Annotated in this window: 42 protein-coding genes and 1 tRNA gene; 9 read left to right on the forward strand and 34 right to left on the reverse strand. The window is 45.8% G+C overall.

Annotated elements, in window-relative coordinates; all coding sequences use genetic code 11:
- Window positions 1–125: 125 nt before the first annotated feature.
- The 12 genes from D0S45_18145 to D0S45_18200 form a co-directional block, all read right to left on the reverse strand.
- A complete protein-coding gene (locus tag D0S45_18145; protein ID TIH12362.1) occupies window positions 126–698 on the reverse strand; it encodes a hypothetical protein in 573 nt (190 codons plus the stop codon).
- A 20-nt stretch (window positions 699–718) separates the two neighbouring features.
- Window positions 719–2,173, reverse strand: a complete 1,455-nt coding sequence (locus tag D0S45_18150; GenBank protein TIH12363.1) for a TrkH family potassium uptake protein — start codon at window positions 2,171–2,173, stop codon at window positions 719–721.
- Entirely contained in the window at window positions 2,173–3,540 is a 1,368-nt protein-coding gene (gene trkA / locus D0S45_18155) for a Trk system potassium transporter TrkA (GenBank protein TIH12364.1), read from the reverse strand. Before trkA ends, D0S45_18150 begins: the two co-directional genes overlap by 1 nt.
- A 261-nt stretch (window positions 3,541–3,801) precedes the next feature.
- Window positions 3,802–4,065 (reverse strand): 30S ribosomal protein S20, encoded by a 264-nt coding sequence (locus D0S45_18160; protein TIH12365.1) that lies wholly within the window; start codon window positions 4,063–4,065, stop codon window positions 3,802–3,804.
- Between the two features lie 177 nt (window positions 4,066–4,242).
- Window positions 4,243–6,336: a glycine--tRNA ligase subunit beta gene (locus tag D0S45_18165; GenBank protein TIH12366.1), complete on the reverse strand. Its 2,094-nt coding sequence runs from the start codon at window positions 6,334–6,336 to the stop codon at window positions 4,243–4,245.
- 16 nt (window positions 6,337–6,352) lie between these two features.
- Window positions 6,353–7,225 (reverse strand): glycine--tRNA ligase subunit alpha, encoded by an 873-nt coding sequence (gene glyQ, locus D0S45_18170; protein TIH12367.1) that lies wholly within the window; start codon window positions 7,223–7,225, stop codon window positions 6,353–6,355.
- Between the two features lie 156 nt (window positions 7,226–7,381).
- Window positions 7,382–8,122, reverse strand: a complete 741-nt coding sequence (gene recO / locus D0S45_18175; GenBank protein TIH12368.1) for a DNA repair protein RecO — start codon at window positions 8,120–8,122, stop codon at window positions 7,382–7,384.
- A 31-nt stretch (window positions 8,123–8,153) separates the two neighbouring features.
- Window positions 8,154–9,032: a helix-turn-helix domain-containing protein gene (locus D0S45_18180; GenBank protein ID TIH12369.1), complete on the reverse strand. Its 879-nt coding sequence runs from the start codon at window positions 9,030–9,032 to the stop codon at window positions 8,154–8,156.
- A 105-nt stretch (window positions 9,033–9,137) separates the two neighbouring features.
- Complete coding sequence (locus D0S45_18185; protein TIH12370.1) at window positions 9,138–10,076, reverse strand: SurA domain-containing protein; 939 nt, start codon at window positions 10,074–10,076, stop codon at window positions 9,138–9,140.
- Window positions 10,077–10,196: 120 nt separating this feature from the next.
- Window positions 10,197–11,159: a peptidyl-prolyl cis-trans isomerase gene (locus tag D0S45_18190; GenBank protein TIH12371.1), complete on the reverse strand. Its 963-nt coding sequence runs from the start codon at window positions 11,157–11,159 to the stop codon at window positions 10,197–10,199.
- A 33-nt stretch (window positions 11,160–11,192) separates the two neighbouring features.
- Window positions 11,193–14,642, reverse strand: a complete 3,450-nt coding sequence (gene mfd, locus D0S45_18195; GenBank protein TIH12372.1) for a transcription-repair coupling factor — start codon at window positions 14,640–14,642, stop codon at window positions 11,193–11,195.
- Between the two features lie 188 nt (window positions 14,643–14,830).
- The gene (locus tag D0S45_18200) at window positions 14,831–15,310 is read right to left on the reverse strand and encodes a chemotaxis protein CheW (protein TIH12373.1); all 480 of its coding nucleotides are present in this window, start codon (window positions 15,308–15,310) and stop codon (window positions 14,831–14,833) included.
- A gap of 247 nt (window positions 15,311–15,557) precedes the next feature.
- Between D0S45_18200 and D0S45_18205 the strand changes: the two genes are divergently transcribed.
- Window positions 15,558–15,773 carry a hypothetical protein gene (locus D0S45_18205; GenBank protein ID TIH12374.1) on the forward strand — a complete coding sequence of 72 codons (216 nt, stop codon included), beginning with the start codon at window positions 15,558–15,560 and terminating at the stop codon, window positions 15,771–15,773.
- Window positions 15,774–15,969: 196 nt separating this feature from the next.
- On the opposite strand, the gene D0S45_18210 is transcribed toward D0S45_18205, so the two are convergent.
- From D0S45_18210 to D0S45_18220, 3 genes are all read right to left on the reverse strand, one after another.
- Window positions 15,970–16,443, reverse strand: coding sequence for a hydrogenase maturation protease (locus D0S45_18210; GenBank protein TIH12375.1), 474 nt, complete (start codon window positions 16,441–16,443; stop codon window positions 15,970–15,972).
- A 78-nt stretch (window positions 16,444–16,521) separates the two neighbouring features.
- Window positions 16,522–18,060 (reverse strand): nickel-dependent hydrogenase large subunit, encoded by a 1,539-nt coding sequence (locus D0S45_18215; protein TIH12376.1) that lies wholly within the window; start codon window positions 18,058–18,060, stop codon window positions 16,522–16,524.
- Window positions 18,061–18,083: 23 nt separating this feature from the next.
- Window positions 18,084–19,031, reverse strand: a complete 948-nt coding sequence (locus D0S45_18220) for a twin-arginine translocation signal domain-containing protein (protein TIH12377.1) — start codon at window positions 19,029–19,031, stop codon at window positions 18,084–18,086.
- A gap of 286 nt (window positions 19,032–19,317) precedes the next feature.
- Between D0S45_18220 and D0S45_18225 the strand changes: the two genes are divergently transcribed.
- Window positions 19,318–20,634, forward strand: a complete 1,317-nt coding sequence (locus tag D0S45_18225) for a M23 family metallopeptidase (protein ID TIH12378.1) — start codon at window positions 19,318–19,320, stop codon at window positions 20,632–20,634.
- Between the two features lie 61 nt (window positions 20,635–20,695).
- Here D0S45_18225 and D0S45_18230 read toward each other — a convergent pair whose 3' ends face one another.
- The 5 genes from D0S45_18230 to D0S45_18250 all read right to left on the reverse strand — a co-directional run bounded on the left by D0S45_18230 (window position 20,696) and on the right by D0S45_18250 (window position 26,980).
- Entirely contained in the window at window positions 20,696–21,826 is a 1,131-nt protein-coding gene (locus tag D0S45_18230; protein TIH12379.1) for a YibE/F family protein, read from the reverse strand.
- A 77-nt stretch (window positions 21,827–21,903) separates the two neighbouring features.
- Entirely contained in the window at window positions 21,904–23,457 is a 1,554-nt protein-coding gene (locus D0S45_18235; protein TIH12380.1) for an alkaline phosphatase, read from the reverse strand.
- 534 nt (window positions 23,458–23,991) lie between these two features.
- Window positions 23,992–24,789 (reverse strand): ABC transporter ATP-binding protein, encoded by a 798-nt coding sequence (locus tag D0S45_18240; protein ID TIH12381.1) that lies wholly within the window; start codon window positions 24,787–24,789, stop codon window positions 23,992–23,994.
- 2 nt (window positions 24,790–24,791) lie between these two features.
- Window positions 24,792–25,874, reverse strand: a complete 1,083-nt coding sequence (locus D0S45_18245) for an iron ABC transporter permease (protein ID TIH12382.1) — start codon at window positions 25,872–25,874, stop codon at window positions 24,792–24,794.
- 5 nt (window positions 25,875–25,879) lie between these two features.
- Window positions 25,880–26,980: an iron ABC transporter substrate-binding protein gene (locus tag D0S45_18250; GenBank protein TIH12401.1), complete on the reverse strand. Its 1,101-nt coding sequence runs from the start codon at window positions 26,978–26,980 to the stop codon at window positions 25,880–25,882.
- A 441-nt stretch (window positions 26,981–27,421) separates the two neighbouring features.
- Here D0S45_18250 and D0S45_18255 point away from each other — a divergent pair, with 441 nt between their 5' ends.
- Entirely contained in the window at window positions 27,422–27,712 is a 291-nt protein-coding gene (locus tag D0S45_18255) for a hypothetical protein (GenBank protein TIH12383.1), read from the forward strand.
- Here D0S45_18255 and D0S45_18260 read toward each other — a convergent pair.
- From D0S45_18260 to D0S45_18290, 7 genes are all read right to left on the reverse strand, one after another.
- Complete coding sequence (locus D0S45_18260) at window positions 27,702–28,850, reverse strand: class A beta-lactamase-related serine hydrolase (GenBank protein ID TIH12402.1); 1,149 nt, start codon at window positions 28,848–28,850, stop codon at window positions 27,702–27,704. The genes D0S45_18255 and D0S45_18260 overlap by 11 nt on opposite strands.
- Window positions 28,851–28,948: 98 nt before the next feature.
- Window positions 28,949–31,402, reverse strand: coding sequence for an endopeptidase La (locus tag D0S45_18265; protein ID TIH12384.1), 2,454 nt, complete (start codon window positions 31,400–31,402; stop codon window positions 28,949–28,951).
- A gap of 297 nt (window positions 31,403–31,699) precedes the next feature.
- Window positions 31,700–34,378 carry a PAS domain S-box protein gene (locus D0S45_18270; GenBank protein TIH12385.1) on the reverse strand — a complete coding sequence of 893 codons (2,679 nt, stop codon included), beginning with the start codon at window positions 34,376–34,378 and terminating at the stop codon, window positions 31,700–31,702.
- 188 nt (window positions 34,379–34,566) lie between these two features.
- Window positions 34,567–35,820 carry an ATP-dependent Clp protease ATP-binding subunit ClpX gene (gene clpX, locus D0S45_18275; GenBank protein TIH12386.1) on the reverse strand — a complete coding sequence of 418 codons (1,254 nt, stop codon included), beginning with the start codon at window positions 35,818–35,820 and terminating at the stop codon, window positions 34,567–34,569.
- Between the two features lie 6 nt (window positions 35,821–35,826).
- Window positions 35,827–36,435, reverse strand: a complete 609-nt coding sequence (clpP, locus tag D0S45_18280; protein ID TIH12387.1) for an ATP-dependent Clp endopeptidase proteolytic subunit ClpP — start codon at window positions 36,433–36,435, stop codon at window positions 35,827–35,829.
- Window positions 36,436–36,687: 252 nt separating this feature from the next.
- Window positions 36,688–37,995 carry a trigger factor gene (gene tig / locus D0S45_18285; GenBank protein TIH12388.1) on the reverse strand — a complete coding sequence of 436 codons (1,308 nt, stop codon included), beginning with the start codon at window positions 37,993–37,995 and terminating at the stop codon, window positions 36,688–36,690.
- 305 nt (window positions 37,996–38,300) lie between these two features.
- Window positions 38,301–38,615: a tetratricopeptide repeat protein gene (locus D0S45_18290; GenBank protein ID TIH12389.1), complete on the reverse strand. Its 315-nt coding sequence runs from the start codon at window positions 38,613–38,615 to the stop codon at window positions 38,301–38,303.
- Between the two features lie 371 nt (window positions 38,616–38,986).
- Between D0S45_18290 and D0S45_18295 the strand changes: the two genes are divergently transcribed.
- Together D0S45_18295 and D0S45_18300 are read left to right on the forward strand one after the other, a co-directional pair.
- Window positions 38,987–39,574, forward strand: coding sequence for a LysE family translocator (locus D0S45_18295; protein ID TIH12390.1), 588 nt, complete (start codon window positions 38,987–38,989; stop codon window positions 39,572–39,574).
- A gap of 11 nt (window positions 39,575–39,585) precedes the next feature.
- Complete coding sequence (locus tag D0S45_18300; protein TIH12391.1) at window positions 39,586–40,371, forward strand: AraC family transcriptional regulator; 786 nt, start codon at window positions 39,586–39,588, stop codon at window positions 40,369–40,371.
- Here D0S45_18300 and D0S45_18305 read toward each other — a convergent pair whose 3' ends face one another.
- The 3 genes from D0S45_18305 to D0S45_18315 form a co-directional block, all read right to left on the reverse strand.
- On the reverse strand, window positions 40,372–40,773 hold the full coding sequence (locus D0S45_18305; protein TIH12392.1) for a hypothetical protein: 402 nt from the start codon (window positions 40,771–40,773) through the stop codon (window positions 40,372–40,374).
- Window positions 40,774–40,909: 136 nt separating this feature from the next.
- On the reverse strand, window positions 40,910–41,350 hold the full coding sequence (locus tag D0S45_18310) for a hypothetical protein (protein TIH12393.1): 441 nt from the start codon (window positions 41,348–41,350) through the stop codon (window positions 40,910–40,912).
- Between the two features lie 166 nt (window positions 41,351–41,516).
- A complete protein-coding gene (locus D0S45_18315; GenBank protein ID TIH12394.1) occupies window positions 41,517–43,157 on the reverse strand; it encodes a methyl-accepting chemotaxis protein in 1,641 nt (546 codons plus the stop codon).
- A 298-nt stretch (window positions 43,158–43,455) separates the two neighbouring features.
- On the opposite strand from D0S45_18315, the gene D0S45_18320 reads away from it, so the two are divergent.
- Window positions 43,456–43,532 (forward strand) — tRNA-Arg (locus D0S45_18320).
- A 514-nt stretch (window positions 43,533–44,046) separates the two neighbouring features.
- Here D0S45_18320 and D0S45_18325 read toward each other — a convergent pair.
- Together D0S45_18325 and D0S45_18330 are read right to left on the reverse strand one after the other, a co-directional pair.
- A complete protein-coding gene (locus D0S45_18325) occupies window positions 44,047–48,972 on the reverse strand; it encodes a response regulator (protein ID TIH12395.1) in 4,926 nt (1,641 codons plus the stop codon).
- Between the two features lie 11 nt (window positions 48,973–48,983).
- Window positions 48,984–49,493: a hypothetical protein gene (locus D0S45_18330; protein ID TIH12396.1), complete on the reverse strand. Its 510-nt coding sequence runs from the start codon at window positions 49,491–49,493 to the stop codon at window positions 48,984–48,986.
- A gap of 90 nt (window positions 49,494–49,583) precedes the next feature.
- Between D0S45_18330 and D0S45_18335 the strand changes: the two genes are divergently transcribed.
- Window positions 49,584–50,492 (forward strand): diguanylate cyclase, encoded by a 909-nt coding sequence (locus D0S45_18335; GenBank protein TIH12397.1) that lies wholly within the window; start codon window positions 49,584–49,586, stop codon window positions 50,490–50,492.
- 118 nt (window positions 50,493–50,610) lie between these two features.
- Here D0S45_18335 and D0S45_18340 read toward each other — a convergent pair whose 3' ends face one another.
- The gene (locus D0S45_18340; protein TIH12398.1) at window positions 50,611–51,336 is read right to left on the reverse strand and encodes a DUF3987 domain-containing protein; all 726 of its coding nucleotides are present in this window, start codon (window positions 51,334–51,336) and stop codon (window positions 50,611–50,613) included.
- A 99-nt stretch (window positions 51,337–51,435) separates the two neighbouring features.
- The gene (locus D0S45_18345) at window positions 51,436–51,588 is read right to left on the reverse strand and encodes an AlpA family phage regulatory protein (protein ID TIH12403.1); all 153 of its coding nucleotides are present in this window, start codon (window positions 51,586–51,588) and stop codon (window positions 51,436–51,438) included.
- A 247-nt stretch (window positions 51,589–51,835) separates the two neighbouring features.
- Here D0S45_18345 and D0S45_18350 point away from each other — a divergent pair, with 247 nt between their 5' ends.
- Together D0S45_18350 and D0S45_18355 are read left to right on the forward strand one after the other, a co-directional pair.
- Entirely contained in the window at window positions 51,836–52,615 is a 780-nt protein-coding gene (locus tag D0S45_18350; protein TIH12399.1) for a hypothetical protein, read from the forward strand.
- Complete coding sequence (locus tag D0S45_18355) at window positions 52,612–53,538, forward strand: nucleotidyl transferase AbiEii/AbiGii toxin family protein (protein TIH12400.1); 927 nt, start codon at window positions 52,612–52,614, stop codon at window positions 53,536–53,538. The genes D0S45_18350 and D0S45_18355 overlap by 4 nt, the downstream gene beginning before the upstream one ends.
- Window positions 53,539–53,717 lie beyond the last annotated feature (179 nt).

The following is a 53,717-nucleotide window of genomic DNA, read 5'->3' on the forward strand; positions in this document are numbered from 1 at the left end:
CCCCGGATTGCTTCCAGAGCTATCTTGGCCTTGAATTTGTCCGAATGCTTCCGTCTTTTTCCTGTTTTGCTCATACGTCCTTCCTTATCGTTTTTAGGACGCAGACTCCACCTTAACTCGTGGTCCTAATTTCGGGGGAAAGCGCAGTGTGTTGTGTGCTCGGGAAAAGCCTTTTCCAGCCGAACTTCGTTAAAAAGAAAATTGCCCATTCCTTCCGAAACATAAACAAGTTCAACGGAACTAGATCCAACAACACGAGCTTCGCATAAAATATTAAACAAAGTCCGGTCACTCTCTGAATACAAATTTTCCTGAATAAATTTTATTTCGTTTTTCAGCGCAACAATCTCGTCGGGCAAAAATTGATAGCCATAAAACTTGGGCCACGAAAACCCGGCGACGTTATTAATATCCAACGAGTGAAGGTGTTTGATAATCTCAGGATAATAGCAGGAACAAACCAAAATCAGATCATATTCATTTTTGCGCTCAACAAGAGCTTGCGGACTTAAAATTTCAATCCCTTCAAATAGCCCACTCTGATAAGTATCAGCAAAACAAACAATTTCCACATCAGAACGTATCTGGCGCAGCAGCTTTAGCGACTCCGCCCCGCCCGTGCTTATACCGTACAAACAGACTCTGCTGTTTTCGGGGATAGCTGTGTGGTCAATATATCTGATTTCAATTTCGCTCATATATCTATGCGATATACTCCCTACTTTCTCCAAAACTCAGGAACGCAAAGCACGATCACCGTATAAATCTCAAGACGCCCCAGCAACATGCAGAAGATGAGAGCCCATTTGCCGAGTTCCGGTATATGGGCATAGTTTTCAGTAGGTCCTACGCTGCCGATACCAGGACCGATGTTGCCGATACAGGCTAGAGATGCGGCAAAAGATGAAACGACATCAACTCCGGTAGCAGCCACCACAAGACCACACAGAACAAAAAGCAGCAGCCAGAGTACGAAGAATCCGAGGATATCGTTCATAGTCTCTGGTTTGACCACAGTTTTGCCCAGTTTGACCCGGTTTACTGATCGGGGATGAATGATGCGAAAAACTTCCTGATAAGCCTGCTTCAGGAGCAACATGATGCGCAGGTGCTTCATCCCGCCACTGGTGGACCCGGCGCAACCGCCAAGAAACATACAGAAAAGCAACAACCCCTGCGCAACAGCAGGCCAGATTTCATAGTCTGCAGTAGCGAACCCGGTAGTGCTGATGATGGATGCTACTTGAAAGGATGTGTAGCGAAAGGAATCGGAAAAAGAATCGTAATTTGTAGCCGAGTAGACTGAAATGGTGATAATGGCGATAATTACAAGAGTAATGACTCCGAAAAACCTGAACTCTGGATCTTTCCAAAGAAGAAGCGGACGCCCTTTAATCATCTGGTAATGCAAACTGAAGTTAACCGCCGCAACCAGCATAAAAAATGTAATTACGTAATCAATATATGCGCTTTGAAAATAAGCCACGGATGAATTCTTAGTAGAAAAACCACCTGTAGCAAGAGTCCCGAAGGTGTGACAAAGGGCGTCAAAAAAATCCATACCGCCGAACATGAGCAAGGCTGCTTCAACAGCGGAAAAAAGCACGTAAACTTTCCAAAGTACCAATGCTGTATCTTTGATCCTTGGCTTGAGCTTATCAGGTACCGGGCCGGGGACTTCTGCCTTGTAAAGCTGCATTCCCCCTACTCCGAGGAACGGCAGAATCGCCAGTGAAAGCACAATGATTCCCATTCCACCCAGCCAATGGGTCAAGCTACGCCAGAAAAGAATACCTTTGGCATTCTTCTCAATGTCCATCATCACCGAGGCTCCGGTGGTGGTGAAACCGGACAGGGATTCGAAAAAACAATCCACGTAACTGGTAAAGACATCGCCGAAATAAAACGGCAGGCTTCCGAAAAATCCGGCAAAAACCCAGCCCAAGGCCACAATTGCCATACCTTCACGATGGCTAAGTCCTTTGTTCCCTTCTTGGTCCTTAAAAAGGAAGAACATGGCCAGCCCGCTGATGCAGGTCAGTCCGAAAGATTTAAGCAGAGGCAGGATTCCGGCATCTTGATAGTAGAGCGAGAATGCCAGAGGGAAAAGCATGGTCAACCCTACACAAAGCATCAACGCCCCGATTATGTGCAGAACTATTTTCCAACGCATTAATAAAGCTCCAGCGTGGTGGTGAGAGCCTTTTCAATTTTTGGGATATTCTTATGAGTAGAAATAATCAGCAGTCTGTCATTAGGCTCAATCACTGTCATACCGGTTGGGATAATAACCTCATCACCGCGCTGAAAACAGAGGATCAATGTCCCCTTGGGCAGATTAAGTTCCATAATCGGTTTGCCTACAATATCCGAATTCTCCTGCGCAATGGCTTCGAGAGCCTCAGCCTCTTCGCCTTTGATGGAAACTGCGGAAATGACCTTGCCCTGCCGTACGAAATGCAAAATGGAATTAATAGCGGAAAGTCTGGGACAAACAAGATGATCGATGCCAATAGGCTGAATAAGCGGAATGTAAGCAAATTTATTGATGCGAGTGATGGTCTTGCGCGCCCCGAGATTCTTTGCCAGCAGACATGAAAGGATATTCATTTCCTCATCCCCGGTCACGGCGATAACCATATCCAGATCACCTACATTTTCTTCGTTAAGTAAATCCTGATCAGTGCCGTCGCCATTAAGGACGATTACCCGATCCAGAGTCTCAGACAAATCAGCGCAGCGATCAGCATCATTATCAATCAGACGGGTGTGATATTTTTTATTGTCCAATGCTCGGGCAAGCAAAGAACCAACGTTTCCACCGCCGACAATAAGTACTTTCTTAATGGGATCGGAAAGAATTCCGGCGCGTTTAAGCAGTTCATTTTGCTGATCACGGACGCAGGTAAAATAGACGATATCACCCTGCTCAATAGTATCCAGACCGCCGGGAATAATCAGCTGGTCGTCTCTAACAAGTGCGGCAATAACAACATCAATGTCTTCGCCCAGTTGCTCACGGACTTTCATAAGCTGCACGCCCACAAGCGGACTATCATCGGGCAGCTTGACCCCGATCAATCGAACCTTGCCGCCAACAAAATCGTTGATTTCAACCGAACCGGGAACGCTCATTACCCTCAGGATGGATTCAACAACCTCTTCATCGGGGTTGATGATGGTGTCGATACGCAGGTCCCCTTCAGTGAACATATCGGGATACTTGGTGTAGTCCTCTTTCCTGATGCGGGCCAGCTTGATTATGGCTGAATTCAGCTTATTGGCAAGAAAAGTTGAGATGAGATTGATTTCATCTTTATCCGTCACCGCCAGAAAAATATCAGCTTCACGGACGCCGGCTTGTTCCAGAATTTCAGGACTGGAACCGGAACCTTGAATCGTCTGGACATCCAGAGAATCGGAAACTTTGCTAAGAGCTTTCGGATTCATGTCGATTACGACAACATCCTTGTTTTCACCGGAAAGACGTCTGGCTACATTAAACCCGACCTCTCCGGCGCCTACTATTATAACCCTCAAGAGTTACTCCTTGCGTATAACATCTGGCTACATTAAACCCGACCTCTCCGGCGCCTACTATTATAACCCTCAAGAGTTACTCCTTGCGTATAACATCTGGCGATAGACAGAAAAGTACTGTTGAAATCAATAGTTGCTTATAGCTTGATAGCTTAAATTCAGCAACAACAACTTTATTTCAAAGTGCAAAGAACGTAAAAAGCCCGTCGCACAAAGCGACGGGCTTAATTCGTCTATAAAGAATAAAAATCTTTTAAGACACTAAGCCATTTTGTTAACGGCTGCGCTGAGGCGGGAAATCCTGCGTGCTGCTGCACGAGCGTGGATAACCTTTTTGGTAGCTGCCTTATCAAGGGTAGCTGTAGCTTTGCGCAATGCGGTTGCTGCGAGTTCAGTATCGTTAGCTTCAACAGCGGAACGAACTTCTTTTACAACGTTTTTGATACGGGTACGTACCATGTTGTTACGCAGGTTGCGTTTAAGGCTCTGACGGTGTCTTTTGAGTGCGGATTTATGATTCGCCAAGGTATTTCTCCTTAAAATTAAATTCTATTTTTTAAACCCGGCTAGCCGGGATTGCGTTCAATCGAAGAGTGTCTTTAACCAATAACAGATATTTATGTCAAGGTTAAGGGGCATTTTTTTCTAAGAAAAAGTCTAGAGAAAAATCATCGAAACTCTTTTAAAGCCGGAGCCGCAGAATTAAACCTGCAAAGCTCCAAAATCAGCCAGCCTGCTAAGCCTGTCTACAAGCGCCTTAAGCAGGTTGAGACGGTTCATTCTAAGGCCCTTGTCTTCGCAGATAACCATAACATGATCAAAGAAAGCGTCAACATAAGGGCGCAGTTCGCCGAGGATTGCGAACAGCTTGGTAAACTCGTCTTTTTCACAAAGCTCCTCAAAACGAGCGGCAGTTTCATCAAGCTTAGCGGCAAGTTCTTTCTCCTGCGCTTCTTCCAACTTATCAACTTCAAAACCGCCAGTGAGCGACACACCTTGCTCACTGCCCTGTTTCTTGATGATGTTGGCTGCGCGCTTGAAAGTAAGCACGGCCTGTTCGAAACCGTCAGTCTTAGCAAATTCAGCCAACGCTTCGACTCTTGCCTTAAGAGCAGTAACATCACGGTAGCCGGCACCAAGAGCTGCATCAACAACCCTTGTTTCATAGCCTTTACCTGTGAAGTAGGCACGGAGTCTGTTGGAAATGAATTCTCCAAGCTTTTTGAGGAGTTCAGACTTTTCGAGTTTCCACTTGATATCTTTGGAATAACCTTCAAGGGCCATATCCATAATTTCAAGAATGTCTACTCTCAAGTCATATTGTATAATCATACGCACAATACCCAGAGCGGCACGCCGCAGAGCGTAGGTATCGTTAGCGCCAGTGGGGATCTTATTCAGACCGAAGCAACCGACCAGAGTGTCAGCCTTATCGGACATGGAAACAATAACACCGCCGAGAGTGGAAGGCACGGGGCTTTCCGGTCCGGCTGGCAGGTATTGTTCATACAGGGCTTTGCAGACAATGTCATCTTCGCCGCACTTGGAGGCGTAGATGCCGCCCATCTTACCCTGAAGTTTGTCGAACTCATTAACCATTTCGGAAACGAGGTCAGCCTTTGCAAGACGTCCGGCACGGGCCATTTCAGTCTGCAAGGAAGCATCGGTCTTACCGGCAATCAATGCGGCAAGGCGTTCCATTCTGCGAGACTTGTCACCCATGGAACCCAAAGGACCGAGGAATACAACATTATCCAGCTTGGCAAGCCATGTGTCGAAATCGGTCTTGAGGTCGTTCTTCCAGAAAAAGCGGCCATCTTCGAGTCTTGCACGAAGAACTTTTTCCCAACCCTTACGAACCAGTTCCACATCTTTGGGAACAAGGTTCAGAGTGCACAGGAAATGCGGGAGCAGTTCGCCGTCTTCCTTCTGGATACCAAAACACTTCTGGTGGCTTTCCATACTGGTCAGCAGCACTTCCTTGGGAAGTTCGAGGAAAGACTCATCAAAGTTACCGATGATGGGAACAGGAAGCTCAACAAGGTTGCTGACCTCTTCCAGAAGAGAGTCTTTCCAGACCACGGAGCCATTCAGTTCGGAAGCGAGCTTATCGCCTCCCTTGCGTACCTGTTCTCCCCTTTCAGTGGGAGAAATGATAACAGAAGACTTTTCTTTAATTACATCAAAGTAATCATCAGCAGAAGCAACTTCCCAAGGTCCGGCACCCATTACGCGGTGACCGAAAGTCTGACGCCCGGAAGGCATGCCAGCCATTTCAAATTCAACTACATCGGTACCGAACAGGCAAAGCAACCAGCGCAGCGGACGTCCGAAGGCGAAATCAAGGTTGCCCCATTTCATTTTCTTGGGAAAGGAAAGTTTCTTGATCGCAGTTACGCAAAGCTCAGGCAGGATGGAAATGGTCTCACCGCCGCCCACGGTTTTCTTGGCTGCAAGGTAATCACCTTTCGCGGTCTCAAGGGTGTAGATATCTTCAAGGGCGATTCCCTGAGATTTTACAAAACCCTCAAGAGCCTTGGTGGGGTTACCATCTGCATCATAAGCAATGCGGGCCGGAGGGCCGGAAACTTCTTCTTCGACCTTTCTCTGCATGGCTGCCATATCTTTAACAAAGACAGTCAGCCTGCGCGGAGTGGCAAAAGTTTCAACGCTTGCGCAATCGATCATGCTCTCTTCAAGAAGAGTGCTGAAAATATCTTTAATATCGAGACCCAGCCGGGGAACAAAGCGGGCAGGCATCTCTTCAATTCCAATTTCGAGTATAAAATCGGCCATTTTAGCTTCCGTTTTTTTAATCGTTTTCAAGCATGGGGTAATTCAGATTCTCGCGTTCTTCCGCATAAAGCTTTGCGGCTGCGGAAGCGAGATTACGCACTCTGCCGATATAGGTTGCCCTTTCAGTGATGGAGATTGCTCCGCGGGCATCAAGCATGTTGAAGGTATGGGAGCACTTCAGGCAGTATTCATATGCCGGACGAGGCAGCCCTTCTTCACAGAGCTTCTTGCTTTCAGCTTCATATTTATCGAAGAGATCCAGCAACATATTGGCGTCGCTGAGTTCAAAGTTATACTTAGACTGCTCCACTTCATTCTGATGGAAAATCTGTCCGTAGGTAACTTTGTCATTCCATTTAAGGTCGTATACAGACTCAACGCCCTGCAAATACATGCAGATACGCTCAAGGCCGTATGTGAGTTCAACGGAGACAGGTTTAAGGTCAATACCGCCTACCTGCTGGAAATAAGTGAACTGAGTCACTTCCATGCCGTTGAGCCATACTTCCCAACCAAGGCCCCATGCGCCGAGTGTGGGAGATTCCCAATCATCCTCGACAAAACGGATGTCATGCTCTTTAGCGTCAATACCTAGAATCTCAAGACTCTTAAGATAAAGATCCTGAACATCATCAGGAGAAGGTTTCAGGATAACCTGAAACTGAAAATAGTGCTGAAGCCTGTTGGGGTTTTCACCATAACGGCCGTCAGTGGGGCGGCGTGAAGGCTCAACATATGCGGTATTCCACGGCTCAGGTCCGATTACGCGGAAAAAAGTTGAAGGGTTGAATGTGCCCGCGCCGACCTCAATATCAAGAGGCTGAACAATGCAGCATCCGTAATCAGACCAGAAGTCCTGAAGTTTAAGTATAACATCTTGAAAATTCATCAAATTCCTCTCATCTAACAAACAAACATTTGTATTGATTCATTCCCATGCCCTGTACCGCGTACAGATGAAGGAAATGTCCGGTTTACAAACAAATAAACACAGGACGAACATAAATCCATCCTGAACAGACTGCCCTATCCGGGCAGATAAAATTTATATCTTCCGATAACCGTTGCCTTCCCAAATCAGTCCCATGTGGTAAGCCATGAAACGGTCCATCACGGAAAAGCACTCCTGCCGGATTTCTGCCGGAAGTTGCAGCATAATCCAACTGGCCGGTCCTGTATCCTGAATCCAGGCCAGAGTTCTCGCGGTTCCTGCGCTAATGGTTTCGCCCTGTCTGCCGTCAGAACAGTCCAGACATTTGAGCTGTCCCTTTTCAATATTGAAGATCACGGGACGGGAACTGAACAAAGGTTTGCCGCATTGAGCGCAAATTGTAAAGTCAGGATTGTATCCTTGCTCAAAAGCAACCTTGGCCCGGAAGAAAAGCGGGAAAAAATCATCCGGCTCCGTTTCTTCGATAACATCCAACATTTCGGTCAGTAGCTCAAAAACAGCACGGTTTCCATCGCGCTCTAAAACCGCAGACTCAATAAATTTCAAACAATTGGCGGCAAGACCCATTTTACGCAGGTTAGAACGGATTCCGGGATACCCTTTAATAAGACTCCCTTCCTGTAAAACCTGATACGTTCCGGTCTTGTTGGTGCCGGTTTTAAACAACACCTGAGAAAAAGGTTCGAGACATCCACCAAAACGTCTGCGGCTCCTGCTTCCCCCGAAGGCAAACGCGTTCTGCACTCCCCGAGAGGAAGACATGAAGCGCACCCACAAATCATTTTCTTTAAACCTTCCGGTCTTAAGAATTATTACTTTTTCAGTAAGTTCCATCTATTCCCATGACCGTACAGAAAACCGCTTATTAACGGGCTGCGGGGAAATCCAGTTTTTTAACCTTTCCTTTAGGTGCATCGAATTCAAAAGGCTTACCGTTGGAAAGAATTTCAACCCCGCCGCCATTACCGAGCTTGATTTTCAAGCTGTCCTTATAAGGAAATGTAAGAGTATCTCCTTCCTGAATTACATACTCTTTACCGTCACCGTCAACCACGGCCTCAAGCCAACATGCTTCACCGGGTTTAGCGGTAATTGCCACGATATTCCCGACCGGCTCAACTACAGCAACCGTTTCTTCTACAATCGGCTGCTCCACGGTTTCGGCCGCCTCTTCAACTTTATTCTCTATCGGTTCTTCATTCGCAGCTGGTTGCACGGCTTCAGCAGGAGCAGGTTCAGCCTGTTTCTCTTCAACAACCGGGGCTTCAGCTTTCTCTTCCAGTACAGTGGGCTTTTCCTGAGCATCCTCTTCTACGACAACTTCTGTCTGAGGAGCTTTCTGGGCACTGAAATAGGAATTATCGTGCAGATAGTACACCAAACCGCCGACGATTCCGACCAGAATCAAGACTAGAAGAATAGTTCCGGCAGGACTCTTCTTTGGACCCGGACCATAGTCAGGCTGAACAGATCCATCTACAACATCCTCTGCATCAGCAGTCCCGGTTCTCATAATTTGTGAAAACTCTTCACCTACTTCTTCAGCATCCAGCCCAAGAGCCTTGGCATAAGTTTTTACAAACCCTTTGGCATATACTTCGTGGGGAAATTCTTTCTGGTTACCACTTTCAATGGCATTAATATTCACGCGGCTGACTTTGGTGATCTCCATGATCTGCTCAATGGTCAACCCCTGCCTTTCTCGCTCATTTTTCAATCGGGAACCAAGCTCTTTTAAATCCATACGACCCTCTCGATACAGTCTGGCAGTAATGTTTCAAAAATCAATTTGAAACTGTCGTTAAAAGCCGCCCGCAGGGCAGCCGAGATCCGCTACAGTTCTCCCCGTTTATTTAAGCTCAATAACAGCCTTCTCCCTGAGCTTTTTTATAAAATCGGCAAATAAACCATCCTGTTTCTGACGGTAAAGCCGCTGATAAATTTCCTGCTTGCTGTCTTCGAAAGATGCTTCTTCAGTGTTGACGTAGGAATCAAGCTTGAGCAAAGCTTTAAAACTCTGAACTTCAAAAGGATTACTCACACCACCCGGCTTCAAACCTTCAAGGGCATCATGCCAGGTCTGAGCAAGATCGTCCCACTCAAGAACACCGAGATCACCGCCACTCCCCGCTCCGGGGCCGGTAGTGTATTTATCGGCTGCTTCTTCAAAACTGATTTCCCCGGCCAGAATCTGTTCACGAATCTGGTCGACTGATACATTTTCAGGGAAGAGAATCAATTTCAAATGCACACTTTTGGCAACCTCACCCTGATCAGTACGGGTGCTGTTCCATGCTGCCTTGATTTCATCATCAGTAACAACAACCTTACTTTTAATCTTGTAAGAAAGAAGGCGATGTTTACGAATATCTTTTCCGATTTTTTCTTTAAATTTTGTGAGATTTGTTTTCTGAAGTTCAAGCTGACGTTCAAAATCTTCGTCACTCAGATTACTTTTCTCTTTAATCGCTTTAATCTCAGTTTCAACATCCTGAGTAGAGACATCAACTTTAAGTCTTTTACTTTCCTGATCAATAATGATTTCGTTAATGAAACGATCAAGAATCTGCTGGCGTATTTTTTTCAACTGTTCCGTTTCAACTGCGGAAAGAGACCTGCCTTTGAACTGCTTCATGATGGGAGCCATCTTTCTGTTCAGTTCATACATAGTTACAACTTCACCGTTTACAACAGCAACGACTCCATCGACAACTTTTTCCTCGGCAGTGGCAAATGATGCGGAACAAATGACCATGCTGGCCAGAAAACCGGCAATAATGCGCTTCAATTCAATTCTCCTGAATATGGAAACCGGACTTCAGGTCCGGTTTTATGGTCAGATTTATCAAAATAGCCACAACTCGGCTAATTCCTATGACTAACTAAACTCTTTCATTAAACTATGCAACTATTCAGCTTTTGTCGCTTCAACCAGCTCAGCTTCAGGTGCAGTCTCTTTAACTTCGGGCATCAAGTTTTTGCTGATTTTTATATTTGAAGTCGCCATTTTGTTTTCCAGCCATGCTTCAAATTTTTCTTCAAGCTTCTTTTCAAGCAAAACCTTTTCAACCATAGGGTATGCCTGCAATGGAGTAAGCAGAGTCGCCTCTTTCTTTTCCTTAAGTATCAGACAAAAAACTTCTTTCTTCTGGGTAATTACAGGAGTGGCCTTACCCGGCTCAAGGTCTTTTACAAAAGTTTTCCATGCCGCAGGAATCTGTCCGTTCCTGATCCATATTTCACGCACAGAAACCTTGCGCAGCTTTGCAGAAATTGCCGCCGGGCTAAGCCCTTCACGGTAAAGCTCTACCCCTTTAAGCACAAGATCCTTGCCCATACCTTTAACCATGACAAAACGGTACCCGGCAGGCATATAAAAATCAGATAGATGAGTCCGATAATATTGCTCTGCTTCCTTGTAATCGATTTTAATCTCAGGACGCAGAATATCACGGTAAAATTTATCCATGGCCAATTGATACTTAAGCTGTGAACGCCAAGCGTTGATATCTACATATTCTTCAATAAGAATCTGCTCAAATGAATCATCAGGATAATCAGAGCGAACCTCATCTTCGGCTTCCTTCATTTCTTTATCGGAGACCGGAATCTCACGTTGCTCCAATTCCTGTGAAACAAGTTCCTGAACGATAAGGTCTCCGAGAATCTGCCCGTATTCAGCCCGGACCTGTGCAACAGAGGGAACAAATCCGTTGCTGCCCTCATGGGTGAGATCATATTTATAATCAAGCTGGCTCAGATAAATGGGTTTATCATTAACCCGTGCAATTATTCCCGGCTCTTCGTTTTTGTTCTGGCAACCACCGAACATAAAACAAGCCAGCAGGACACCGATCAGTATTCTTTTCATATCAGCTTCCGAATAAACCGTTCAACGGTATAGTTAAAGTAGTGGTTCAAGTTTTTTACAAACAGAATCAAGACCTTGTGAAATGGATAAACTCTGATCAAGACGCACTTCAAGAGCTGCCGGCGGCTTGAGCTTTGCCTTTTCACCCTGCTCACCGATCCAGGCGATAAGTTTTGCCGGATCAACCGGGTTATTGTTTTCCAACCAAGTCAAAATTACTCGAGTGGGAAACAAATCAGCACGGACAACGCCTAGGCGTGCCAGAGTTCGCTTAAGGTAAAGTACAGCTATAAAATTCTCAACCTCTTCCGGAAAATGTCCGAAGCGGTCTTTGATCTCGGCGGCAAGTTCTTCGATTCCAGCCTCGCTGTCAGCAGAAGAAAGAGCACGGTAGTAGCGCAGTCGCTCTCTGGCATCAGGAACGAAATCTTCCGGCAAATGAGCCTTGAATACAAAATTCATCTCTGGATCTGTGACTGTTCCTGAATCATCGCCTTTAATCCTGCGTACTTCTTCGTCCAGCATTTCAAGGAATAGATCAAGTCCAACCTTGGCCATCTGACCGGACTGGACTTCACCGAGAATGTTACCCGCTCCGCGCAAACGCAGATCTTCCATGGCAACCTTGAACCCGGCACCAAGATAATCAAGCTGCAAAATAATCTGCATCCTGCGTTTAGCCTTTTCGGAAAGAGAATCCAGTGAAGAAACCGCAAAATATGCATAGGCCTGACGGGTACTGCGCCCCACCCTGCCGCGCAACTGGTAAAGCTGGCCCAGACCGAACATCTGAGCCTGATCCACGATCAAAGTGTTGGCATTAGGGAAATCAAGCCCGGATTCAATGATGGCCGTGGCAACCAGAATATCAAGTTCCTTGTGCCAGAATTTATGGATGGTCCCTTCAAGGTTCTTTTCCGTCATTTGGCCATGAGCCATACCGACTGTGGCATCGGGGGCAAGCTTCTTAACATACTCAACCACCCGCTCAAGACCCTGAACCCGGTTATGAACCCAGAAGATCTGTCCTCCACGTTCAAGTTCACGGGCCACGATGGAAGCTAGCATGGCTTCATCACGCTCAATAAGTGCGGTCTCAACAGGTTTGCGATCCACGGGCGGGGTTTCAATAGTGCTCAAACTGCGCACACCGGAAAGAGAAAGCTGCAAAGTTCGGGGAATGGGAGTTGCGGTCAGGGTCAGGGCATCAATATTTTTGCGCATTTCCTTGAGCCGTTCCTTGTGGCGCACGCCGAAACGCTGTTCTTCATCAAGAATAAGCAGGCCGAGATTAGGCGCTTCCACATCTTTGGAAAGCACCCGGTGGGTTCCGATGAGAATATCAAGCCCGCCGGATGACATTTCTTCCAGAACGCGCTTCTGACGGGTCTTGGTAACAAAACGACTAAGCATACCAACGGTAACCGGAAAACCTTCCATGCGCTGCACAAAGGTCTGATAATGCTGCTCCGCAAGTACAGTGGTGGGACAAAGCAAAATAACTTGCTTTCCGTCCAGCACAGCCCTGAAGGCTGCACGCAGGGCAACCTCGGTTTTACCGAAACCTACATCACCGCAAACAAGGCGATCCATAGGTTCAGGGCTTTCCATATCCCGGAAAACATCCTGAATAGCCTTCTCTTGATCAGGGGTCTCTTCAAACCCAAAAGTGGATTCAAATTCCCAATACATATCATCAAGCGGACCGTAAGCATAACCCTTGGCAATTTTGCGGTACGCATACATTTCTACCAGTTCCCCGGCGATCTTTTCAATGGCCTTACGAGCCTTTTCGCGCGTCTTGGCCCAACGTGCGCCGCCGAGTTTATCCAGTATCGGACACGAACCTTCAGGACCCTTGTACTTCTGGACCAGATTCAACCGGTCCACCGGAACATAAAGCTTGTCCTCTGAATCAAAGTACAGCAGCAGATAATCGTTTGCCACATCCCCAATATTCATATGATGCAGACCACCGAAACGGGAAAGTCCATAGTCACGATGAACCAGCAAATCTTCAATGAGCAGGTCCTCGTAGCTGGTCATGCCTTCAAAGGCCTTGTCTCGGCTGCGAGTGCCCTTCGCAGCCTGCGGCTGGATGACATCTTCACCGAGAATAACCGTCTGATTCCACTCTAGTTCCATACCCTGCCTGAGAGGAGAAACAAGAGCGTAAATACCTTTGTTCAAAGGAGAGTACTCTGTGGAAATGGGCAGTTGCTCAGGCTCAATAAGGGAAAGAAATTTCTTGCGGGATCGTTCGGTACGAAAGCTGAGCACAGTCTGGAACCGCTCACTCTTCCATTCTTTCAAAGCAGCAACCAAAGCAGCCCACGGACGTTTGATCTGTTCCGGTTTCCAAAAAATATCAGTAAATGCAGAAAGAGCCCGCTCAGAAAGGTCCACTCCGTCCTTTTCTCTGCCGATAACCAAATCTTCAAAGACCATCTGTCTTTCGTCGCGCCATGTGGAGCGTGCCTTCTCCTCATTCCAACAGATAACGTGCATGGGCCATTTACAGCCATTATGAGCGGATTTATCCTGCAAAAATGTTTTCCAGCCGTATTCCTGATCCTGCAATTTTGAACGCAGATTTGAAGCGGAAGAAAGCACGTAAACGGATTTCTGCGGAAAAAAGGCCTTTAAATCAACAGCGTCAGGATAAAAAAGTCCCGGCCAGATCATGCCGTCAGCATTTCCGGCCTTTTCAAGTAAAAGGGTATATCCTTCCGAAGAAATTTCACCGGTTTTTTTCAGCTGAGTCCATAAGGCTTCCGCTTCGTCCACGTAATTACCGGTCAGCATGGCCGGAGCAACCGGAAGCATAGTCACTTCGTCCAAATCAGCCTTTGACCTCTGGGAAGAAGGATCAAAAACACGGATCTCTTCGAGAATTTCACCGAAAAATTCAAGGCGTATGGGCAAGTCATATCCGGGCGCGTAAATATCAAGGATATCACCGCGCATGGACATTTCGCCATAGCCGGAAACAAGTTTTGTCCTAGCATATCCCCAAGTAACCGCCTGCTCCATGAGCAGCTCCGGGTCCATCTCCTCGCCCTTTGCGAGAACTAGATAATTGCTTTCCAGAACATCCGGGGATGGCCACTTGGGCAGCAAATTGTCGGCAGTCATGAGTACTGACTGTTTACCGCCGCGGGTAAGTGCGTGCAGAGCTGCCCAGCGTTCTGCCCAATCCGAGGCAGCAGAATTCTTGCTGAGATAAGGCGGTAGAAAAACCCAATCCCTTTCCCATGAAGGAACAATCTTTCCTTTATGTTCAAGTTCATTGCGGCTGAAAAGAGTCAGCAGGGCCTTGAGTTCTGAATATTCGCGTGCACCCGGAGCGACAAGCACAACCGACTCTCCTCGTGAATGGAGGTTGTGGGCTGTGAAAGCCTGTGTTCCGTGGCCGCTTTTAAAAATACGTAAGTTATCACCGTTTCCGGAAGCGAAAGCGGAGAGCTGAGCTGGTAAGGACAAACTAACTCCAGAAATTTATCAAAATTAAAGTCGTCCCCCGCTCAAGCAGAGGACGACTTTTTTTTGCAGAGAAATGCTGCCGCTGTCCAGTTTTAAAACAATTATTTGGTCAACTGGACTGAAGCACTTATAAGATTGAAGGCGAAAACACCCGAAGGGGTCCCGGAATCAACCCTTTTCAACAGCGGCTATACCTGTGCCAGCTGTTCCTGTTCCTCGTTGGACAGGAGTCTATTAAGGTCGAGCAAAATAAGCAGTCTATCTTCAAGCTTACCAACTCCGCTGATATATTCAGATTCAAGACCGGAGACAACGGCCGGCGGCGGTTCAACGGTTGATGCAGGAATTCGCAGGACCTCAGAAACGGAATCCACAACAAAACCTACGATCATATCGCTAATTTCTATTACAATGATTCTGGTATGCTGATCGTGTTCACGAAACTGCAGACCAAACTTGCTTCTAAGGTCGATAATGGGAATAACCTTACCGCGAAGGTTGATTACACCTTCAACGAACTGCGGTGCTCTGGGAACTTTGGTAATTTCCATGGTTCTGATAATCTCTTGAACCTTGAGAATATCAACACCGAATTCCTCTTCACCGATACTGAAGGTAACCAGCTGAATCAATTCCGCATCAAGCGCAATCTTCTTACCTTCTTCCATATTTATCCCCCTGTTATATTTTTTACAGTGGATGACCAAGTATTTGATCAAATTTTTAATTTAGTAAAAGAATCAAAAGTTCTAATTAAAATTTATATTATTATTCATCTGAAATATTTGCAAGCTAATCCTGAAATTATAAAACAATTACGCCTTTTTTTAAGTACAGAAATTGACTAGTGGCATATTAATGACTATCAGTGATATTTGATAGCAAAAAGCGAAGCTCAGGAGGGTATGAACTCGCATGGCTCAGTTTTCCCCGACAGAAAATATTACACTAGAAGACCAAATTAAATCACTAGCAAACGAAGAACTGCTCGACTTCTGGGAAGAAACTCAGTTTCTGGCCAAGATGCTTGAGCAGGATAATCAAGAAGAGATCCAATACAGCCCGGAGTATGAAAGGTTGATCCTGCAAGAATTGCAGCTCAGATCATCAATGAAAACTCTGGATCCTTAAAAATTTAAGGCCCGCATCATATCGAAAGGACCTCAGGCAACTGATTAACCCCACCTTTAAAAAAAGGTGGGGTTTTATCTTTCCATTCTTTTATAAATAAGAACATCAATCAACGCTCTAAAGATAAAAAACGGCAGCCCCATCACAGAACTGCCATTTAACAAAATCTTATATTGCAACCTGAACATAACAAACCTTACTCCGCAAACTCCTCAACAAACTTGTTGATTTCAATGCGGGCCTTCTCCAGAAACTGAGGAAATGTGGCTTTACAGGTGTCAGTCATTTCCAGACTCCAATCTGTGTAGTTCTCCGGCTCCATGCCGAGGATGCGCATTACCGGACGCTTGCCGATGGCTCCTGCCATGTTCAGTGAATCCAGCAGATCAATGTCGTGCAGGGAAAGGCGCTGCTTCTCGTTCTGAACGAGATCCTTTTCCTCGAGATAATAAATAGTACCCGGCTCTTTAGTGCCATGAACAATGTCCAGCACCAATGCGCCATCGTAATGTTCGAGAATATGAAAAATATCATGGGTGAATGTTCCGCCTTCCACCAGATGGACATTTTCCGGCCATTCTTCTTTTTTTAATTCCTCAACAGCATGCACCCCGACGCCCTCATCGCCGAGGAGAAGATTCCCAATCCCTAAAACTAACAGTTTTTTCATCTTATATCCTTTAAAGGGAAGCTCCCGGACACAGTAGTCCTGCATCCGGGAGCTTATATTCAGTGAAACGTCGTTACGTTAGCAACCTTCGCCTACGTGAACAACATGCTCTTCACCGGTCTCTGCGTGCAACACGTGCACGGCACAACCCAGTCACGGGTCAAAGGATCGAATGATCCTTGAGATGTCTACAGGACTGGACGGATCGGGAACCGGGGTACCGATGAGGGCTTCCTCAATGGTACCGCGACGGCCTTTGTCGTCACGGGGACAGCTGTTCCAGAGGGTCGCGGGGATCATCTGATAATTAGCGGTCACTGAGTCCTTAATGTCAACGAAGTGCAGCAGGGAGCCACGGGGAGCTTCGGTAAGACCGAGCCCCTGTGCGGTTTCCGGCATTTCGGGCTTAACGTAGGTTTCTTCGCCAGCCTTAACTTCCTTGAGCCAGTTATCTGCAATAGCGTTAGCAACGAGATAAGCTTCTTCTGCACGGGCAACGTGACGGCCCATGAGAGAGAATGCCATATCTTCGCCCAGATCGCGGAACATCTTGGCTTCGATGCCGAAGAGATCTTTGAGCTGCTTCTGGCCCATGGGGCTGAGTTCAGGGTTCTGGATCCACATACGGGCCAGAGGTCCAACCTCAACAGCGCTATCGTTATAGCGGGAAGCTTTACAGAATGTGTAAGCGTCCTTCTTATGCACATCAGGAATAGTTTTACCTTCGCTGGGATGCATGCCGCCGGACTCTTCAGTATACCAAGCGTACTTGGTGTATTCCTTGATGAGCTTGTCGTCGAACTTCTGATCTTTACCGTCGATATAAACACCGGGCTTGAGCAGGAATTCGTTTTCAGCATCATCCATGGGGAATACGCCGTAAGCCATAGCGTTTTTGTAACCGCCACCGATCTTGAACAGATCTTTGTATACGGAACCGATAAGGTAAACGGTAGGTACGTAAGTTTCAGCAATGAATTTCTGAACCTGCTTGAAACGGCTTGCGTATTCTGCGAGCTTTTCCTGGGTCGGAATTTCTGTTGCACCACCAACGACCTGACCGGAAACGTGAGGCATTTTACCACCGAACAGAGCTACCATTTCGTGGCAGATGCGGCGGATTTCAAGAGCCTTAACGTACTGGTCAACAGCTACTTTGTTAGTTTTTTCATCAAGACGCAGATCAGGATGATCGAAGCGGGGGATAAAGGGAGACTTTTCAGGTCCGCGTACGAAATCCAGAGCGGAAAGATGATAAAAATGCAGAATGTGAGACTGCAAGTAGTTAGCACCGAAGATGAGGTTCTTGGTAAGACGACCGTTAGTGGTCAGCTTTACGCCGAAAGCATCATCAAGAGCGCGGGTAGAAGCAGTGGAGTGTGCGGTGGGGCAAACACCACAAATGCGCTGGGTCAGCTGAGCTGCATCGCGGGGATCACGTCCAACAAGGATGTTCTCGAAACCACGATACATGCCGCCGGAGAGCCATGCATCCGCTACTTTACCGTCTTTAACTACGACCTCAGCCTTGAGGTGACCTTCGATTCGGGTTACCGGATCAATGGCAATCTTAAGTTTCCCGTCTTTACCGGCGGGTGCATGAGATTTTGAAGACATAAGGATTTATACTCCTTTTCCGGTTAACCGGCTTCGTAGAAGGGAGACATTTCATCCGGGAATCCCGGTTCTACACAGCCAATGCATACTGAGTTTTCAACACACCAGTTCACGCCGCCATTCCACTTGCGTTTGAAGCAATCGGAGTTGGCACTGGGACCTTTACAGCCCAGCTCATAACGGCATTTAACCGGATCGGTGAACATTTCAGCATACTCATCGTTGTCAAATGCCTCAAGATAGGGGCAGTTGTCGTGGATGTTCTCACCGAAGAAAGGTGTAGGACGACCGTTTTCGTCAAGAATCTTAACGACTTCAGCAAGCCCACCATCAAGACCTTTTTCTTCGATGGCATTGATAGCAACAACGAGAGTACCCACCATCCAGTCAGGATGGGGAGGACAGCCCGGAATGTTGACTACGGGAGTTTTCACACCGTTCTCTGCGAGGAAATTGGTTACAGACATAGAGCCGGTAAGGTTTCCTTCAGCAGCGGGGATACCGCCGTAAGCAGCACAGGTACCAACGTTTACAACCAGAGCAGCATTCTTAGCCATCTCAAGAGTGGCTTCAGTCATGGTGTATTCTTTGTGGTCTGCGCCTGCACCAACGATACAGTAATGGCCGTTCTCAGCTGTGGGAACGGAACCTTCAACAATAACGATGTATTTACCTTTATTTTCTTTAGCCTGATCCATCATGAAATCCCAGGCAACGTGGCCTTCGGAACCCATGATAGTCGGGTGATAATCAAGGTTAATTACATCGAGAAGTACCTCTGCGATAGAGGGATGCACTGAGTTAAGAAGTGAAACTGAACATCCGGTGCAGCCCTGTCCCTGCAGCCAGAATACATTCGGTACAAACTTCTTCAGCGCATGCACTACACTGGGGTTGAACATCTGGGAAATCCCAAAGCCAGCCACAGTTCCTGTGCACATTTTCACGAAATCTCGCCTGGTCAAACTCATCCCTACCTCCTTGGTGGTTGCCGGCGTAGTAAGGCACTGTCCTTACTAAGTAAAAAAAACCGCCACGGCGACGATATTTTTTTACTTCGAATACACACTCCAGCATTTTTCGTCAACAATATCTGATACAAAATTGACACATGTATAGATAAAACAAATACCACTTATAGATCGTTCTTTTTGTGACAATGTTGTCTGTTGAACCCTATACCCTTTTAGGGTTAAGGTGGCTTGATTACAAACAATGTACGAATCTCGATTCACACGAACAATTTAAGGATTTATAATGGCTAAAAAGAAAAGTCGCATCGGACAAATCATTCTACTGATAATTCTTGTCGGAGTTATCGGAACCGGGGCGTACCTGCTCTACAAAGATACCACATCTCCTCAAGCCGCACTGACACCGGATAAAGGATTTATCACTTTCGAGACACCAATTAATGTAAATATCAGTGACACACAGTCCGGCCTTAAGGCTGTTAAAATTGTATTATCACAAGGTGAAAAAAAACTGACACTCACCGAAAAAACTCTTCCTAAAGGCAGTTTTGATTACAATGAAGATATTCTGATCAAGAAAAAACAAATTAAGGAAGGTCCTTTTGAACTGGCTGTCTGGGCTGTAGATACATCCCTTGCCGGATTCGGCAGCGGCAACGCGGTAATAGCCCGTGGTAACTACACACTCGATACCATTGCTCCTAAAATTACCGTCCAAACAACTACTCATAATATGAATCAGGGCGGGTGTGGCCTATTGATTTACAACATCAACGAAACTCCGGCTAAAACCGGCGTGCAGGTAAATGAAGATTTCTTTCCGGGCCACAAACAGCCGGACGGAACATATGCCTGCCTTTTTGCTATGCCCTACTACACCGAAAAAAAAGATTTCAATCCGGTGTTGATTGCTGAAGATAAAGCAGGGAACGTACGCAAAGGATCATTCTGGTACCATGCTAACGGTAAAAAATACCGTCATGACCGGATTAACATTTCCGACCGTTTCCTGAACACCAAGATGCCCCAGTTCGAAGGCGACTTCCCCGGTCTGCCCAGTCAGGTTCAACTTTTCCTGAAGGTAAACCGCGAACTGCGCAAGAAGAACAGAGCTGAACTTCATCGTGTGGCTGAAGAAACATCACCCACTTTCCTTTTTGAAGGAAAGTTCAAGCGTCTGCCCAATGCCGCCACCCGTGCCGGATTCGGTGATAAACGCAGCTATTACTATGCCGGAAAGGTCATCGACAAACAGACTCATCTAGGTATCGACCTTGCCAGCACCCGCCAAGCTCCTATCCCTGCGGCAAACAACGGTCGCGTGGTGCTTGCTGAATCCGATTTCGGCATCTACGGCAATGCGGTCATAATTGACCATGGTCTCGGTTTGCAAAGCCTCTACTCTCATTTGAGCCAGATTGATGTGGAACCCGGTGATATGGTCGCCAAGGGACAGGTCATCGGTAAAACAGGAGCCACAGGCATGGCTGGTGGTGATCATCTGCATTACGGAGTCATCTGCGCCGGTATCCCTGTTAACCCTGTTGAATGGTGGGACGGACGCTGGATTAAAAACAACATCAGCAGTAAATTGAAATAAATAAAATTTATTTTATACTGAAAAACTAAAAAATCCCGGACAATTAATTGTCCGGGATTTTTTAGTTAGAAGACTTTTTAACTTCGTTAAATCTGCATAAAATAAACCCAGCCAATATTGCCGTTATGGGAGCCACCAAAACCAGCCCCACGCTACCTACCAGCGTGCGGAAAATCTCCGCTGCCACCAGCTTGAAATTAAGCATGCGTGTAAACGATGTCTCTTTGGTAACAAAGAGCATGAGCATAGTTAGATAACCTCCGGAATAAGCCAGCAGCAAGGTCGTGGTCATAGTTCCCGTGACCATGCGCCCCACGTTGAAACCTGATGCAATCAATTCATTGCGGGTGATATCCGGTTTCTTATCCAAAACCTCATTCATAGACGCCGCAACATCCATGGCAATATCCATGGCCGCACCGGACGCTCCGAGAATTACCGAAGCATAAAAAATATCGAGCAGATCGAGTGTGTAATGCCCAGAGAAGATCAACATAGTGGCAAAAGGCGCGGTCATGCCTGCCAGTTTAAGCTTTTCCCCGAAAAAGAGGGTCAAGGTCAGAGCCAGCAACAAACCACAGAGAGTGCCCATTGTAGCCACTACTGTGACCCGCGAGAATCCGGCCACACAAGTTATAATCACTACTGTAAGCAAAGTGAGGGTGATAACGGTTAACAGAATAGGATTCCCGCCGCTGAGCAGGCCCGGAATAAAAAATTTCCAAATAATATAAAAACTGGTGATAAAGCTAAACAAAGCTTTAAGACCGATTGAACGGGCATAAATCAGCAGGATGACGACAAATAAACCAAACAGTGCCAGCTCCCAGCCCTGACGAAACTGGTTCACAGCGCGTGCTTCAACAGCTTTGCCGTCATTAATACGGACCGCCATGAGGATTGTGTCTCCGGGATGGAAAATTTCGTCCATTTCCGGCTGTCCGGTCAATTGGTTAGGCCCGGTTACAGTCTGTCCTTTGGCTTCCCCCTCCTGCAAAATGGCAGTGACATGCTGCCCGCCGATACGGGCTGTACCCATCTCAACAAGGGCTTCATTATTCACTGCGGTAACAGTAGCACGCAACTCGTGCATGCCGGTATTCAGGTCAGGACCGGAATTCTCAGACTGCAACAATCCGATAAGACCGACGATCATCAGGATAAAAAAAATCGGAGATATAAACCTTTTCATGGAGACCTCATAATATGGAAAAAGGCCCCCGCAAAAGCGGGGACCCTATCAAAAACAGATTCTCTCAACTAATATGATTACTTGTTGTAAGGAATCTTGGCATATTTTTCCTGAGGACCGTAGGTTTTACCCAGCAGAGCCTTGGAATCGTTGTGCTTGATGTCAGAAAGTTCAACTTCCATGACTTCAGCCATACGGTTGGGGATATCGGTGTTATCGATGAAGCCATTAAACTTCTCAGCACCTACACCGATGGAGGTTGCAGGAATGAATGTTCCGGTGTGAACAAAAGAAGTCCAGGAGATACGTGATCTCTGGGAGATCAAGTCGGTTACGGCAACCATGGTCGGGGTGTAAGCATAACCGTAGTTGGTCTGCTTGTCCGCGGGCAGGTGCTGGTTTTTGTCCTGAACATCCATTGCGTCAGCAAGGATTTTATCTTCAGCAGGAGTACGATCGGTCAGGCCCCACTGTTTTTCAACGTAAGTGATGAAAGCAGCGTGACGTTTTTTAAGGTCGGACTCTTTTTTAGCCAGTTTATTGTAGAATTTATCGAGATTGTCTTCAGCGGAAACATGAACTTTTTCGAGTTCTTTAAGGTTAAGGAAATAACCTTTGGAGTCCATGGAGATACCCAGAGCAACACCACCGGTTTCGTGGTCGGCAGCTGTTACGATGAGGGTTTCTTCAGGGTGCTTCTTATAGAATTCGTATGCAACGGCAACAGCTTCATCCATGGCGATGGTGTCCAGAATGGTGGACTTGGGATCGTGAGCGTGAGCTGCGTGGTCAATACGTCCGCCTTCAACCATCAGGAAGAAAGGCTTTTCCTGAGCGTCCAGAGACTGAACAGCTTTTTCAGTCAGTTCACAAAGGGAAGGAAGCTTGTTTTCCTTGAGCTTGCTGTTACGGCGTTCAACTTCATAAGGAAGGTGGCTGTAGGTCAGAGCAGCAAAAACCTTTTCGCCTTTCTTGGGCTTGTAAGCACGGAAAGCATCGCGGGTGGAATCACCAACGAAGGTCTTGTAGCCCTGATCTGCAAACATTTTAACAACATCAATGTCGTCTTTACGCTTGGATTTCAGACCCTGAGCATTGTCCTTTGCAACGTACTGACGGTAGCCGCCGCCTGCAAAGAAATCAAAGCCGGAATCAGCCTGATCAACAGCGATTTCATTTGCTGCGTTACGATCAGGGTTGTGAGCGGAGAAAGAAGCAGGAGTAGCATGGGTCAGACGAGTGGAGGTAACAATACCTACAGCGTAACCTTTGTCTTTGGCTGCTTCAGCAATGGTCTTAACATCAGTTCCATCGGGCAGTTTGCCGATATAACCATTGGTGGTTTTGTAACCACAAGCCAGAGCGGTTCCGCCTGCTGCGGAGTCGGTGATCAGGGTATTATCAGAATAAGTGGCAACCAGTGCAGACTGGGGAAAAGTATTCATGACCAGCTTAGCGTCGGAGTCATTCTTTTCCATTTTGTTGTACAGCTCAGCAGCCATACGCTGTGTGGGTCCAAGACCGTCACCAATGAAGTAAAATACATACTTGGGCGCACCGGCAAATGCGGTAGCCGCAACCATTGCCAGACAGACTGCCAGAACCAAAGGGCGAACAATCCTTTTTAACATAATCACATTCCTTACCGTTTCGAGTTATGCCTCATGCCGAAAACCGGACATGAAAGCTGTAATGCTCGCTTCACGCAAATAAACAGCATCACTCCATACCGCATATCCACGGAAGTTCACAATGCAACATTGCATACAGGTAATTACGAAGTCAGGCAGGATCAGCCCGCATCTTATGTGATCCTCCGTCTCCAAATTGGAGACCTTCAAAACCCATAGCAACAACACAATATTTTTGCTATTTGCAAAAATTTTCCCAACTTTTAAAGTGTTTGTAAGTATTGTCAATGGGTGTTTTTCGAAAACATATTAAGAAAAAGTCGTAACACAATTGTAACAATTTGGAATTGAACTAAAAATCATGAAAAAATAATAAATAAAAATTGAATTTATTTTTACCTTAAAAAGCTCATTTCGTTTTGCTTTAAGTAAATTTTGATCATTTATGAAAACAAAAACAAATCATCACCAACAAAATCATACTTTTTATGACACAACTCTTCAGTTACGAAATAGATTGTTTTAGTGATATTGTTATAAATCTATAAACCCTTCTCCTGATGAACACACATGCCGGGGCAAAACCATTTTTGCTGACTCAAACTCATGGACTCTGCAAACGTCTTCGTAAATTTCATCAAGAACATTATTACATAATATATCTGCTGGCTTACCGTGAGCCACAAATCGTTGTGGTCCCAAAACAACTACATTGTCACAGAACCAGAGTACATGGTTGGGATCATGTGTGCATGCAATTATAGTCGTTCCATTGTCAGCAATTTGTCTAAGTATATTCAAAATTTTTAATTGGTTGCTGAAATCAAGTGCTGATGTCGGCTCATCAAGAAAGAGTAAAGGAGTTTCCTGCGCAACCGCCCGAGCAATAAGTACCATCTGACGCTGTCCACCACTGAGACGGCTATAAGGCTGATCTGCAAGTTCGGTAATCCCGATCAGCTTCATCGCATCCAATGCCTTGCGCTTATGCACATTTGAAACACCAAAAAAACCGGAGATATGAGGAGTTCGTCCCATAAGTACAACATCTTTCACAAGATAAGGGAACGGCGGCTTATGCTCCTGCGGCACATAGGAAACCATTTTAGCCATGGAGCGTATAGATTCTTTGCCCACATCCCGACCATCAATAAGAACCCTGCCGGAACTGCTCTTTAAAAATTTCAGACAACACTTAAAAAGAGTGGTCTTCCCGCATCCGTTAGGTCCAAACAGCCCGCAGACCTCACCCCTTGGAACATTGAAACTTATGTCTTCCAGCACCTTGTAACCGTTATCATATTCAAAAGATAAATTTTCCACTTTCAGCATCATTACCCTCCGAAGGCTGTCTTACCTTTACTTCTCAAAAGATAAATTAAATAAGGTGCTCCTAGTATTGATGCAACGATCCCTACCGGTATTTCTGATGTTGTCAGATTTCGGGCTAAAGTATCGCAAAGTACCAGATACATGCTCCCCATGATTGCTGCCGTAGGAAGCATAAATCTGTGGTCAGGGCCAAGCACCATTCTAGCTGCATGCGGCATCATCAAACCAACCCAGGCAATAATTCCGACCACAGAAACTGAAAGCGCGGTCATGAGGGTGGCCAGCATAATAAAAATCGACTTATATAACTCCGGGTTGATCCCCAGTGTGCGGGCTTCCTCATCACCCATGGAAAGAATATTCAGTTTCCAGCTCATTGTCAGAAGCAGGAAAGTTATTCCCAGAACAACCGGAAGTACCAGCTCAACATCTTTCCAGACAGCATAATAAAAACCGCCCATCAGCCAAAATACAATCTCCCGCAAGGCTGCATCTGCGGCGAGATATTTCAGAATAGAAAGCATGGCTGAAAATAAAGCACCGACAATAACCCCGGCCAAGATCAAGGTAACGATGGGTATTTCACCGCGAACCCTGGCCAAGCCATAAGCACCGAAGACAGCTACGAGAGAGAAAACAAATGCAGACAACTGCAAAGAGAATAAAAAAGTGGGTAAAACTATCGCTAAAGCTGCACCGAATGCAGCACCTGAAGAAGCACCAAGAATATATGGCTCTACCAGCGGATTTTTAAAACACCCCTGAAAAACTCCACCGGAAACCGCCAAAGCAGCGCCCACACCTGTGGCCAATAAAATACGGGGCATTCGAATATCCCAGACCACGGTATTATGGAGCTTATTGATGGCTGACACATCGCCGCCCGGAGTGAGGTGAGCTGTCAGCACAGCAAGTACATCTTTAAACTCCAGCCCAAACGGGCCGATGACCGTAGCCCCGACAATTGCCAACAGCAGACAGACAAATAAAAGACCGACAATTATGCCCTTCCTCCGCTCCTCAAAATCACAAACGGCGGGAGAAACACTCCCGCCATCTGCAACTACAGAATATGAATCTGCCATATACTCTACCAACCCTCTTCTACGGTCCAGTCGAGCCACTGGGTTGAGCGCAAGCCCTTGGCAGTTGAATCATCTACCCCATAAACATTCTTATAGAAATCAAGAACCCATTCATTAATCTTAATATCCTTAAAAAGATCGGGGTGGCAGGCTTTGGCCATAATCATTATTTCAATCGGATATTCAATACGCTTGGCACAATTGCAGGGAGTCCACGGCAAAGCCACAACCCTGCGGTTTTTCACAGCCTTCAAACTGGAAAGTCTTGTGTAATACGGAGCTGTATAAAGTTCTTTGGGCGGATGATAGCCCCAAGCAGTAGGAAGAATAATTACATCCGGGTCCATGGCAAATACCTGCTCAGTATTAACTACGGAAAAACTGCCGCCTCCGGTGTAAGCATTTCTGGCTTTAGCTATATTTTCAAGGAAATATGATTCAATTGTCTCCTTACCATGTGTTGTCCCTGCACCCCCTTCGCCTCGGGCTTTAGGACTGAGACCAAATAACAGAACTGAAGGTCTCTGTTCCTCGGTGATTGCAGCAGTTCTGCTACGTACCATATCCACAATACTTTCCAGATAACGAGACAACTTCATTGCCTCTTTTTGTTTTCCGAAAACCTCACCCACAACCCGGATCTCTTCACTGATATTTTTAATATCCGGAGAACAGAAAGCAGGAGGACCGTTAAGCACAACCAGCGGAATACCTAAAGCTTCAATCATCTGGATATGCCTTTGCAACGCTTCACTTTTGTTCTTGGAAGTCTTTGAATAACAAGAACCAACCCGCAGAAAAATAAGGTCAGGCTGAAGCTTTGCCATCTCTTCAAAATTTATGGATTTACCATAGGTAGACATATACGGGATCTCGCGCATCCACGGATTCAAATAACTAACCGGATTGGTCCCGTTCATGTAGGTATATTCTTCACCTGAAATAGTAGGATAAGAATATTTGAAAATTTTAACAGGACAATGCGAACCAAGAGCAATAATACGGTCTTGAACACCCAGCACGGTCATAACACCGGCACTGAAACCGTCATCTAAAGTTATAACCCGACGTGGATTATCTGGAATCTCAACCAGTTTCCCCCGCATATCTGTCACAGTTTTGGTTCCTGCCTCTCCCCTGCAAGGCATACAGAAAATCAACACGGTAAAAGCAAAAACGAAATATTTAACCAGCACTGCTTTTGAAAATTTATCTCCGAGTCCCATCAACAACTCCTATTTTAGTTACCGAAACATATTACATATCCGAATTCAGTAACACTGCTACATCGCATAAAAATATGTGTCAACTGACCCAAGTTAAATACCCTACCTTCTGGCCTATCCTAAAAAAATGGAGACTTCTGCCTACCAATGAAGATATTCCAATCTCCCCAGCCCAAAAACAATCGATTATTTTTCCCACTCTGTTTAAAATAGAACAACGTTATCCGCCTGAATTTATGAAACTCAGGACAGTTGGTCCGTAATTTGTAACCAAATAACACTGAGAGGGGATAAATTTCAGGATAAAAGGAAAGGTGGAGAATGTGGAAATCAATCGTCGTAACAACAGCCCTGATGTTATTCGGAATGGTTAACGCACATGCAGCTGATTTTGGTTATTTAGAGAAATCGAAGCAAGCAAAACCACAAAATATTACAGCAGTAGAAAATGAAATGTCTTTCAGCGACATAATTACCGGATTGAATATCAGTGATGAGATGAGTACAAGCCTTATTTTTGGGCTGGACAGTGCAGACGTCCCTGCACATGACGGACCTGACGGGCAACCTTCAACATTTGGATTGGGGCTAGGGTTCAGCTTCAGCTTTTAGACTTATTAAAAAGAGCCGACCTTTCAACAAGCTGCCAAAAAACAGACTCAGCAGTTGCTTTGCGCCCTCCTCCCTCAGCCTGACCATTGGTCAGGATAACAAAAAAATAACCATTGTACCTGTAAGCCACTGCCGTATATATTCCAGCGAAATTCCCATTATGACCAACTGCTTCATACTTATTCATCATCCCAAGGCCATAAGAAATATTTTGAGTTATCGGCTGAAAATCCATCTGCTCTGCAAAAAGAGACTTATCAATACCATATCCATTTAAATAAGCCTTACTCCATTTCATCATATCCGAAACAGTTGAAACTCCATTTCCCGAACACCATGCCCAAGAAGGGTTAATCAACAAACTAAAGTCCTTAATTTTATCAGTTTGAGGATTAAAGTCATGTCCATGTGCATACGGCTCAGAAATATTAGCACTTTTAACTGGAAACGATGTGGACTTAAGTTTCAGCGGAGCAAGGATACGTTTATAAACCTGATCTTCAAAACTATCCCCGGTCAATTTTTCAACAATCAATCCCAGCAAAACATAATTTGAGTTGTTGTATTCAAATTTTCTTCCTGAACGATGATAAACCTCATTACCGAAACTCAATAAATGTTCAGGAGTCCAATGCATCCACGGTCTTTCCCGGAATAATTTCAGGAACTGGGCATCTTCGGTGAAATTTTTAAGGCTACTCCTCATCTGCAATAAATGACGGACAGTAATATGCTTATCCCTCGAAACAATTCCCGGCAAAATATTATACACTTCTGTATCAAGCTGGACCTTGCCTTCACTGGCAAGCATCAGCACCACTGATGCAACAAAAGTCTTGGTAATACTGCCAATACGGAATTTCAAATTCCTGCTCATGGGTTTACGGCTACCGATCTGACGCACTCCGGCCTTATAATACCAGACCCCGCCGTCAGGGCTTTCAACCATCATCACCGCTCCGGGAATGTTCAGTTCCTTAACGGATTGCTGCAATATCCGATTTAAATCATTATGCCCCGCAGCCTCGGAACAGATATAGATCATAAAGACAAAAAGAATCACAAAAAAAGGCGCAAGTCCCCATCGGCTCAAACTTTCATACAAATTCTTCCTGTTTATTTTATAGCGACTATCCATATTTATCCATACCATGAAATGCAGCACACTTGAACGATATAAAAAAAAGGATGCCCTGAAACAGAGCATCCTTTTAATCTTTTTTTATGGGATCTAATTTAGTGCGACTGGGCCTGATATTCTTCCTTGATCAGGTTGAGTGCAATGGGAGAAGCACTATCCCGACCACGAAACAATTCTTCAGCGGAAAGGCTGTCCAAGGCACAACTGAGCACTTCGTCCATATTCTCAACCGGAATAATTTCAAGATCCTTGAGAATTGCCTCCGGCACATCCTTAAGATCCTTTTTGTTATCGATAGGAATAAGTACGGTCTTAGAAAGACCCCGATGAGCTGCCAGTAGCTTTTCACGAAGTCCACCGATAGGCAGAACCCGTCCACGCAGGGTAATTTCTCCGGTCATGGCCAGATCATGGCGTACCGGAACATTCAAGAAAGCGGAAGCAATAGCCGTACACAGGGTAATCCCGGCAGAAGGTCCATCCTTGGGAGTAGCTCCCTCAGGCACATGAACATGGATATCGATCTTCTCATGAAAGTTCGACTTCAGCCCGAACAGGTCGGAACGTGACCGAATATATGAAAGCGCAGCCTGAGCAGATTCCTGCATAACATCACCGAGCTTACCGGTAATAACCACTTTCCCCTTACCGGGCATGAGCACAACTTCCACCATGAGCATTTCGCCGCCCACCTGAGTGTAAGCAAGGCCTGTGGAAACACCTACCAGCGACTTCTCTTCACTGGCTCCGTGGCGGAACTTAAAGACTCCAAGAATCTTACTCAAATTCGCGGTAGTAACATGAACACTCTTACTCTTATCTTCGGATTCAACAATCTTCATTGCCGTCTTTCTACAGACTTTAGCAAGCTCACGCTCAAGATTACGGACACCGGCCTCGCGGGTATAAGTTCGGATAATTTCAGTCATAGCATTATCAGAAATAGCAAGGTTGTCTTCCGTGAGACCGTGCTCCCCTACCTGCTTGGGCAACAGAAAATCCTTGGCAATATGTAACTTCTCAGTTTCGAGATAACCGGGAAGCTTGATAATCTCCATTCTATCCTGCAAAGGCAGAGGGATTGAATGCAGGTCATTTGCAGTAGTGATAAAAAAGACCTTGGAGAGATCGTAATCAAGATCAAGGTAATGATCATTGAAAGTTCCGTTCTGTTCCGGATCAAGCACTTCAAGAAGAGCCGCAGAAGGATCACCTCTGAAATCGGTACTCATCTTATCCACTTCATCAAGACAGATAACCGGGTTGCTGTATTCGCAACGTCTCAGGGACTGTATAATTTTACCCGGAAGCGCGCCCACATAGGTGCGGCGGTGCCCCCTGATCTCAGCCTCATCACGAACTCCACCCAGCGAGAGACGCACAAATTCGCGACCCATGGCCCGGGCGATTGAACGGGCAATAGAGGTTTTACCTACACCGGGAGGGCCTGCAAAACAAAGAATGGGGCCTTTAATGGTCTCAACCAGAGACTGCACGGCCATGTATTCAAGGATGCGCTCCTTGGGTTTTTCAAGACCGTAATGGTCTTCATCGAGAATCTTGCGGGATTCAGCTATATTGAGCTTGGTTTTCTTATATATGTTCCATGGAAGTTCCATAATCCAGTCCACATAATTGCGGACAACGGTGTACTCAGCAGAGGAAGGAGCCATCTGGCGCAGCTTCTTGATTTCCTTGCGGACCCGTTCTCTGGACTCATCATCCATATTCTTTTCATTGAGCTGCTCTTCAAGTTCATGGGCTTCAGCCTGAGGATCATCCTCCCGGCCCATTTCCTTATTGATAGCCTTGAGCTGCTCGTTGAGATAGTACTCACGCTGGTTCTTTTCCATCTGCCCTTTGACGCGGTTCTTGACCCGCTTTTCAATGGACACGATTTCAATTTCACCAAGCAGGAGTTCGTAAACCGCTTCCAACCTTTCAATAGGATCAACCATTTCAAGAATTGTTTGCTTCTTGAGAAACTCTACCTTGAGATGAGGCATGATTGAATCAGCCAGTTTTCCGGCGACTCGGATAGTTGATATGGCCAGAATGGTCTCAGGAGCAATCTTCTTGTTCACCTTACCGAACTTTTCAAGAGCTTCGTGAACAGAACGAACCAGAGCCTCGGTGGTATGCTCTTCAGCGGGCAGATCGTCCACCCTATCAAGATTTACCAGCGGAAAATTCTCACCGAAAACAACCTCGTCAGATTCAGGATTCCAGCGGGCACGGTACATCCCTTCAAAGAGCACTTTGATAGTGCCGTCCGGGAGCCTGAGCATCTGCAAGATCTTGCTGACTGTCCCAACCCGGAATAGATCTTCCGGCTCGGGTTTTTCTTTTTCGGGAAACTCCTGAGTGACCAGAAAGATTTTCTTATCATAATCGGCAATAGCCTCTTCAATCGCCTTGATTGAAGATTCACGACCAACAAAAAGAGGCACTATGGAACGCGGGAACATTACAACTTCCCGCAGTGACATCATCGGAAGAATATTTTGTTCAGCGGACTCATTGCCACCTTCTAAAACTGTGGACGACATGTATCCTCCTGCTTTTAACCCGGAAACGTCTTTAAACCAAACGAGAACAAACACTACGTCCGCTCACAGGATGGACACCTAATCAGGTAAAAAAGTTATTTTAGCACGTCGGTTAAATGAATAACCGTAACGATTAAATTTCAAAAAAAGATAAAACTGATAACTCTACAGAAACATGTAATAATACCTGCATTCGTTTTGTCAAACTACAAACTGATATTAATTACATTATATATAAGAATAAGCCGCTGCCGGAAACCACAATACCTATCGGAGTATATTCGGAATTAATTACCCTTAACCTGAAGGAGGTAGCCGGACAGGCAACGAGACGACAAACTTTGTCCAATTCCCAAGAGAAGAAGAAACTACCAGATTTCCTTTATGTAAATCGGATATAATAAAATATGAAATGGCCAATCCAAGCCCGGTTCCCTCACCTACTTTCTTGGTGGTATAAAAAGGTTCAAAAATACGCTTGCGCTCAGATTTATCAAGCCCCTGCCCGTTATCTTCAATTTCAATATTAACATAACCGTCCTGCTCATACACTCGCAAAATAAATTTCGATCCTCCAGTCTCATATTGCTTAGCATTCATGGACTGGGCACTATTCTTCAACAGATTCAAAAAAACCTGCTGAATCTCGCTGCCTTCACAAAACACAGTAGCTATATCAGGGGCATATTCACGAACAATTTCAATCTTTTTAAAATCATACTTAGTAGAAAGATCATATTCATTGCCAGCAAGTTCAATTGTACTGTCCAAAAGAATTGAAAGATCATGCTGTCTAAAGTTATCCTGATTCTTGCGGCTGAAACTAAGCATGTTTTTAACTATTTTTCCTGCACGGTCCACCGCCTCGGTAATTCCATTGATAATTTTAGGAATTCCCCGGTCATCCATATAGGCATGCAATTCATCAAGATCTAAATTTCTACCATCAGCAGCCTTTTGATTTGCTGAAAGATCACTTAAGACACGCCTTGATATATTCTGGGCCCCCTGTGCAATGATCCCCAATGGGTTATTAATTTCATGAGCCATGCCTGCTGCAAGTCCACCCACGGAAAGCATTTTCTCATTTTGAACCAGCATATCTTCCAACCCGACACGTTCTGTAACATCTTCAATCTGGACAACAATACCGTCTTGTTCACCAGCCGAAAGAGGATAGATCATTATATCATCGTAAAGAAGATTTCCACCTTGCCTGCGCGCAACTCTAGGATCAGTCCATACCTTACGGTTACGCAAGGATTCCCTAACATGCTCCATATACGGAATCAGGCGTGGAAAAACATCAGCAACCTGCTTTCCTACAGCCTGTTCATCACTAATGCCGGCTACCTCTGAAGCCTTCTTGTTCCAGCGGGCCACCTGCCCTTCACGATTGAGGACAATCAGAATAAATGGCATGGAATCAATTATACTTTTCAATTGGTTACGAAGAAGTCTAATTTCCTCAAGTGAACTTTTCAATTCAGTAATATCAGTGTGCGTGCCGATCATACGCACAGCTTTCCCGGACTCATCCCTTTCTACAGCATTGCCACGTCCAAGAATCCACAGCCATTTGCCTTCCCGGTTTTGCATACGAAATTCGACTTCAAAATTCTCTATTTCATTATTGATGCACTTATTGTTTTTAGCAAAAGCTCGCTCCCGGTCATCAACATGAATAAGATCCAACCATGACTCAACATGCGATGGAAACTCATTTTCTCCATAACCGAGCATGGCTTTATATCCTGGGCTGTAATAAACATCATCAGTTTTAATATTCCAATCCCAGACTCCATCCTTATTGGCTGTCATAGCCAGAGCAAACCGTTCTTTACTCTTACGAACCATTTCCTGAGTCCGGCGCAACTTTATATAAGCCATGGATAAGGCAATGGAAAAAACAAGCAACACAGCAATAATAAACAGCCCGGTGAGAATCTCAATTCGATGCGCGCCCCATACAGACTCAGACTCATTCACAATGAGACTGTCGGCAGGCAAATCAGAATCTCGGACCTTGAAGCGATCCAGTACAATACGGTCGAAAATATATTTATTTGCGTCTACACCTTCTACAACAGGAATATCCTTCACCGGAGTACCGTTCAAAACATCAAGAGCTATACGCCCGGCAATAACACCCTGCTCATAATGTGATATCACCTTACCACCAATAATCCCGGCCCCAATGCCATGCTCATAAATATGAAAAACGGGACGACTGCTGCTTGATACGATTTCAAGCAACCCTTCATCAAATGCTTTTGCAACACCGGCTTTATCCCGATATGCAGACAGCAGTAAAACTGCACTGTTTTCAGGAAGCCTGCCCAGCACATCTTCCATTTCAGCCCAGGTCATTCTTTTCAAAGGAATCTCAACAAATTTTATTTCAGGAAATTCATCAGCAAGACTGTACACATGCCGTAAATCCGCCTGCCCTGTAGGTGTTGAATCAACAAGCAGATAAACAGTCCTTACTCCGGGAATCAATTCAGAAACAGCCTGAATATTTTCCCGCATGGAAACGGCCTCGATTATACCGGTGATATTCTCATTAGTGTTCATGGAACGGGCCAAAGGCTGATCATTCACCCCGCAAAAAACAATAGGAATTCCAGATAAAAGATCATCCTGATTTTTAAGGACAAAATTCAAAGCATTATCATTGGAAGTGACTACAACATCATACTTATCCAATGACGCGAGCTTCTGCTTTAGCAGCCTGCGGAAAGCGGAAAGATTCTTTTTATCCATGAACCGTTTGGAATCCATGAACTCCACGTCAAGATGGACCCCGGCAGGATCAAGTACAGATTTGAGGCCGTCAATTTGTTTAAAAAAAGTGGGAAAACCAGGATGGTAGGAACTAACAAGCAGAACCCGAGACTTTGCAGAAGAAACATCAGGGCAAAAGAAAATAAAGACAGACAACGCCATAACAATAACAATTAAGATCTTCTTCATGTATCGGCCAACCTAGGGAAAAGAAATTTTTAAGATATCACGATCAATACGTCATTACTTGAGCAATGCCAATCCTCCATAATAAAAAAACAACCTAGTTTACAATAAAAACACATAATAATTTTCACAAAAAAAACCTCCGATCCCAAAGGACCGGAGGTTTAAATGAATACTGAAGTGTGCTCTGATTAAGCGCTCTTAACTTCGTTGTGGAAGAATAAAATGGGTTCCATTCCATTCTCAACCACACTTTTGTTAATAACACACTCTTTAACCCCACTCATAGAGGGGAGTCTGTACATGATGTCAAGCATGATAGATTCCAGAACATTACGCAGGCCGCGAGCACCTGTTTTACGTTCAACTGCCTTAGTAGCAATGGCTTGCATGGCATTGGCAGTAAAGGTCAACCGCACGCTGTCCAGTTCAAACATTTTCTTATACTGTTTGACCAGTGCGTTCTTGGGTTCCTGAAGGATGCGTACAAGATCTTCTTCGGTCAACTCGGAAAGAGCTGTCTGTACGGGGATACGGCCTACAAATTCGGGGATAAGACCGAACTTGACTAGATCCGCAGGCTCTGCCTTGGAAAAAAGCTCACTGATGCCCTTATCGGACTTCTGCTCAACCTTGGCACCAAAGCCGATACCCGAACCGGACATACGCTGCTGTACAATGGTATCCAGACCGATGAATGCACCGCCGAGGATAAACAGAATATTGGAAGTGTCGAGCCTGATGAATTCCTGCTGCGGATGCTTACGCCCGCCTTTGGGAGGAATATTGGCTTCGGTTCCTTCAATGATCTTGAGCAGTGCTTGCTGGACACCTTCACCGGAAACATCACGGGTGATGGAAGGACTGTCTCCCTTGCGGGAAATTTTGTCGATTTCATCAATGTAAATAATTCCGCGCGATGCGGCGTCAATGTCATAGTCAGCATTCTGCAAAAGCTGCACGAGAATGTTTTCCACATCCTCACCCACATAACCGGCTTCGGTCAGTGTGGTGGCATCTGCTATGGCAAAAGGAACTTTAAGAACTCTTGCCAGAGTCTGAGCCAGCAGAGTCTTACCGGAACCTGTAGGCCCGATCAGCAGGATATTGCTCTTATCGATTTCAATATCGTCATTTCCGCAGGCCTGAGTGTACTGCACACGTTTATAATGATTGTGAACGGCTACAGCCAGAATCTTCTTAGGATGTTCCTGACCGATAACATATTCATCAAGCAGCTCTTTAATTTCCTGTGGGGACAGGAGCGTACCTGCATCAAACTCCTCACCAACCGCCTCCTGAGCCATGATGTCATTACAAAGCTGGACACACTCGTCGCAGATGTAAACATCAGGCCCGGCAATCAGCCGCTGCACCTCATCCTGAGATTTGGAGCAAAAGGAGCAATGAAGGTCCTGTCCTGAACCTTGGTTTTCATTACTCATCAGGAATTAACCTTCCTTGGATTCAAGATTTCCGCGATTCTCCAGAACCTTATCGATGAGACCATATTCAACGGCCTCTTCGGCAGACATGAAGTTATCGCGATCCGTATCCTTCTCAATCTCTTTTGCTGTTTTGCCGGTATTTTCGGCCATGATAGAGTTGAGGGATTTTCTAAGTCTTAAAATTTCTCTAGCCTGAATATCAATGTCAGTAGCCTGACCCTGTGCACCACCAAGAGGCTGGTGAATAAGGATGCGGCTGTGCGGCAGGGAATAGCGCTGCCCTTTCTCTCCTGCACTAAGCAGAAATGCGCCCATGCTGGCGGCCTGTCCCATGCACAGGGTTGCCACTGGGGCGGAGATATACTGCATTGTATCGTAAATAGCCATACCGGCAGTTACTACGCCGCCGGGGGAATTGATATACATATAAATTTCTTTTTCAGGATCTTCAGACTCCAGAAAAAGAAGCTGTGCGCAGATTACACTGGCAACATGGTCATTAACTTCGCCGCTGAGCAGGATGATTCTATCCTTGAGAAGACGGGAATAAATATCATAAGCGCGCTCTGTGCGCCCGGTAGTTTCAACAACAATAGGTATGGTTCCAGACATCTATATCTCCCGGAAATATTTATAAAAGAGAATTCAAATTAACGGAAAAAACCGCCCGAATCGACACGGATAATCATTTAACAATTCATCCTAATCATTTGAAGACTTGAGTACAAGCACAAATCCGGCGGGCTAAACTTAACATCCTGTTAACCGCATATAGAATTATTCACAACCCGTTTTCAAAAAAAATCAAAAGGCGACGCGGTCAGGTAACCGCGCCGCCTTACATATTAATTCAACCGGTCGAGATTACTCTTCGTCCTTTTTAACAGGATCGATTTCAGTAACGTCTGCGTTTTCGTAAATGAACTCAGCAGCCTTGTCAGCAAGCAGTCTGTCCTTGAGAGGAATGAGAAGGTTGTTCTCTTCGTAGTAGGACTTTACAGAACTGAGGTCTTGCTGGCTCTGCTGTGCGATCTGGTAAAGTGCGCCTTCAACTTCCTGAGGCTGAACTTCAAGCTCTTCACGTTTAGCAACGGTGAGCAGGAAGATTTCAGTACGTACGGACTCTTCAGCCACGGGACGCTGTTCTTCACGAAGCTCTTCCATGGATTTGCCAAGAGACTCAAAGCTACGGCCAGAACGCTCTGCGCGGCCGATAACATCAGCAACCATACGCTCAAGACGGTCTTCCATAAGGGAAGGAGGCAGCTGGAAGTCGAGTTCTTTTACAATACCGCTAACCAGCTTGGTCTGAGCTGCAGATTTATTGAGCTGCTTACGGTTTGCAGAGTAAGACTGCTTAACGATTTCACGCATTTTTTCTACGGACTCAAAACCACCTGCCTGTTTGACGATGTCGTCAGTCAGTTCAGGCATTTTGCGTTCTTTGATAGCATGAACAGTAACCTTCATGGTTGCAGTCTTGCCAGCAAGGTCGGAGTTGATGAAATCTTCGGGAAAAGTGATGTCGGTTTCACCGGACTCACCAGTCTTCAGGGTCTTGACAAATTCTTCGAACTCTTCAAGAGAGTGACCTTCACCGATGGGCAGGTCGAAGTTGTCAGCCTGAACGCCGGGGATGGGCTCGCCGTCCATTTCTGCGGAAAAAGTTACACAGGCAAGTTCGCCGTCTTTAGCAGCACGGTCGTCCTCAATGGGAGCGATCGTAGCCAAAGACTGGAGCAGTCTGTTTTCAACGTCCTTGAGTTCATCTTCAGAAACTTCAGCACGCTCTTCTTCAACGGAAAGGCCGAGGTAACCGGGAGTATCGAATTCAGGAACGATTTCGAACTTGATGGTGTATTTGAAATCTTCACCACGAACCAGTTCCTTAGCGTCAACGTCAATCTTAGAAACCGGAACAAAGGACTCGCCGTTGAGGATTTCGTTGATCTGGTAGTTGATCAGGTCAGTGGTAGCTTCGCTGATAATCTGTTTTTTGTACTTGGACTGGACAACAGATGTGGGAACTTTACCCTTTCTGAAACCCTTAATCGGGGTCTGCACTTTGTACAAAGCAATGGTTGCATCCAGAGCTGCACCTACTTCTTCAGCAGGAACATCAACTATAATCTCTCTTGCTACCTCTGAAACTTCTTCAATATTAAAATCCATCTTAGGCATCCTCCTAGAAAATATATCCGCCATGCGCAAACCGCAACGGCAGTTGTGTACTTTGGCTCGAGTCGGTCTAAGTGAAGTCTTTCACATTATTCCAACAAAAGAACTGGGATTATTTAGGCAGTTTCCTCACAAAGTCAACCCCCTTAAGGGAGTTCGTTCGCAAATAATTAACAGATTTCTTTATTATCCCGTAAAAAACACTGCTGAAACCAAAATAACACTTATTAACATTAATAAGGCGAAACCCCATAACGGGATTTCGCCAATAGCAAGGAGGAGATTCGTATTTAAAAGTTCTATGCTGCAAGTTTTAGCTTAAGATCATCCCTTTTCGATTCAAAACGTTCAATCAAGGCCGCCTGCCCTTTGTGGTCCGGATTGAGAAAGCCTATAGCAAGATCATATGCATGCACTGCTTCTTCCACTTTGCCGGACATCTGCAAGACAACGGCAAGGTTATTATGCAAGGTTGCCCGGTGGATTTTCTTAGACTTGCACTGAGACATCTCTATGGCGGTCTTAAGATTTGTTTCAGCTTTTTTAAAATCTCCCTTATTGCAAGCCTGCATACCTTCCCTATTCAGTTCCCATGCTTTTCCGAGTTTGCACATAATACTCTCCTGAAATATATTTGAATTTGTTTTGGAAAATTTACTAACCGCGTTGGTTGAGCTGAAGATATTGAAAACGATTCTCAATGTCAAATATTAATTTAAAAAAAATAAGCCCTACCAAAATAGACAGAGCTTATTAAGTTTTCAGAAGCCCTTTCCCGGACCATGAAAAAAATGAATGCAGGCGGGCTTATTGGCGTGAACGGCACAGAAATAAAAATCAATGACCGCGAAGAACTCAACCGTTGCAGCGAGGGGGGCTGTTTGCGTTAAATTTAAGACATCCCAGCCTGAGCAACTTTGTACTATTCTGTTGAGATCTGTTCATGCCAATCTCTCCTCATACATAAAACATAAGGAGAAACAACATGAACATATTGGCATTTCTGGCCTACAGCATAGTGGTGACTTTCACCCCCGGGCCATCAAATATCGTAATCTTTTCCACGGCCCAAAACCATGGTTACAGGAAAGCCCTTGAGTTCGTAGCCGGGGCCACTATCGCATTCGGCATCCTGCTCAGCCTTTCCGCCGCCCTGAACAGCTATCTTTATGAAGTGATGCCCGAAATCCAAACAGGTATGCAAATAATCGGCACTGGATACATGCTCTATCTGGCCTGGAAAATCCTGCATATGGATGACGGTGGAAATTCAGACCGCAGCGGCAGCTTCATGACCGGGTTCACCATGCAGTTCATTAACCCTAAAGTCGTTCTCTTCACCTTAACCGTAATCGGCAGTTTCGTAATCCCGGCATTTTCAGACCCTCTGGACATTGCCCTGTTCGTGGCTATACTGACTTTTATCGGATTTTGTGCCTACAGTTCATGGGTCGTACTGGGAACCCTTTTTCGCCGCTACCTGCGCCCCTATCAAAAACAGGCCAACGTGATTTTGTCCCTGACAATGATCTATTGCGCATGGTCCATTTCAGGACTCCAAAATTTTATCTAACGACTAAAGCTATGCGGGAATTCAACTACACACATCATGATGACCTGACCGTACTTTCGGCCAGATTTGATGAATTCAAGTACAGGAAACACTCCCATGAAGAATACGCCATCGGAGTAACCCTGAACGGAATTCAAAAATACTGGCTGGAAGGTGAAATGCTTTATTCAAAACCGGGCGGAATCATGCTTTTCAGCCCGGAACAACTACATGACGGCTGCTCCGGGGACGAGACAGGTCTGGAATATGTAATGACATACATTCCCCGGAAATTGTTTGAAAAAGTATCCGGCAGAAAAGACGTGTTAAAGTTCTCAACCCCGATAATTAATGATCAGAAACTGGCCGCGAACATAATCAATCTGACCCGTTCCATTGAATCGGGAAAAGGCGACATGCTAACCAATGAACTGATCATGAGCGTCATAGACCGGGCGGCAAATACCATTGAAAAAAGAAATGTGCCCCGAAACTACAAAGCCGTGCATCGCGCCGTTGAAATGATGTATGACAGTTTCGAAGCGCCGCTTAAGCTGGATGAAATCTGCAAGGAAGTGCAAATGTCTAAATTCCACTTCATCCGCCAGTTCAAAGCCATAAAGGGACTCTCGCCCTATCAGTTTTTTCTCAGCTGTAGAACAGAGCAAGCCAAGAAACTCCTTGATAGAAGGAAGGAATTATACGCAGTAATGCTCGAATGCGGTTTCTACGACCTTTCGCATTTCAACCGCCAGTTCAAAAGTGTTTACGGACTCACAGCCCATGCTTACGCGCAGCTGTTAAATAAATCCCGCTGATCAATCCCCAATATCAAAATCACCCCCGGAATCGAAATCTGCACCGGAATCAATATCAGTATCAACGGAGCTTGCATCTACCTGCTCATCCATACCATTCATTGCAGCCATATTGTGCATATGGGCCATGCCCATTCCCATCATCATGCCTTCATCTTCCTGCGTACGTATATAAGCTGCCCTACGCTTGCCCCGACGATACATTTTGCGCATCACCCACCAGATCAGCAGACCGCAAAAACTAAGCAATCCGCCCATGAAGAACATGGCCAGCGCGTCATCTGAGGCAGCATCCGGCTCTAAAAATCCGGAAACAATCAGCAACGCCCCCGGAAAAAACAAAATTGATCCCAGAATAAAAAGAATAAATACTCTGATCTTGACTCCCCAACTGACTGCCATACCGACTCTCCTTGCTGAGATTAAATAGATCTCATATCAAGAGTAACACATCTGAGTATGTCCCTCACTGTTTAAGGCAATAAAAAACCATCCCTTCGTGAAACGAGACGGTTCATTCGTACGATTTCAAATAATCTTATTTTTCCAAATCTTTCTTTTTCATGGGCAGCTCGTAATGGTCCACCTTACCGGAAAGCATATCCATCAATTTATAGATACGCCCTTTCCCATCTTCCCATTTGTAACCATCCCATTTCCCTACATTCAGCCAAGCGCGCCCGGCTTCATCTCCATCATGATAAGCTGTAATCTTTGCATCAGCTAAATACAGAGCAACGATCCACGACCACCGCCCCTCATATTTTAATGTCCATTCACAAACATCCTCAGAAGTATCTTGAGGATAAATGTCAGGGCTAACTCCCTGCTCTATTAACCATTCTTTAAGCGTTGTTTTGAATGTTTCTCTAGTATCATCATGCACTATGATGCAGACTTTATCGGCCTCAAGAATATCGGGAACAGGTTCATTTATGACATCAATAGAGGTACATCCCGCCGCAAGTCCTAAAAGCATAAAAAACAAGAAATATCTAAAATTCTGCAACTAACACCTCGCTTAATATTTATGCCGAGATATAATGCTTCAACTATCCGGTCAAGACTGCATCCCTTTAAAAGTGAAGCAGGCCACATTGTATAAACAATGCGGCCTGCTTCGGACAATGGAGTACGGGACCGTACTAGGAAGAAAGTTGTTTAATCAAAGTGTTAAGTTCGTCACTCATTCTAACCAGTTCAGAACTGGCTTCGTTGGCTGAATGCATGCCTTCCGCTGTCTGTGAGGCAATGGAGTTGATATCATCAACTGCCCTGTTGATTTCCTCACTGGTAGCAGATTGCTGCTCAGCCGCAGTGGCGATTGACTGGACCTGATCAGAAGTACCGTTCACTATTTCAGCGATTCTTTCAAGAGTCTGGCCGGAGCTGTGTGCAATTTCAGTTGACTGCCCCACGGCATCACTTGCCAGCTTAACACCGTCAATGGAACGCTGTGCTCCATCCTGAATGGCCTTTATAGCATTACCGACTTCATCGGTGGCGGTCATGGTCTTTTCAGCAAGCTTGCGGACTTCATCAGCAACAACCGCGAATCCGCGCCCTGCATCACCGGCACGGGCAGCCTCAATAGCTGCATTCAAGGCCAGCAGGTTGGTCTGGTCGGCAATATCCTGAATGACTGTGATAACACTGCCCACGGAATCCGTCTGTTTACCCAGATCACTCATAAAAGAACCAAGGTTCGTTGCATGCGTATTCACGGTTTTTATGGATTCGACCAATCTGCGACCTTCATTCTGGCCTTCGTGAGCATTATCCGCAGCGGAGGTAGCATTCTCAGCTGCATCAAGGGCATTACGCGCAACCTCAAGGGTAGTGCTGTTCATCTCTTCCATTGCTGACGCTGTTTCGGTAATACGCTCAGACTGCACAGCGGCTCCTCTGGAAGCTTCTTCAATCTGGGAAGCAATTACCCCGGCAGCAGAATTGACCTGCCCAGTGATATCCACAAGTTCAGCAGCAACATTTGCTACACGCTCGGCGTTTTCCTGAATCTCCCGCTGCTGCTGTTTCACCTCAGTAAGATCAAAATATATGGTCAACGCACCACACAGCTTATCATCAAGATCATAAAAAGGCTCGCCTGAAAATTGTAATTCGTACAGCCCACCATCACCTTCAAAAGAGGTCTCGCCCTCAATCCTGATTCCTTCGCTCGCAACACGGTCGGTACGGGTTTTCCGAGAATTATCCCCGTAAACATACCCACCGGTTGTCAGACCATAATAATCTTCAGGTTTTCCTTTCTTACCGGAAATATTAAAAAGCCTATTACCAACAAAATTGACCTTTGCTTCCGCATCACAAGTCATAAAAGGATATGCCTCTGCAATGGCATTAAGCACGCCTTCTGAAAAACCGATCCTTTTTTTCAAAACATCAATAGTAGTACAGAGCTGTTCACCAAGCTGACCGAATTCCCCCTCACAGGATTCAGGTTTATTGGAATTGAAGTCCCCTTCTGCAACACCCTGCAAATACCCGACAATCGCAGCTGATTTTTTTGAAGTTCCTTTACACACCATCTGAACAGTCAAAAAACCACCCAGCAGAACAACCCCAAAAACAACTACAGCTGCAATCTGTATAATTGATTTCGAATCAGCTCCGAACTGCGCCGCCGCAAAAACCGACATCGCACCCAGAACAGCGCACATACCAACCCCAATCAACAATTTGACCTTCATAGCACCCTCTACCTCAAAATGTTCAAAGGAAAATAAAACACACCCGATAAAACCATCAGCAACAAGTGAACACAATTGAACAATTGCGGTTCATTTTGCTCGGTTTAGAAAAAGTTATTTTCGAAATTACTCAATAAAACTATTTGAGTCAATAATTTGTAAGTTTTTTGCACACCAAAATGTTACTTTAAGAAAATAATTCATAATTTCAGAACCCCACATACCGCTGAATCTCAGTTAGCCGGATCTGTTCAAAAAAAATCTCCCGAATATGAATAATAGAATTCACATTCAGGAGGATGAAGATCTAATGAAATAAAAGAGTTTTTCCTTGACAGATAAGCACTGTGATGGATAGTAAAACGTTCTGCGCGGGCAATTAGCTCAGTTGGATAGAGTGTCAGCCTCCGGAGCTGAAGGTCACAGGTTCGAATCCTGTATTGCCCGCCAATTATTTCAATAGGTTATAGCAAAAAAAGAGCAGTGGCTAACAAATTTTACTCACCTTTTTGCTATCCTAATTTTTCAAGCCTGCTCGGATGAGCAGGCTTTTTTTATAGCCTTTTAAGAATGTTAGCCTTTCCGCAGGAACTGAAAACGACGCTGAATCATGCCAATTTGATCCTGCAGATGCTGAAGGTCACAGCTCGATACCTCATGAATGAAAACCGCATCCGTGGAACACGGACGGTAATACAGTTGAAACAACCCAAGACATCGATATCTCTATTGAGAGATCAACTGTGCCGGTTATGCACCATGAGTGCGAGAACTAAAGCAGACATGAATTGGAGGTCGCTACCCCTCTACCGCTCCCGAAAAGACTGCTGCAATGACAAGTAAATTGGCTTCATATTAGACTAAAAGATTAATTAATCTTTATCAGTATAAAATGCTCAAGGATAAGAGGAACACACGGTAAATTCCCAACCGACCAACTTTTCCCACAAGTTCGAATCCCCCCCTACATTTTTACATACTCAATGCTCAGAGAAGCAAGGTATGAACGAACTTCGCCCAATTTCTTCTGCGCCAAGCCTGCATCTTTATTGCGGGCATAGTCTTCCAATTCTTTGAATTTTGCTGACAGTTCATTCATTCCGCAATTAGCGGCGGCACCTTTATAGCCATGGGCCAAGCGGCGCAGATCTTCATAATCAGCTTTTTCCAAAGCCATGGACATATCATCCATAGCCTCATCAAGCTCTTCAAGGAACTCTGGAACAAGGTCTTCCATGTCGGCATCAATCTGAATAACTTCCGGGGCCATTGGTGATTCGAATTTCATAAAATCAGGTTCATCCGAAAGGGTTTCTTTCCTCTCAGATAAATCAGAGCCGGAAGTATGACGGAGTATAATCTGTAGCAATTCCTTTTTCTTGACCGGCTTGGCTATAAAATCGTCACATCCCGCAGCCAAACTCTCTTCCTTATGCTTGCCGAAAGCATGCGCGGTCAGGGCCACTATTGGGGTTCGATCCATGCCATACTTGCGTATCTCCCCAGTTGCGGTCATCCCATCCATAACCGGCATTTCGCGATCCATGAAGATAAGGTCGAAGCCACCACCGGATTCCATGTACAGGTCCACCGCCACCTGACCATTTTCCGCGTCTGTTATCTGCACCTCACTATTTTTCAAGTACTGGTGCACAACCTTACGGTTGGTGGGAATATCCTCCACAAGAAGCAGTTTTAACGGCGGAAGCATTTCCGTCATAACAGAAGCAACAACACTTTGTCCGACATCATTCTGTCCCAGAATACGTGACAACAACTGCCTTAAATCATCCCGCTTGACCGGTTTGGGCAAAAAACCGTCCAATTCTATCTCGCGTGCCTTGATTCGGTCCTCATACACATCGCGTGAAGTGTTGACTATGATATGAGGAGGAGGTTCCGGCCAGATTTCCTTGATTTGTTTTGCCGTCTCCATCCCGCTTAAGCCGGACATCAACATATCCATAAAAATAACCTGATAAGGACGTTCCCGGTGGATTTCAACGGCCTCCAAAGCAGCTTCTCCGCTTTCTGCAAGGTTTACCACTGCTCCCCAACGGGTAAGATGATCAAGAAGCAGCAGACGGTTGGTGGCATTATCGTCCACGACCAACACGGAAACACCGTCGAGCCTGTTTCTCAGAAAACTCTCGGAAAATGTTCCACTGGCAGGGACAACATCGGTGTACTCCAGCCGGACCGTAAAATAAAATGTTGCTCCATTGCCCGACTCGGATTCAATCCAGATATCACCGCCCAGCAGACTGACCAGACGCTTGCTGATGGCAAGCCCCAGTCCGGTACCACCGAACTTGCGGGTAGTGGAAGTATCAGCCTGAGTGAAGCTGTCAAAAATATTTTCCTGCTGGTCCTTGGGAATTCCAATGCCTGTGTCGCGCACGGTTACGAGCAACAGTTCCGGGGCCTCGGCATCCGGTCCCGGATCAATGTAAAACTCAACCTGTCCCTTGTCGGTAAACTTAATGGAATTGCCCACCAGATTGATTAAAATCTGCTTGAGGCGGGTTACATCCCCAAGAACATAACGATTGACTTCCGGCGACACACGATAAGCAAGCTCAAGCCCTTTTTCCCGTGCCCTGACTCCCAAAATAAGCCCTATGCTTTCCACAAGGTCGATAAGGTCGAAAGGTTCGGATTCCAGTTCAACCTGTCCGGCCTCAATCTTGGAAAAATCCAAAATATCGTTGATGATAGAAAGCAGGATCTCACTGGAAGAATGCAAAGTCTGCACATAATCAAGCTGATCGAAGTTTAGCTCGGTTTCAGCCAGCAACTCACTCATACCCAGAATAGCATTCATGGGCGTACGGATTTCATGGCTCATACGGGCCAGAAAATCGCTTTTGGCGCGGGTGGCTTCTTCGGCCCGCTCCTTCTCAAAAATCAAAGCTTCATGCATGGTCTTGCGTTCAGTAATATCCACAGCAAAACCGTCAATAGCACTCAATTCACCATCTTCGTTAAAATGAAACCGGGCACTCAGGGAACACCAGAACTGACTGCCGTCGTAACGTTTACCAGCCAGTTCGTAACCATCAATAAATCCATATTCTTTCAATATTTTAAGTACATATTGACGATCCTCGGAATTCACATAGAGTTGCCCCCCCATATCAGTGACTTCGCTTAACAGGTGTTCGGGTGAATCATATCCGAAAAGATCCGCCATTTTGGGATTGGCACTGAGTAAACGTCCGTCAATATGACTCTGAAAAATGCCCACCGGCAGATTTTCAAAAAGCATACGCAATTCCTCCCGTGCCGAAGCTAGGGCCTCTTCCATCATCTTGCGCTTGATGACTGCGGCAACGCTGTCAGATACTGCCACAAACAAATCGGCATCCTTTTCGGAAATGGAACTTGGAGCCCCTTCCCCCTGAACCAGAACCGGTGCAAGCTTTGAAAGTGCATCAAAATCTTTTACGGCATTATTCCGTTTCATGTCCGGGGTATCATACTCCTGAACAGCCATGAGGCCGATAACCCGGTCATCAACCATAAGCGGGGCCCCCAACCAGACTTTTGGCAGTGCGAACTTCGAATCAAGGCTCGCTATATCAGCCTGTCGCAAAAACACAGGTTTACGTTGCGCAATTACCCGGCATGAAAAAACATAGGGATCATTCAGATCAAGATTTTCAAATATATGTCCTTCCAGATCATCAAACTGATCCACATAAATTGGAAAATGCAGAGACCGCTTATCCTCATCCCACAACCCAACAAAAAAATTGGGGACATTCATGTGTTCCAGTAGAATATCATGAATCGCCGCAAGGGTTTCGTACAAATCTCCGGACCGGGTTACAGTGGAAGCTACCTGATAAAGAATAGAAGTCGCGGTCTGGGACTCCCTGAGATTCTTTTCCGTTTCGCGCCTTTTGTCGATTTCCTTCTGTAAACGGCGGTTCCAGAGTGTGAACACAAAAAAAAGCAAAGCCACGCCGCTTCCGATACCTATAGCCCACTTTTTGATCTTGCCCATGTTGACGCCGCGTTCAACATGGATCTTGATCCACTTATTCTCAATAGCCTGCCGTTCTTTTTCTGATATGGAGGCAAGAGCCTTATCCAATATGGATAAAAGGACAGGATCATCCTTGCGCACCCCCATCCCCATATCCCATGTGGATTTCAATTGACCGGAAATCTTCAAGTCGTAAATATGCTCTTTGCGCATATAGTAGCCTATGGCGTTAGCAGAATCGATATAGGCATCAATCTCTCCTTTATGCAGCTTATTCAATCCGTCCACAATGTTCTCCACATCCATGAATAAAACATCCGGGTACTCGGTCTTGAAACCTGGCGCAAAGGGATAATCACCTACCATACCGACTTTTTTTCCGGAAAGAGCACCGACAGACTCCACAAAAAACTCATCCTGACGAGTAGCGATGACAATGGGGGTTTTCAGATAGGGAACGGTAAAATTCAGATATTCCTCACGCTGCGAATTGACAGCCCCAAGAGAAATCAAATCACACTCATGATCTTTTGCTTTTTGCAAGGTTTCAGACCAGCTTTCTGTTCGGACCAGTGTAAAAGACACCCCGATCCGGTCAGACACAAGCTGCAGATAATCAGAAACCATACCGCTCAACTCTCCGTCATCAGTAATTTCCTCAAAAGGCATGAAATCAGGGTCGGCACAGAAACGAAGGGGACCACGATCCTGCAGGTAAATCATCTCTCTGCGAGTAAAATTGATCTTTCGCGACGGTTCTGCGGATTGCAGCCACTTGTTCTTGATTGCCGAGAGTTCACCGGGCCCCATCGCTTCCAGTGATTTGGACAGGATAGAACATAATTCCGGCCAATCCTTGCGAACCCCAAAAGCGAGTGAGGCATAGCGGAACGTTGGATTGCTCTCAATGGCAGCGGAACTCAGTCCGGCGATGAACCGCTCACGGATAAGATAGTCCATAATCGGCAGAGCCCCAATTGTTGCTTGCGCCCTGCCCTGCGAAACCGCAAGTAGACAATTTTCTGAACTGCTAAGTTGCAGGAGATTTATCTCGGGATAATGTTCACGCAGAACACCAACATGGAAAAATCCGCGCACAACGGCAACTGTCTGCCCTTTAAGCGCATCAAGATTCATAAACTCCTCATCACCCCGTTTAACCGCAACCCCCTGAAACACATCAATATATCCGTCTGAAAATTGAATATACTCCTCACGCGACGGGGTGGGCATGATGTTGCCCATGACATCAAGCTTCTTTTCCCGAAGCATATTTTCCAACACATCCCAAGTATATCCGTGAATATACTCGACTTTGAAACCGGCAATTTCCGCAAGGCGATTCATTATGTCTATGGTCAACCCCTGCGCTTTTCCATCGACATTGTAATTAAAGGGAGGCCAGTCCATTTCATTATGAACCCTGATAACCGGATGTTCATCCAGAAAATCCTGTTCTTCACAGGTCAATCGGAGACGCGCAGAACCTTTCGCATCAGATTTCCGTTCCTGCTCTATAAGAGCGACCCTTTCCCCTATGGAAGATCCGGTGGATTCACCAAACCACTTGTGCTTCAACTGAAGAACCTGTTCCGGAAGAACTGCCGCCATGGCCTTATCCAAAATGGATTTCAGAATAACGTTACCCTTTTGGACTCCCCAAAATAAACTTTCCCCTTTTTCATCGGTCAGGACCGCAAAACCGGTGGGCACAATATTGGTAAGCATTTCTGAAGCAATCAGATAATTGGCTGCCGGCATATTGCCGATGGTTGCGTCAGCATCGCCAAAAGCAACTGCCTTAAGCATCCCCAGCATATTCTGATAAATTTTTATCCTTATCTCAGGATGGAGCTGCCTCAGATTCTCGGTATCGGACCAACTCTCCCCCATAGCCACAGTTTTACCCTTCAGATCTTCAAGGGTGCGCAGATGCTGATTCTCCCTGCGGGTATATATTGAAGAACGGCCCGGATCAGCGGGGAATCGCCATAAAAGATATATTTATCACGTTCCGGGGTTTTACCGATGGGGTGCAGGATATCAAGTTCGCCCCGCTTGAACATTTCCAAAAGTTCAACCCAGGTACGGTCACCAACAAACTCAAATTTGAAGCCCGTAATTTCCGCCAATATCTTCATGTAATCCACAGAAAATCCCATGGACTTACCATTCTCCCTGAAATCAAACGGCGGCCAGTCCATTTCATTGGAGACGCGCAACCGGGGATGCTGTTCCAGATACAAGAGTTCCTCCGGGGTCAACTGCAATGAGGGCTTTTTGTCTTCTAAAACATCAGCAGCCGAGCTGATTCCTCCACTAAGCAGGAACAATACAGACAGAAAAATAATGCTAAGCAGGCAGAGAAAAAAGGTCCGCATAATCCCCCCGATTACAAAATCACCCAGCACAAAATTCATAACACCACGTTGTTTAAATTTTCAGCTAATGATAGATTAACATGAGCGTAATAATTTGTCGTGAATAAACTTAACAGTGAGGTGCGCATCATGGATAAGCATAAGCCTACTATCCTGATCGTGGATGATGTAAAATTCAATGCCCGACTATTGGAAAAGCATCTCTCAGTAGATTATGAATGCATCTGCGCCCTGAATGGAAAAGAGGCTCTTAAGCAGGTTTCGGCAAAACGGACCGACCTCATCCTGCTGGATATTCTAATGCCGGATATGGATGGTTTTGAAGTTTGCCGCCGCTTAAAGTCCGATGAAAAAACCATGCATATTCCCATAATTTTCACCACCAGCCTGACCGAAGATGAAGACGAGACAAAAGGTCTGAAACTTGGGGCAGTGGATTATCTGACCAAACCTATTCGCATCCCCATCGCCTTGGCACGAATCAAAAACCATCTGGAACTGAAACGCATGCGCGACCTGCTTGAGCAACAGGCCTGCATCGACGGACTTACCGGAATCCCCAACCGCCGCCGCTTTGATGAAATTCTTGACCGGGAATGGGCCCGAGCCATACGGAACAAAACCCCATTATCACTGATCATGATGGATATTGATTTTTTCAAAAAGTACAACGACAACTACGGCCACAAACAAGGCGACACCTGTCTGAGAAAAGTCGGACGCTGTCTTGCCCAGTCCCTGCAACGGGGATCAGATTTCATCGCCAGATATGGCGGGGAGGAATTTGCTGCTATTTTACCGGATGTTGATGCAGAAGAAGCAATGAGCACAGCCGCCTATATCCGTGATAAACTGGCAGAACAGGCTATTCCGCATGATTTTTCCGAAGCAGGACCGCTAGTTTCCTTAAGTCAGGGAGTGACGACATTCACACCGGCAATCAACCAGCCAACCGGGGAAATTATCGAAGCGGCAGACAAGGCACTTTATAGAGCAAAAGAGAGTGGGCGGAATTGTGCCGTTTTGTTCGTCCTATGAACAAAATCGTTTACTAGGCTTTATGTTCGTTTCTCATCCTTTACCATGCATGAATATGGTAGATTTTCGTTTATTCCACTAAAATAAATCAAAATAAACAATAATCTACCATAATCAATCACATCCCAAGCCCAGCACCCTGCCCTCTGACTTTCTTAAACTTCCACATTAACTTTTTCATCGAACGAACAATTTTTCCAACTCGCTCAAAACTCTCTCCAATTCGCTCTGCAAGTCCCGGCAGCCTTGTATTTCCTGCTCCAAGGCCGCTATCTTGGCGTCTTGGGAGGCTAGCCGCCGGGACTGCTCCCGTTCGATCCGGTTCATCAAATCCAATAAGCTCTGCTGTAATTCGGTCATAATCTACTCTTCTATGTATAGTGCTGCGTCGCCGTGCTTGGTTGTCCTCGGATGAATTTTCACGCCCTTTGGAAAAAGCAGGAACTTCTGGCCCTGCTGAACGTATGGGGCTATCCCCCAGTCGATGAGAATTTTTGATTTTTTCTGATTTTCCGTGAGATTTATTGATACCAGTTGAGATTTTTTGAGATTCGCTGATATTTAAATCCTGCTCGTATTTGAAAAGTCCCTGCTTATGCTTCTGGTACACAGCTTGGTCCTTCTCGTGGATCGGCTTCATGATCGCGGCAGAGCATGGACTTTTGCCTGTGCCGGATTTAGCCACCAATGCCCAATACAGGTTCGGATGGGTTATCCAGCTCGGCTTGACTTCAAGGCCACGAGTTCTGCCCACCGTGGCCCCGATAACCGCAAGAAAGGTGATGGCCGGGACAGCAAGCGGAACATTGTAGGCCGAAGCCGCAACATCGAGAGAATCCTCGATGCTGGGCTAAAGCACTCCATGCGGAAAAGAGGAAGGCGGAGGGAGCAAGCTGCCCCCTCCATAAGCCATAGACGCCATGTCAGACATCTATGCTTCGCCTTAGTTTGGCAGTTCTTCGATGAGTTTGCGGATGTCGCAGACCCGCCAAGCGGTGGTCCGCTCGGTGAGTTTGACCGGCTTGGGAAAGCGTCCGGTCTGGATGCCTTTCCACCAAGTTGTTTTGGAAACAGGAAACGGACTTTCAAACGGCAGAAATGAGCAAGCCCAGAATTACGCAGACCAACTAGAACTACGAGATGAATATCAGCCTGACGGCCTGCTGGTTACGAATTGTCTGGCGGGAGATCAATTTTTGCGCCGGGAATGCCCGTTATCCCTTGATTCATGAGGACAATCTTAGTTTAATTTTACTCCATATAGAACACCATACACTTACTAATTAAAATATTTTTAAACTTAACACTTGTCCTTAGTTTAAATAAACGCTAATTAGTACAGCATGGACCAAACAAGAGGAACAAAAATAAACCAACTCATGCTGAAGTGGTCAAACGGGACCATAAAAAATTCCGAGGAGCTTGCAAAGCTGGAGATAAACAAGTCACTTGTCCAAGGATACATGGAACAAGGCTGGCTTGTTTCTGTTGGTCGCGGCGCATATGCTAAATCACACGACAGCCCCACTTGGCTCGGCGGTCTGCATAGCTTGCAGCAAAAAGACAAGCCATTCATCCATGCCGGGGGCAGAACTGCTCTTGAGCTTCAGGGCTATACCCACTACGTCTCAGCTCAGGAGCGAGAGATATTCCTTTTTGCTCCCCCCAAAACAAAACTGGCGGCGTGGTTTGCTAAATATGACTGGGGACAGAAGATCGTCTTTACTTCCACCTCCCTATTTCCTGACAACCTCTCCGACAGCTTCACTGAACACGATGCTGGAACTTTTACGGTAAAAATATCCTCCCCAGAACGCGCCATACTTGAACTGCTGCACCACGTACCGCAAAAAGTAGGTTTCGATGAAGCTTTTCAACTTATGCAAGGGCTCGGCACTTTACGGCCCACGCTTGTCCAGACACTGCTCGAAGAGTGCAACAGCATCAAGGCCAAACGACTATTCCTCTACCTTGCCAGAGAAAGTGGACACCGCTGGCTTTCCCGCATCAAACGAGACAGCATCCAACTGGGCTCCGGCAAACGCGAGATAGTAAAAAACGGCATGCTGGATAGAGAATTCAACATCACCGTCCCCAAGAACAATGAAGAGGAACTGTTTTGAATAAATACGAAAAGCAGGTACGCATCCTGCTGCGAGTCTTGTCCCTGATTGAATATGACCATCCCAACGGGGACGGTTCAGCATTCCTCGCCCTGAAAGGCGGCACAGCCCTGAATTTCTTCCTTTGGAATCTGCCCCGCCTGTCCGTAGACATTGACCTTGCCTACTGCCCAATCAATGACCGCAAGACAGCCCTGCGTGATATTTCAGAAAGCATGCAACGACTGGCAAAGCAGGTGGAAACAATAATGCCTGCCGCAGCAGTAAATCTGACCGCGCCAAACAATGCCGCTCCTAAAGTGTTGATCAAACACGATGGGGTAATGGTTAAGATTGAACCCAATGCCACCATTCGCGGCACAGTATATGAGACAGAATATTCGGACCTACAGCCGGAAGTTGAACGCCGCTTTGAAATGGCAGCAGAGGTACGCCGCCTTTCCATCCATGATCTATACGGTGGTAAAATATGCGCTGCACTCGATCGCCAACATCCACGTGATCTTTTTGATGTGGCCCAACTTCTCGACACCGAAGGACTGACCGAGAAAACCCGAAAGGCATTTCTCGTTTATCTACTGGGACACAATCGCCCAATGTCGGAAATTCTGAATCCCAATTTCCAACCCCTAGCCGAGGCCTATGAAAAAGAATTCCGGGGGATGACACAGACTGAAGTTGCCCTTGAAAAACTGGAAGCCACCCGCGCTCAGCTGGTCCAAGAAATCAAGTCAGGCCTAAGCAATGACGACAAGCAATTCCTGCTCTCCGTCAAAAAAGGAAATCCTGAATGGGAACTTCTGGAAATCCCTCACGCCGCTCAACTTCCTGCCGTGCTTTGGAAGCTGCATAATATTGAGAAGCTGAGGAAGAACGCCAAGAAGCATGCTGAGGCTGTTCGGAAGCTTGAGGAGTGTTTTTGAATCAACCGGTTGGTGACATAGGCCGTAATGTATGAAATGCTACACAAAAAACGGACACCCCATTTTTAGGTTAAGCAGCTAGTTGTTGTTTATGGTAATAGTCCTGCTCAAATCGCTCCGGTGAGACATAGCCGATCCCAGCATGTCTGCGTTTCCTGTTATAAAAAATTTCAAGATAG

Source organism: Marinifilum sp. JC120, from assembly GCA_004923195.1.
Taxonomy (GTDB): Bacteria; Desulfobacterota; Desulfovibrionia; order Desulfovibrionales; family Desulfovibrionaceae; genus Maridesulfovibrio.

Excerpts from the sequence above, each read along its gene's own strand:
- D0S45_18235 (TIH12380.1), bottom strand. The coding sequence starts at position 23,457 with ATGTTAAAAAGGATTGTTCGCCCTTTGGTTCTGGCAGTCTGTCTGGCA.
- D0S45_18310 (TIH12393.1), bottom strand. The coding sequence starts at position 41,350 with ATGCTTTTAGGACTTGCGGCGGGATGTACCTCTATTGATGTCATAAAT.
- D0S45_18225 (TIH12378.1), top strand. The coding sequence starts at position 19,318 with ATGGCTAAAAAGAAAAGTCGCATCGGACAAATCATTCTACTGATAATT.
- recO (TIH12368.1), bottom strand. The coding sequence starts at position 8,122 with ATGGAACTTACTGAAAAAGTAATAATTCTTAAGACCGGAAGGTTTAAA.
- D0S45_18230 (TIH12379.1), bottom strand. The coding sequence starts at position 21,826 with ATGAAAAGGTTTATATCTCCGATTTTTTTTATCCTGATGATCGTCGGT.
- glyQ (TIH12367.1), bottom strand. The coding sequence starts at position 7,225 with ATGAATTTTCAAGATGTTATACTTAAACTTCAGGACTTCTGGTCTGAT.
- D0S45_18180 (TIH12369.1), bottom strand. The coding sequence starts at position 9,032 with ATGGATTTAAAAGAGCTTGGTTCCCGATTGAAAAATGAGCGAGAAAGG.
- D0S45_18165 (TIH12366.1), bottom strand. The coding sequence starts at position 6,336 with ATGGCCGATTTTATACTCGAAATTGGAATTGAAGAGATGCCTGCCCGC.
- D0S45_18305 (TIH12392.1), bottom strand. The coding sequence starts at position 40,773 with ATGGCAGTCAGTTGGGGAGTCAAGATCAGAGTATTTATTCTTTTTATT.
- D0S45_18260 (TIH12402.1), bottom strand. The coding sequence starts at position 28,850 with ATGGATAGTCGCTATAAAATAAACAGGAAGAATTTGTATGAAAGTTTG.
- D0S45_18300 (TIH12391.1), top strand. The coding sequence starts at position 39,586 with ATGCGGGAATTCAACTACACACATCATGATGACCTGACCGTACTTTCG.
- D0S45_18150 (TIH12363.1), bottom strand. The coding sequence starts at position 2,173 with ATGCGTTGGAAAATAGTTCTGCACATAATCGGGGCGTTGATGCTTTGT.
- D0S45_18190 (TIH12371.1), bottom strand. The coding sequence starts at position 11,159 with ATGAAAAGAATACTGATCGGTGTCCTGCTGGCTTGTTTTATGTTCGGT.
- D0S45_18350 (TIH12399.1), top strand. The coding sequence starts at position 51,836 with ATGGACCAAACAAGAGGAACAAAAATAAACCAACTCATGCTGAAGTGG.
- D0S45_18290 (TIH12389.1), bottom strand. The coding sequence starts at position 38,615 with ATGTGCAAACTCGGAAAAGCATGGGAACTGAATAGGGAAGGTATGCAG.
- D0S45_18240 (TIH12381.1), bottom strand. The coding sequence starts at position 24,789 with ATGCTGAAAGTGGAAAATTTATCTTTTGAATATGATAACGGTTACAAG.
- D0S45_18330 (TIH12396.1), bottom strand. The coding sequence starts at position 49,493 with ATGAATTTTGTGCTGGGTGATTTTGTAATCGGGGGGATTATGCGGACC.
- tig (TIH12388.1), bottom strand. The coding sequence starts at position 37,995 with ATGGATTTTAATATTGAAGAAGTTTCAGAGGTAGCAAGAGAGATTATA.
- D0S45_18335 (TIH12397.1), top strand. The coding sequence starts at position 49,584 with ATGGATAAGCATAAGCCTACTATCCTGATCGTGGATGATGTAAAATTC.
- D0S45_18145 (TIH12362.1), bottom strand. The coding sequence starts at position 698 with ATGAGCGAAATTGAAATCAGATATATTGACCACACAGCTATCCCCGAA.
- clpX (TIH12386.1), bottom strand. The coding sequence starts at position 35,820 with ATGAGTAATGAAAACCAAGGTTCAGGACAGGACCTTCATTGCTCCTTT.
- D0S45_18295 (TIH12390.1), top strand. The coding sequence starts at position 38,987 with ATGAACATATTGGCATTTCTGGCCTACAGCATAGTGGTGACTTTCACC.
- D0S45_18270 (TIH12385.1), bottom strand. The coding sequence starts at position 34,378 with ATGAAGAAGATCTTAATTGTTATTGTTATGGCGTTGTCTGTCTTTATT.
- D0S45_18205 (TIH12374.1), top strand. The coding sequence starts at position 15,558 with ATGGCTCAGTTTTCCCCGACAGAAAATATTACACTAGAAGACCAAATT.
- D0S45_18265 (TIH12384.1), bottom strand. The coding sequence starts at position 31,402 with ATGTCGTCCACAGTTTTAGAAGGTGGCAATGAGTCCGCTGAACAAAAT.
- clpP (TIH12387.1), bottom strand. The coding sequence starts at position 36,435 with ATGTCTGGAACCATACCTATTGTTGTTGAAACTACCGGGCGCACAGAG.
- D0S45_18220 (TIH12377.1), bottom strand. The coding sequence starts at position 19,031 with ATGAGTTTGACCAGGCGAGATTTCGTGAAAATGTGCACAGGAACTGTG.
- D0S45_18255 (TIH12383.1), top strand. The coding sequence starts at position 27,422 with ATGTGGAAATCAATCGTCGTAACAACAGCCCTGATGTTATTCGGAATG.
- D0S45_18200 (TIH12373.1), bottom strand. The coding sequence starts at position 15,310 with ATGGAAGAAGGTAAGAAGATTGCGCTTGATGCGGAATTGATTCAGCTG.
- D0S45_18210 (TIH12375.1), bottom strand. The coding sequence starts at position 16,443 with ATGAAAAAACTGTTAGTTTTAGGGATTGGGAATCTTCTCCTCGGCGAT.
- D0S45_18250 (TIH12401.1), bottom strand. The coding sequence starts at position 26,980 with ATGCGGGGGAAACTGGTTGAGATTCCAGATAATCCACGTCGGGTTATA.
- D0S45_18245 (TIH12382.1), bottom strand. The coding sequence starts at position 25,874 with ATGGCAGATTCATATTCTGTAGTTGCAGATGGCGGGAGTGTTTCTCCC.